Below are 47,405 nucleotides of genomic sequence, written 5' to 3' on the forward strand. Positions count from 1 at the left end.
CACGTTCTTCAACAACTAAATAGTCTTTAAAAATTTCAATATCTTCTAACAAAACGTCTTCACGATGCGCAATTACTTCTGTCCAATTTTCTTTTGATGTTGCCGTTTCTAAAGTTTTCATCAATTTAAAATTCTCAGCTTCATCCTTATTGGTCATAATATAAAAACTATCGCCGTAATGACTAATGCTATATTCTAAACCACGAACACGTTTTTGGAACATTCTAAATTTTCCGTCAGGATTATCGGCTTCAAGAATTTGATACTCGGTTGTAAGCGTACTTCCTGACTCGATTGCTAAATATTTTTTAGATTTCGATTTGGTAATATCTACATTGTAGGTTTCGTCTTTTTCAAAATAAACCAAAACATCTTCTTGCGATTTTGAGCCTAATTTATGTTTAAAAATTTTGTCTGAACGCAAAGTAACCTCATCTTGTGTCGAATAAAACATGGTAAAATTATCATTTGCCCAAACGGCCGAACCTGATGTATTTTCTATTTTATCTGATAAAATTTCGTTTGTTTCTAGGTTTTTTATTTGAATAGTATAAATTCTTCTTCCTACAACATCTGAACTAAAAATAGCTAATTTATTATCCGGACTAACACTTAATCCTCCCAATTGAAAATAAGAATGTCCTTTTGCCATTTCGTTGCAATCGAACAAAATCTCTTCTTTTGCTTCTAAATTTTCTTTTTTACGAGAATATATAGGATAATCTTGTCCTTTTTCGAAACGAGTAATATAATAATAACCATTATACAAATAAGGAACTGATTGATCATTTTCCTTAATTCTAGACTTCATTTCTTCGAATAATTCCTTCTGAAAATCTTTTGTATCAGAGGTCATTTCGTTATAATATGCGTTCTCTTTATTAAGATAATCTATAACTTCTGGATTTTCACGTTTATTTAGCCAATAATAATTATCAGTTCTTATATCGTTGTGTTTTTCTATAGTATGAGGTTTTATGAGAGCTTGAGGTGGATTTACTTTTTTATGCATTTTTTTGAGCGTAAATTTTATTATTTGAAAGTACAAAAATAAGACAAAGAACGCTTAAAATATGTATCTTTTTCATAATAAATAAAATTGAATTTATATATTTCGATTTAGTAAATTTGCAACAAATAATTTTAAAATTACAATAATGGATTTAATGGGAATGATGGGAAAACTAAAAGAAACCCAACAAAAAATAGAAGATACAAAAAAACGTTTAGACACTGTTCTTATAGACGAGCAAAGTACTGATGGTTTACTAAAAATAACCCTAACAGCTAATAGTACTATAAAAAATATTTCTATTGCAGATTCTTTATTAGAGGACAAAGAACAATTAGAAGATTATCTAATTTTAGTGCTAAATAAATCTATTGAAAAAGCAGCAAAAGTAAATCAAGCAGAATTAGACGCTGTTGCAAAAGTAGATATGCCTATGATTCCTGGTATGGAAGATATGTTTAAATAGAAAACTAAATTCACAAAAAAAAATCGAGCCATTTCTGAGCTCGATTTTTTTTGTGAATTTAGTCTAGAATTTATCCCAAAACTTCTTTTACTTTTTTTCCGATTTCTGCTGGAGAATCTACTACGTGAATTCCGTTTTCACGTAAAATACGTTTTTTTGCTTCTGCAGTGTCGTCTTCTCCACCTACAATTGCACCTGCGTGACCCATTGTTCTTCCTGCTGGAGCAGTAACTCCTGCGATAAAACCAACTACTGGCTTACGGTTTCCATCTGCACGAACCCATTTAGCAGCGTCTGCTTCAAGTTGCCCGCCAATTTCACCAATCATTACGATACAATGAGTTTCTGGATCGTTCATTAATAATTCAACAGCTTCTTTAGTTGTCGTTCCAATAATTGGATCTCCACCAATACCGATTGCTGTTGTTATTCCTAAACCTTGTTTTACTACTTGGTCAGCGGCTTCGTAAGTTAATGTTCCTGATTTAGAAACAATTCCTACATTTCCTTTTTTGAAAACAAAACCTGGCATGATACCAACTTTAGCTTCACCTGGCGTAATGATTCCTGGACAGTTTGGACCTATTAAACGACAGTTTTTATCTTTAATATAATCATTTGCTTTAATCATATCTGCTACTGGAATACCTTCGGTAATTGCAATAATCACTTTGATTCCTGCATCAGCAGCTTCCATAATAGCATCGGCAGCAAAAGCTGGTGGTACAAAAATAATGGTTGTGTCTGCTCCTGCTTTTTCTACAGCGTCTTTTACAGTATTAAAAACTGGACGATCTAAATGCATAGTTCCACCTTTTCCTGGAGTTACACCACCTACAACGTTTGTTCCGTATTCAATCATTTGAGAAGCGTGGAAAGTTCCTTCACTTCCTGTGAATCCTTGAACAATTATTTTTGAATCTTTATTAACTAAAACACTCATGATATATTTTTTATGTTATTTTTTATTGTGTTGCAAAAGTAGTAAAAAGAGTTCAGATTTTAGATTTTAGATTTCAGATTTTTAATCTAAAACATAATCTTTTTTTATGACAACTGACTCATTTGAAATCCACGATATAATTTATCCTCTTTTAGTTCCCATATAACCATAAAATGTGCTAAAATCATTTCTTCTCTTGGGTTCTCGATTGTCTTAATATAATGACTATATCTTACCGTAACTTTGTTATTATCTTCTAATAAATGAGTAATATATACTCTAGAAGAATGATATGCTTTGCCCATCTGATTGACTATATTGACCATTTCTTCTTTATTCATTTGAAGAAAACCTTTGCTACTATTCCAATCTAAAGAAACATCAGGATGCATATAAGTATCTATCAATTTGCTGTCTAAGAAAGCATTCGATTTATAAAAATCTTTGACTAATTCTTTTGCGGTCATTTTTATTTGATTTTATTTATGATTTCTGGAATTCGTTTTATATTGGCTAATTGTTTTAGTTTTTCACGAGATTCTTCAACTGGAGTACCAAAATAAGATTTCCCGCCTTCAATAGATTTAGTAACGCCAGTTTGTCCCATCACTACTGCTTTTTTACCAATCGTAATTCCGCTAGTTGTTCCTACTTGTCCCCAAAGTGTAACCTCATCTTCAATAATTACGCAACCGGCAATTCCTGTTTGTGAAGCGATTAAACATTTTTTTCCGATAATTGTATCGTGTCCTACATGAACTTGATTATCTATTTTTGTTCCCTCACCAATAGTTGTATCGCCAGTAACTCCTTTATCGATAGTACAAAGTGCTCCAATACCAACATTATCTTGAATAACCACACGGCCACCAGAAATTAATTGATCGAAACCATCTGGACGTTTTTTGTAATAAAAAGCATCGGCACCTAATATTGTTCCTGCGTGAATTATAACATTGCTACCAATGATTGTATTGTCATAAATAGAAACATTAGAATGAATAAGACAATTTTCGCCAATTGTTACATTGTTTCCAATGAAAGAATTGGGTTGAATAATTGTTCCTTTTCCTATTTTGGCGGAAGCCGAAACCGAAACATTAGATGCTTGAAATGGTCTGAAATGATTGGTTAATTTGTTGAAATCTCTAAAAGGATCATCAGATATCAATAAAGCTTTTCCTTCAGGACAATCTACATTTTTGTTTATTAAAATGATAGTTGCTGCCGATTGTAATGCTTTATCGTAATATTTTGGATGATCTACAAATACTATATCTCCCGATTGAACAACATGAATTTCGTTCATACCCAAAACTGCAAAATTGTCATCACCTACATATTCGCAGCTAATGATATTTGCAATTTCTTTAAGGGTTTGTGTTTGGGGGAATTTCATCAAAAATTATTTTACACGTTCCATATAAGAACCTGAAGCAGTATCTATTTTTATTTTATCTCCTTCATTGATAAACAAAGGAACATTTATAGACGCACCTGTTTCTACCGTTGCAGATTTTGTTGCATTTGTAGCCGTATTTCCTTTAACACCTGGTTCAGCATAAGTAACTTCTAATACTATTGATGCTGGCATATCTACAGAAAGAGGTAAATCGGTTTCGGTATTTACTTGTACCATTACGTTTGTTCCTTCTTTAAGTAATCCTGGATTATCAAGAATTTTTTTATCTAAAGTAATTTGTTCAAAAGATTCAACATTCATAAAATGAAATTGATCTCCTTCGGCATATAAATACTGATAAGTATGTGTTTCTACACGAACCTCATCTATTTTGTGTCCAGCAGAAAAGGTATTGTCTAATACTTTTCCGTTAGATAAGCTTCGTAATTTTGTACGAACAAAAGCTGGTCCTTTACCTGGTTTTACGTGAAGAAATTCGATAATTTTATAAATATCATGATTAAATTTAATACACAATCCGTTTCTTATATCTGATGTAGATGCCATTTTTTTGTTTATTTGTTAATCGGTTATTCTTAATTGTTTATTTTTTGCTAATCTGAAATCTAAATTATACCCCTGTATATCCTTTCATAATACCTCTAGAAGAATTTCTAATAAAATCTAAGATTTCATCTCTTTCTGGAGTTGCTTCCATTTCTGCTTCAATTATTGCTAAAGCTTGAGAAGTATTATAATTTTTTTGGTACAAGGTTCTGTATATACTTTGAATTTCGCTAATTTTTTCGGTAGTAAATCCTCTTCTTCTTAATCCTACAGAGTTTATTCCTACATAAGACAAAGGTTCTTTTGCTGCTTTTGTATAAGGCGGAACATCTTTTCTTAATAATGAACCCCCTGATATCATGGCATGATCACCTACACTTATAAATTGGTGTACTGCAGATAGACCTCCAATTATTGCATATTTACCAATAGTTACGTGTCCTCCTAGTAAAACACCATTTACAATAATTGCATTATCACCAATATGACAATCATGAGCTACGTGTGCTGTTGCCATAATTAAACAATTATTACCAATCACGGTTTGTCCAGAAGCTATTGTTCCTCTATTTATAGTAACGCATTCTCTAATGGTAACGTTATCTCCAATTATCACTAAAGAATCTTCTCCACCAAATTTTAAATCTTGTGGCACTGCTGAAATTACTGCACCAGGAAAAATATTACAGTTTTTACCTATTCGTGCCCCTTCCATAATAGTTACGTTAGACCCTATCCAAGTTCCGTCTCCAATAACTACATTATTATGAATGGTTGTAAATGGCTCTATAACAACATTTTTGGCGATTTTTGCGCCTGGATGTACATATGCTAATGGTTGATTCATATTTTTATTGTTTTTTAGCAATTTGCGCCATTAGCTCTGCTTCGGCAACTAGTTTTCCGTTTGCATAAGCATGGGCTTGCATGTGACAAATCCCTCTTCTTATAGGAGTTATTAATTCACATTTGAATATTAATGTATCTCCTGGTAATACTTTTTGTTTGAATTTTACATTGTCAATTTTCATAAAAAATGTCAAGTAATTTTCTGGATCCGGTACCGAACTTAAAATTAGAATCCCTCCTGTTTGTGCCATTGCTTCTACAATTATAACTCCTGGCATAACTGGTGCTCCCGGAAAATGCCCAACAAAAAACGTTTCGTTCATTGTTACATTTTTTAATCCAACTACAGAACTGTCAGTCATTTCGATGATTCTGTCTACAAATAAAAATGGTGGACGGTGTGGCAAAATACTCATAATCTTATGAATATCCATCAACGGTTCTTTATTTAAATCATAAATAGGAACATAATTACGTTGTTCTGCTTTTATAAGTTTAGACATTTTTTTTGCAAATTGAGTATTTACAAAATGACCTGGTTTATTTGCTATTACTTTTCCTTTTATTCTTGTTCCGATTAATGATAAATCGCCAATTACATCAAGTAATTTATGTCGTGCGGCTTCGTTAGGATAGTGTAAAGTAAGATTATCTAAAACACCATTTGGAGTAACTGAAATTTTATCTTTTCCAAATGCAATTTTTAACCTATCCATCGTTTCGGTAGAGATTTCTTTATCTACATAAACAATAGCATTGTTTAAATCTCCACCTTTTATAAGTCCATTTTCTAACAAGGTTTCTAATTCATGTAGGAAACTAAAAGTACGACAGTTTGCAATTTCGCTTTTAAATTGGCTAATATTTTTCATACTCGCATTTTGAGTACCTAATACTTTAGTACCAAAATCGACCATGGCGGTTACTTGATAATCATCACTTGGCATAACAATTATTTCGCTTCCAGTAGCTTCATCTATATAAGAAATAACTTCTTTTACAACATAAATATTCCTTTCGGCATTTTGTTCTGCAATTCCTGCATTTTCTATAGCTTCTACAAAATATTTTGATGAACCGTCCATGATAGGAAGTTCTGAAGCATTTAGTTCGATAACAACATTATCTAAATCGCAACCTACTAATGCAGCTAGGACGTGTTCTGGTGTTTGAATTTTAACACCTAATTTTTCTAAATTAGTACCACGTTGCGTATTTACAACATAATTTGCATCAGCTTCAATTATGGGTGACCCCTCTAAATCTACTCTAACAAAAGTAAATCCACTATTTATTGGTGCTGGTTTGAATGTTATTGTTACTTCATTTCCTGTATGAAGTCCAACTCCTGTAAGAGAAATTTCGTTATTGATGGTTTTTTGTTTGACCATAATTATTTTATTATTTTTTTTAATTCTTCTATTTCGGTAACAATTTTTGGAAGATTTTTAAAATGTACGTAGGATTTACTGTAGTCTGAATATCCAAATGAAGGACTTCCTTGCAAGGTTTCCTTGTCTTTTATATTTCTTCCCACTCCTGATTGTGCTTGAATTCTTACATTATTACCAATGATTAGATGTCCTGCAATTCCTACTTGTCCACCAATCATGCAGTTTTTGCCAATTTTTGTAGAACCCGCAATACCTGTTTGCGCTGCAATTACAGTATTTTCGCCAATTTCTACATTATGAGCAATTTGAATTTGATTGTCTAACTTTACTCCTTTTCTAATAATTGTAGATCCTAAAGTTGCTCTATCTATTGTGGTGCAAGCTCCAATATCTACATTATCTTCTATAATTACATTTCCTATTTGAGGAACTTTGCTATAAACTCCTTCATCGTTTGGTACAAAACCAAAACCATCAGCCCCTATTGTTGTCCCAGAATGAATGGTACAATTATTACCTATTTCGGTTTCTGAATATATTTTAGCTCCTGCAAAAATAATTGTATTGTTTCCAATTTTTACATTATCACCTATAAAACTATTAGGATAAATTTTCACGTTATCACCAATAATTACATTTTCGCCAATATAACTAAAACTTCCTAAATAAAATTCTTTCCCATATTTTGCCGATTCGGGTAATACACAAGGAATTTCTATACCTACTTTATTGTTTTTTACTTGGTTGTAAAACTCTAATAATTTTGCAAAAGATTTATAAGCATCTTCTACTTTTATTAATGTAGTTGATATTGGACTTTCAGGAACAAACGTATTGTTTACAATAGTTATTGTTGCTTTTGTTTCGTATATAAAATTTGCATATTTAGGATTTGCCAAAAAAGTTAAAGAACCTTCTGTACCTTCTTCTATCTTAGATAATTTAGAAACTTCGGCTGCTGGATTCCCAACAACTTCTCCTTCTAATATTCCTGCTATTTGTTCGGCCGTAAATTTCATTTGCACAAAAATATAAAAATTTAAAAAGAAACTTTAGTTTTTATTGAGTTGTTTTGGAAAACAAAGAAAATATTTTGTGACTTGTTTAGACAATGCTTTCAATGATAATTGATCTGACAACAAAGCAACATCTTCTATCGAACCGTCTTTTTTGAGTATTCGTATAGGCTCAGCCAATTTGCTGTAAGCTTGATTTCTTATTTTTCCTTTGAAAACAAAATATTTTGCTTCTTGCAATCCTATATTATTTGTTTTAGAAAATTGTTCCGTTAATCCCTGAACTTCTTCTTTAGAAAATTTATCTTCATTCATTTTGATTTTCAGCAAATCTCTATTTATTATCATTTTACTTAACGAACTTAATGTAAAATCTGGATGGTTCTGCCAATGTTTTATAGCTCCAACAATATCAGTATCATCTAATTGAGCGAATTTATTAAGAATCTCATCATTAAAATTGGTTAAACTTATTTTATTTTCAATAAAGAAAAGTAAATTGTCGCTGCATGTAATCGCAATTTCTTTATGGTATAACTCTTTTGCTCTTTTTAGTATGTTTGTTAAAGTCAATTCAGCAACTAAACTGGTTTTGTGTAAATATACTTGCCAATACATTAGTCTTCTTGCCATTAAAAATTTTTCGACTGAATAAATTCCTTTTTCTTCAATTACCAATACGTCATCAACAACATTCATCATCTGAATTAATCGATCAGAATTAATTTTCCCTTCTTCTACTCCTGAATAAAAACTATCACGTTTCAGATAATCCATCCTATCCATATCTAATTGACTAGAAATGAGTTGCAACATAAATTTACGATGGTATTCTCCTTTAAAAATTTGAATTGCCAAGCTTAATTGTCCGTCGAATTCAATATTTAATTTATTCATAAACAACAAAGAAATTTCTTCGTGATGAACGTCTTCTACAATACTGCGTTCCATTGTGTGGGAAAAAGGACCATGACCTATGTCGTGTAATAAAATTGCTATATACAAAGCGTTTTCCTCTTCAGGAGAAATGATTGTATTTTTGAATCGAAGTACTTGAATAGCTTTTTGCATAATATGCAAGCAACCTAAAGCATGATGAAACCTTGTATGATTTGCGCCTGGATAAACTAGAGAGGATAATCCCATTTGAGAAATTCTTCGCAATCTCTGAAAATATGGATGCTGAATTAAATCATAAATTAGCGGATTCGGAATGGTAATGAAACCATATATAGGGTCGTTGAATATTTTTAGCTTATTTGTGTTGTTCACTTTTTTCTATTTATACAAATATAGATAAGATAAAATACGTTTTAATAATTTATAGAAATTAAAAATCCCTTTTTGGAAATATTCAAAAAGGGATTTTTAATTTCTATAAATATTATTTTCTTTTCTTTTTTGTTGGTTTAGTTGCTACTGGAATATTTGGTTTTGCAACTTCATATCTCATCGAGGTTGTATTATAAGTATATTTTGTATCCGAAGATTTATCTTTTAATGAAAAATCTTCTCCTAAAAACACAAACTCGTATCCAGATTTTCTTGTTCGTTCTTGTGTTTCTGATGCCGTTTTAAGTTTGTCTAAAAAAACAATTTCTTTAATTTTTGTTGTAGAATATGTATTAGCAATTTGCAGAATTTTAGTTCCTGGATTCCATATTTGAGATTCTACAACCGTAGTTTCTTCTTTTTTAAGTTTGGTTTCTACAATATTATTTTCTGTCCAAGTTACATAATACATAGGTGTTCCTTTTGTTGTATAGTTTTTAATGCTACACAAAGTCGGCGTTCCTTTTACATCATATTTTTTTAGTAATAAGGTATCTTTTTTAACTCCATTTGTGACAAAAAGATAAAAATTATTTTTACTTATTTCTGCAGAAGCATTTCCGCTTTTTGTGATTACAATATTAGGAATTACTGCTTCAGTCTTCTTTTTCTTTTGACTGTATATACTTCCGAAACAAAGAAGTAAAGCAAATAAGGCTATTTTTTTCATAATTTGGGTGCGTTTTGGTGAAGCAATATACAAATTTATTTGAACCTTCAAAATTAAAAAAACATTATAAACCGTTTGTTATTTAGAAATGGCATTCAATAACAATTGTGCGGTGGCTTCGTTTGTAGCTAAAGGAACATTATGAACATCGCAAACGCGAATAAGCATATTTATATCTACTTCGTGCGGGTGACTTGAGTTTGGATCTTTAAAAAACAAAACCATTTGTGTTTTTCCTTCGGCAACACGGGCTGCAATTTGAGCATCGCCTCCCATAGGACCAGAAAGCATTTTTGTAACTTGAAAACCAGCATTTTCTGCTTTAGTTCCTGTTGTTCCTGTAGCAATTAAGGAAATATTTTTTGCATGAAGAATTGATGCGTTTTTATTTAGAAACTGAACTAAATCAGCTTTCATGCGGTCGTGAGCAATTATAGCAATTTCCATTTATTATTTGTTTAAAACATGGTATTCGATTAAACCATCTATTGGTCGGCGTAATACATTTCCTAACTTTATTTCGTGTTTATTTAAAATTTTCTCTAACTCATCTTTTAAATAAAAAGCAATCGAACCTATAAAATGTACTGGAACTTCTTTGTAATTATCAAACTGTTTGATGTAATTTTCTACAAAAGATTCCATTTCTTCATTGATGAAATTTTGACAAAACTGGGTGTCTTTATGCTTTATTAAAAACTTAGCAAATGTTGCTAAATATGCGTTTGGATTGGGTTCTTTGTATAAATTATTTTTTACTGGATCTGGTTTTACATTGTAAGTAGTCTCAAACTCTTCTGCTAAATCAGCTGGCATTTTATTAAAATAATAGCCTCTAAGTAAATGTCTTCCGAAGCGATTTCCTGAACAATCATCCATAGCAATATAGCCTAATGATTGTACTTTTTGATGCAGCACATTTCCGTCAAAATAGCTACAATTTGAACCTGTGCCTAGTATACAAACAATAGCTTTTTCGTTTTTGGGTGTTGTGGCATAAACTGCTGCATAGGTATCTTCGTGAACCGTTACTTTTGCATTTGGAAAATAATTTTGAAACACTTCTGTTAAAAAAAATTTCATCCTATCGGTTCCGCAACCTGCTCCATAAAAAAATAAGTTAGATACTTGGTTTTTATTATGTGCAATATCAAATCTATCTTCAAGACGGTTTATTATTTCTTCTTTTGTTAAAACTTCTGGGTTTAATCCTAATGATTGCGTGGTAAAAAGTACTTTTCCTGCTTCATCTATGGCAATCCAATCGGCTTTTGTAGAGCCACTATCTACGAGTAGTTTCATTTAATTTTTTAGATTTTAGATTTAGATTTTAGATTTACTAAAATGCAAAATAGTTTCGATTAGTTTATTTCTAGCCCCGATAGAAGCGGTTATCCTTTTTGTTTTTTCTTTAAAAACAAAAAGATAAAAGCGGATAGCGGGAAATAGCTTCAAAAAAAAATCCCATTAATATTGGTATTAATGGGAATTAAATATATGATTTTTTATTTTAAACTAGCAATATGTACTGATAAATCTATTAATTTACTTGAATATCCGTACTCATTATCATACCAAGAGACAATTTTGAAAAAAGTAGAATTTAATCCAATTCCTGCTTTTGCATCTACAATTGATGTGCGTGAATCAGACACAAAGTCTTGAGAAACAACATCATCTTCGGTGTAACCGAGTATTCCTTTCATAGAAGTTTCTGAAGCATTTTTTAATACTTTCATAATTTCTTCGTAAGTAGTTTCTTTAGCTAATTTTACGGTTAAATCTACCACAGAAACATCGGCAGTGGGTACACGCATTGACATTCCTGTTAGTTTTCCGTCAAGTTCTGGGATTACTTTTCCTACTGCTTTTGCAGCTCCTGTTGAAGATGGGATTACGTTTAATAGTGCTGATCTTCCGCCACGGAAATCTTTACGTGATGGCCCGTCGACAGTGAGTTGCGTTGCTGTTGTTGCGTGTATTGTGGTCATTAAGCCTTCTACAATTCCGAAATTATCATTGATAACTTTTGCTAATGGCGCTAAGCAATTTGTTGTACATGACGCATTTGACACAATGGTGTTCGCTGCTGTTGCTTTATCATGATTTACTCCCATTACAAACATGGGCGCATTTGCTGATGGTGAAGAAATAACTACTTTTTTTGCGCCTCCATCGATATGAGCTTGGGCAGTTTCTAAAGTAGTGAAAATCCCTGTACATTCTGCAACTACCTCTGCTCCAACTTCGTCCCATTTTAATGTTTTTGGATCTTTTTCGGCAGTTACTCTTATGTGTTTATCGTTTACAAAAAGTTTTCCTTCTTTTACTTCTACTTTTCCTGCAAAACGACCATGAACTGAATCGTATTTTAATAAATATGCTAAATGATCTACATCTAATAAATCGTTTATAGCTACTACTTCTACATTATCTCTATTATAGGTTTCTCTAAAAACTATTCTTCCTATTCTTCCAAAACCGTTTATTCCTAATTTTACTTTTGACATTTTTATTTTTTATTGATATTTTAATTAGCTTTTTAAATATTATAATTTTAATTAAGTCGACATGATGTCTGAAACTCTTAATAATTCTTTATCTATTTCCGATTTTCCTTTTATTGCTTTCTCTAATGGAGTTAATGATACTTTATCCATTAGCATTCCTACCATAAAATTTGATTTGCCTTCAAGTAATGATTCTACTGCTTTTACGCCTAATCTTGAAGCAAGAACCCTATCAAAACAAGATGGCGCGCCTCCTCTTTGCATGTGACCTAGAACCGAAACACGAACATCATATTCTGGCATATGTTCTTCAACATAATCTTTAAGTTCAAATACATTTTTTCCCATTTTATCACCTTCAGCAACGACAACAATACTTGATGATTTACCTGATGCTTTACTTTTTTGAAGTGATTCTAATAATCTATCCAACCCTAAATCTTCTTCTGGAATAAGGATTTCCTCTGCTCCTGCTCCTATACCAGCATTTAGTGCTATATGTCCTGCATCACGTCCCATAACTTCGACAAAAAATAATCGGTTATGAGAACTTGCGGTATCTCTAATTTTATCTATAACTTCTACAACTGTATTTAATGCTGTATCGTAACCTAGTGTATGACTAGTACCAAAAATATCATTATCTATAGTTCCTGGAATCCCCATTACTGGAAAATTGAATTCATTATTAAAGATTTCGGCACCAGTAAAAGTTCCGTCTCCACCAATAACGACAAGTGCATCTACTTCAGAATTTAGTAAATGTTGGTATGCTTTTTTACGTCCTTCAATAGTCATAAATTCTTTTGATCTTGCAGACTTTAGAATTGTCCCACCTTTATTAACAATATTATTTACTGAACGTGGTCCTAATTCTTTAAAATCTCCTTCTATCATTCCTTGATAACCACGATATATTCCTATACATTCTATGTTATGGTATGCACAGGTACGAACTACCGAACGTATAGCCGCATTCATACCAGGAGCATCTCCACCAGAAGTTAGAACTCCTATTTTTTTTATTTTTTTTGACATTAATGCAATAATTGAATTGTAAAATTAATAAAGTAATAATTAGAGCCGTTGAGATTTTAATAAAATTTATTAATTTATTAAAATCTCAAACGTTTTCGTTAATAAGTTTTTTAGAATTGAGTATTTTTAGTTTAAATCTGGAACTCTTTCTGGAGCAGCTTTGGATTTTTCAACTGCATTTTTTTGACGTTGTTCAGTAAATTGAATAAACTCAGGTGTTAAATCGGAATCTGGAACATCTTCTTTTTTAGATTCTTTTTCTTCCTTATCCTTTTTAGACAAAATTTTTGCAATAAGCTCTTTGAAGGTATTAAAATCGACATCGTAAGTAACTCCAATACCTTGTGTATAACCTATTCCTTCACCTACATATTTAGTATCATTTTCACGATTAAAAACTCTTGCTTTTAGAGAACCATCCTCATTGAGACGTAACTCAATTTCTACATCTCCTACAATTGCCGATTCTGAAACACCACCTACAGGAACACCTAATTTCCCGTTTATAGTAATTTTATTACTTATCTGTGTAGAAAGAGTTATTCCTAGTCGTCCATCCGTTTGGGAATCTAGATTTCGTTTGTCTCCTTGCACATAATTTAGTCCTACTTTTAATTTGTCATCTTCATTAGAAAATATATCCTGAAATAGACTACCTGCTTTTTCTAAAAGATTACCTGTTATTATATTTTCTCCAACACCTTTATCACTTAAGAAACTACCCGATGATAATAATGCCATTGCTTGCGTTTGTCTCTTGTCGCTGTCACTTAATTTGTACTCTAACTCCGATGATAGGACTGAACTAAGTGTTGGGAAATTGATCGATATATCCGGAACTGGACTCGTTAACTTATCTGTTAATTTTATAACCACTTCTGTAGGTATCTTTTTAGTAAATGATGAATTTTCTAATAATATTCCTGGATTTGCTTCTGTTTTATAAACAGCCTCCATATCTAATGTAGCATTTAGAGGATCTCCATCCCATGATATAGAACCTCCCTTTTTGATATCAAATTTTTTATCTATAATTCCACCATATTTAAAATTATAAGTTCCTGAATATACCTGAAAATCACCCCACATATTAAATTTTCCTAATGTATTAATTTCCATTAGCAAACTTCCTGCTCCTCTTCCTTTAAGTGAATGTCCTGAATTTTTATCTATAATAACTTCTATTTCAGCATCCTTTGTGATATCAAGTTCAAAATTAAGTTCGACTCCGTTATAGGTTTTTCGTTTTCTTTTTTTTGTTTTATCGGCGATATCATCTTTTGCCGATTTAAATTTTATATAGTCATTTTCCGAAGAAGCTTCAGAATCTGTAATCGGAATTTTTATAGAAGTCCCCTTCTCAGATTTTGCATTCACATTAATTACCAATCCGTTTGTGGGGCCTTTTATGGTTGCCTCTCCATCTATAAAAGCGGTTCCGTAATATAGAGCATCATCGGAATCCTTAGTGTCTAAAGCCACAATCCTGTTGGACGAAAGATTTAAATCTAAAAACCAATCGCCAAAATTATGATGGCGAATTCCTCCACTTAAAATTCCTTTTGTACCATATTTAGAATCATTAATTTTTATATTTCTAAAAGAAAACTGGTTTTCTGTTACATCTACAATTGAATTGTTTTCAAAATTATAATCTATATTTAGGTAAGGCACTTTTAATCCTGCTTTATTGAGGTATAATCTACCTGTAATATCCGGATTTTCTAATTCCCCTTTAAAACTAGCTGTTCCCGAGGCTAATCCACGAATATTTGTAATCACACTACCCCCTAAGGCACTAAATACTCCCATATTAAAATTATTGAGTCGAAGAGCCAAATCGAGTAATGTATTTTTATTCTCAATAAACACATTTCCGTCGGCAGAAAAAGATTCTAATCCTTCATTTTTTAAAACAGAATTAATATTAAAATTTTTGAAAGTGTCATCACCTTTTACATCGACAACTAACTTTCCTAATTCTAAATTATTTATACTTAAACTATCTACAGTTATTGATGCCGTTGGCTCATAAACTGATTTATTTTGTTTAAAGTTAACCAGACCATTTACTTTTCCTTTCAATTTTAAACTATCTATGGATGGTGTTATTTTGTCGAGTTCTATATCTTTTAAAGAGAGTTTTATATCTTTATAGGTAGAATCTCGTAAAACACCCATCAATTCCATTACTTGATTTTTGTGCGACATTGATATTTTTTCGATAGAAAAATCAGTTAACTTTTTGTTGAAAATAATTTTGTTATCTTTAGATTCATCTTCATTTATAAACCATAAATAATCTTTGAAGTTTACTTCAGATTTTTTAATTCCAACCACACTATTATTGTCTTTATTAATCGTGTGGTATAAGTTTAAATTATAAAAATCTTCTGCTTTTTTTCCTCCCTTGAACTCTGTTCTAAAAAATAATGTATCATTTGCTGTTACATTTATCAGACTAAAATCAGACACTTTATAACGTTTCGTCTTAATGCTATCCATTTGGATATAAGCGTTATATAATGGATTTTTGTTGTCAATATCTATATTTATATTATCAAAATTATTATTATATGCTGTAATGCTTGGTGATTTAAAATTAAATTTAAATTCATCATTATCAGAATTTATCATTCCTTTCATAAATGTGTTTTCACCTAAAGAAACTTCTGGAAGAAAAATTTCAATTAATTTACTATACACATTAAAATCAAATTTCAAGAATTGTCCTTTGTTTACTTTATTTGGCGAATAATTAGCATATAAACTTCCTAAGGAATTTTCTACCAGTTTTTCAAGCTGGTTAAACTGAAACTTTCCAACGACTTTCCCTTCAATAATATCTGGAGAATTTATAGTAATTGTTCTTACTCTATTTTCGTCAAAATAAGATTTTATCACAAAATCATCAAAAAAGTAAGTGTCTTTGTTATTTTCGTATGATGTTTGATTTATAAAAACTTCTCCATATAAATTATCTATCGAATTCCCTTGCAGTTGCATCGTAACATCACCACGAAAAACTGAAATAGAATCGACAGTATATAATTTTAATTTTTGAAGATTGGCATATTCTACATTGGCATGAAAATCATATTTATTTACTTTATTGTTCAAATTAAGAATTCCGTCAAAATCCATTTGTAAGTTTGGATCGTTTACATTTATACTTCCTTTGAATATCGATTTTATCATGGTTCCATCAACCACCATATTCTTATAATTGTATTTATTGTAATAAACACTTTGTACTGTTCCTTCTAGTTTTGTATTTAAATATTTTTGTGTAAACCCTTTTCCATCAACATCTAAATCAAGATTTACAACGCCAACATCGGTTCTGTTTAACAGTTTCCCTAAATTAAAATTATCTAATTTTATATTTCCAATATAGGTTGCATTGTCTATATTGTCTATGCTTGTCATACTCAAATTGGACTTTGCATTTCCTAAAGCTGTTCTTAATAAAATATCTGCTTTTATAGTTTTTAAAGTAACTTCAGTAGTTCCCGAAAGAGTAAATACGCCAAATTTCTTGAAAGTTGTCGGGAGATTTTCACCCAAAACTCTAGGCAAAATAGCATTAAGATTATTATACGTTGATGATATTTTAGAAAAATCTCCTTTCATATAAAAATCTCCTTTGTTTTTAGAAAAAAGATTTTTAAAAGTAAAATTTCCTACTATTTCGGATTTGTTATTGTCTATTAATTTTAACTTTTTTGTAGAAAAATTATTTAGAGTACCTAAAAGTTTCCCACTTAAATTGAATCGCTGATTTTTACCAAATTCTCCATAATAATGATTTAAATCATTAGAAGAAACAGATGCTTTATTAATCTTAACATCAAAAATCACTTTGTTGTTAAAGTCTGAAAAATCCTTTCTGTCATATCTTAAAGCTACGTTTCCTTTCAGGTCAGATTCTGGCGTTTTTACAGTTAGCTTTTCTAACAGAATATTTTTTTTAGTATAAGTAAACTCAGATATAAGATTATCAACCACAAGACCACGATTGTCTACAAACGACATTTCTTTTATCGAAGTAGTAACGTCTGGTCCTAGAATTTTAAAATTTGTGGTAACCGCATTTAACTTTTTTGCACTAAAAAGCAAAGGTTTCTCTAGATTATAGTCGTTAAAAGCAAAAGTACTGTTGGTTAAATCAAATTTATTAGCGGTTAATAAAAACTTTTTCTTCGATTTTGTGGGTGTTTCTTCATCAAAAAGAGCAATAAACTTATCTAAATTATTTTCTTTTTCTCCTTTATAATTTTTTAAATTAAAAAACAATCCGTCTAAAGCAACATCACCAAAACGTAGATCTCCATTTACTAATTTTTTTAAATCAAGAATATTCGTTTTTAACCTATTGATATAAAATAACGTATCTTTTTTGTGATCTCTAATGAGCACTTGCTTTAGCTTAACACCACCAAATACTGTAAAATTAGCTTCCTGAACAGTAATATCAGTACCAAATTCTTTATTTAATTGTTCCGTAGCATATTGCCCTAACATCGTTTGAACTGATGGTAAAGAAAGCGCAATACCAAGTCCCAACAATAACAATACCAATCCTAAAAGGAATAGTAATATGTATTTTCTAACTTTTTTGAGACCCGTATTTTTTTTCTTTTCTTCCAACAATAGTTTTTTGCAAAGGTAAACAGCCCAGAACCTTTAGATTTAATAAAAAATCTTTATTTTTGGGCTTCGATGTAAAATTAAATATTTTATATCGGTTTTTCAAATATAACGCAAAATCTATGCCTTTTATGCATCAAAAACCAATTTTTATTCTTGCTATCGAAAGTTCTTGCGATGATACTGCGGCAGCCGTGATGCAAAATGACAAAGTATTGTCTAATATTGTCGCGCAACAAGCTATACATGAGCAATATGGCGGTGTCGTTCCTGAACTAGCTTCGAGAGCTCACCAACAAAATATTGTTCCAGTAATTGATGTCGCTCTAAAAAAAGCTAATGTTAGTAAAGACCAATTATCTGCCATTGCATTTACACAAGGTCCAGGACTCATGGGTTCGTTATTAGTAGGCAGTTCGTTTGCAAAAAGTATGGCAATGTCATTAAATATTCCAATAATTGCAGTAAACCACATGCATGCGCATATTTTAGCTCATTTTATTGATGAAGAAGGTTTCGATAAACCTGAATTTCCATTTCTAGCATTAACCATTTCTGGCGGACACACTCAAATTGTAAAAGTAAATGGCTTTTTTGATATGGAAATCATAGGAGAAACTACCGATGATGCTGTAGGAGAAGCATTCGACAAAAGTGCAAAAATACTAGGTCTTCCCTATCCTGGCGGACCATTAGTAGATAAATATGCGCAATTAGGAAATCCGAAAGCTTATAAATTTACCAAACCCAAAATGCCTAATTTAGATTTTAGTTTTTCAGGTCTAAAAACTCAGATTTTATACTTTATCCAAAATAATGTAAAAGAGAATCCAAATTTTATAGATGAAAATAGGAACGATATTTGTGCTTCTATACAAAATATAATTATCGAAATTTTGATGGAAAAACTAAAAATCGCCGTACAACAAACAGGAATAAAACAAATTGCTATTGGTGGTGGTGTTTCAGCAAATTCCGGAATTAGAAATACATTGAAAGAAGCTGAAAAAAAATATGGTTGGAAGACTTTTATTCCAAAATTTGAATATACAACAGACAACGCAGCCATGATTGGTATTGTAGGGTACCAACGTTTTTTAGAAAATAAATTTAATGATGCTTCTGTAGTGAGCAAAGCACGAATCGATTTTTAATATGCAATTATTTTACAATCCGGACATAAATTCCGACTTAAAAGAGTTTTCTTTTAATAAAGAAGAAAGCAAACATATTGTTAAAGTATTAAGAAAAACTGAAGGTGATATTTTACATGTAACCAATGGTTTAGGGAGTTTATTTTCGACCGAAATTATTTTAGCTTCAGAAAAAAAATGTACTGTAAAAATCATTTCAACCGAAACATCTCAACCAACTGATTTTTATGTTCATTTGGCTGTGGCGCCAACAAAAATGAATGATCGTTTCGAATGGTTTCTCGAAAAAGCTACCGAAATGGGAATTCACGAAATTACACCTATTATATGTGATCGTTCCGAAAGAAAAATCGTTAAAAACGAACGTTTCGATAAGATTATATTGTCGGCAATGAAACAATCTTTGCAGTTTTTTCTACCAAAATTAAATGAACCTATTTCGTTCAAAGATTTCATTAATCAACAACATGACGGAAACTTATGTATTGCACATTGCGAAGAAACTGACAAAAAACTATTGAAAAATACCATCAAACCAAAAGAGAAATATACAATTCTAATAGGTCCTGAAGGCGATTTTTCTGAAAAAGAAATTCAATTAGCTTTAACTAACAATTATATTCCTGTATCTTTGGGAAACACACGGTTGCGAACAGAAACTGCTGCGGTGGTTGCTTGTCATAGTGTGGTTTTTGTGAATGAGTGAATTTAGTAATAAGCCAGAAGGCAAATGGCATTAGTCAAAAATATATATGAAAACTAAAATAAACATATTATTCCTTTTCTTTCTAGCAATATTAAATGTAAGTTGTGATCCAATTCATAAGATTGATTTTGTAAATAATGCAGATTCCAATGTTAAAATAAAAATTACGCTAAATCCTAAAAATAAAAATTATGATTTAGATAGAATTGCAAATGGTGATACTATAATTTTTAACTTAAAACAAAAAGATACAGCTAATTTATTTTTCGGAATAGGAACTTGGTCTGATGAAGAAATAAATGAATTAATAAATTCTATAAAAAATTTAGAAATTGATACTAAAGAAATAAAGACTTTATATAAAACCAAAAAATCAATAACAAATATTTTAAGTGAAAATAGAGAAGGATTTTGGTGGAAAACACATATAAAAATTGAAATAAAATGAAAAAAATAATTTTATTTTTAATTCTAGTTTCAACTCCAGTATTTTCACAAGAAATTGCTTTACTAAAATATAGTGGTGGTGGCGATTGGTATGCAAATCCTACCTCTTTACCTAATTTGATTAAATTTTGCAATCAGAATATAAACACCACTATAAAAACGAAACCAGTTACTGTTACACCTTCAAGTGCTGATATTTTTTCGTATCCATTTATACACATGACAGGACATGGAAATGTCGTTTTTAACGAAGCAGATGTTCAGAATTTGCAAAATTACTTGCGTTCTGGTGGTTTCCTTCATATTGATGATAATTACGGAATGGATCAGTACATACGAAAAGAAATTACAAAACTTTTCCCTAATGAAACTTTAATAGAAATTCCTGCTAATCATGCCATTTTCCAAAAACCGTTTCCTTTCCCTGAAGGATTACCTAAAATACACGAGCATGACGGCAAAAGACCTCAGGCTTTTGGCATTTTTATAGACACTAAATTAGTGTTACTTTACACTTACGAATGCGATTTAGGTGATGGTTGGGAAGATCCAGAAGTTCACAATGATCCTCCTGCAATTAGAGAAAAAGCATTAAAAATGGGTGCCAATATTATGAACTATATTTTTAATAATTAGCAAAATAGTATCAAAAAAGGTCTTTTACAACACTTTATCGACTATATAAGTGCTTTATCGATTATATTTACATATTCGCATATTTTAGATATTTATTTTATAGTATTGCTACATTATTAAACTAAATTTTAACAAATTACCAACCAAACCAAAAAATTATGAAAAAATTGTTATTAACTGCTTCGGTAGTATTCTTTATGTTTTCTTGTCAAAAAGATGACAATGCATCTGGTGTTCAACAAGAGGCTTCAATAAACACATCTGCCCACAGAGGTTGTGCTTCTCAAGAAGTACTAGAACGTCAATTAAAAGAGAATCCTGCTTTAGCATCTAGAATGGCAGAAATCGAAAGATTTACAGAAAATGCAATGACTACAGGAAAAATTGTAAATGGAAAAATTCAAATTCCAGTAGTATTTAATGTATTATACAGAACAACTGCCGAAAACACTTCTTTAGCTCAACTTCAATCTCAAATTGATGTTTTAAACAAAGATTTTAATGCTTTAAATTCTGATTTTGGAACATCAAATCCGTTTAATGCTGTAAAAGCAAATGTTGGAGTTTCGTTTGTATTAGATCAAGTTATCAGAAAATCTACTACAAAAACTTCATGGGGAACTAATGACGCTATGAAAAAAACTGCTTCTGGTGGTTTAGCACCTACATCTCCAACTACAAAACTAAACCTTTGGGTTTGTACAATTGGCGGTGGAATTTTAGGATATGCTCAATTTCCTGGAGGTTCATCTACAACAGATGGTGTTGCAATCGATTCAAAATATATTGGAGTTACGAGCTCTAGTTCATCTTCTTATCCTTATAACTTAGGAAGAACTGCAACTCACGAAGTAGGTCACTGGATGAACTTACGTCACATTTGGGGAGATGCAACATGTGGATCTGATTTAGTTTCTGATACACCTACTCATGATTCAGCTAACTTTGGTGTTCCTGCTGCAGGTCATAGAAGTACTTGTTCTGGTGCTCCATTAGAAATGTATATGAACTATATGGATTATACAGATGACAGAGGAATGTATATGTTCTCTAACGGACAAAAAGCAAGAGTTAGTGCAATTTTTGTTTCTGGAGGTTCTAGAGCTTCATTCAGATTGTAATATCTTTCTAAACATAAACTTAAAACTCGCTCTTGTAGCGAGTTTTTTTTATTATATTCGTTTCTAAATTAGGAAAAAATGACATCAAAAATTATAGCAAAAGGGATTATAAAAGCATTGGGAATTATTGTTGGTATTACAATGATATTGTATTTTTTATATGAAATTCAATCTGTAATCATCTATTTGATAGTTTCTCTAATACTAACCTTAATTACAAGTCCATTTGTAAATTTTCTAAAAAGAAGATTAAAATTTTCTAACACAATGGCAGTTGTATTTACTATATTTTTTTTGGTAATAACATTTTTGGGATTAATTATGATGTTTGTACCGCTTATCTTATCTCAAAGTGAAAATTTGTCTTTATTAGATACTAAATCAATTGAAAACAGTGCAACAGAATTAACTAATCAATTTAAAATTTATTTAACAAGTCACCATATTAATACAGGAAATTTACTAAATGTTTCGAATTTGACATCGAAAATAAATTTCACTTTTATACCTACAATTCTAAATTCTATTTTAGGGACAATAAGTAGTTTTGGTATGGGATTAGCTTCCGTTTTATTTATTACTTTTTTCTTTTTGAAAGACAAAATAATGTTTACAAATGGTATGAAAATAATTTTGCCAGATAATCACGAAGAAAAAATTCTAAATTCATTGACTAAAACAAACGAAATGTTAAGTCGCTATTTTATAGGATTATTAATTCAATTATCTATCGTTTTTATTTTATATTTAATTGTCTTACTCATTTTTAGTGTAGAAAACGCTTTTGTTATTGCATTTTTATGTGCTTTATTAAATATAGTTCCTTATGTTGGACCATTAATAGGTTCAGTTTTAGCAGCAATATTAACTATGATTAGTAATTTAGGAGGTGATTTTCAAAATGATATTTTACCTACAACTTTATATGTTTTAATTGGTTTTTGGATAGTCCAATTAATTGATAATAACATTGCTCAACCAATCATTTTTTCAAAAAGTGTCAACTCTCATCCACTCGAAATATTTTTAGTCACCCTAATTAGTGGATTTCTTTTTGGAATAACAGGAATGATTATTGCTATTCCTTTTTATACTATATTAAAAGTAATTGCTAAAGAATTTTTTCCTGAGAACAAAATTGTAGAACTTATCACAAAAAACATCTAATGCATTCGCCATTATTATCTTTTGATATACAAGAGTTTATCTCTCAAAATATACATACTAACATTTCTAGATTAGCTTTGCAAAAAAATCCTTTTCCAGAAGTTCAGTGGGTTGAAATACTAACTCAAATTTCGGCAAAAAGTAAAGCAAAAGAAAAGTTACCTACTTGGTATGCGCATCAAAACATTATTTATCCAAGTAAAATATCAGTAGAGCAAACTTCATCAGAAAAAACAGCTTTATATAAATCTAATCTTGTTTTAGGCGAAAGTTTAATAGATTTAACTGGTGGTTTTGGTGTAGATGATTACTATTTCTCAAAAAAAATAAATCAAGTTTTTCACTGTGAATTAAATACAGAATTATCTGAAATTGTAAAACATAATTTTGAGATTTTAAATATAAAAAACATTAACTGTTTACAAGGCGATAGTTTTGAAACATTAAAAAAATTAGACCAACATTTTGATTGGATTTACATAGATCCGTCTCGAAGAAGTGATAGAAAAGGTAAAGTTTTTATGCTAAAAGATTGCTCGCCTAATGTTCCTAATTTTTTAGACGATTATTTTCAGTTTTCCGATAAAATACTTATAAAAACTGCACCAATACTAGATATTACTTCAGGTTTGAATGAATTACAGAATGTAAAAACCATTCATGTTATTGCTATAAATAATGAAGTAAAAGAATTATTATGGGAAATTGAAAAAAATTATGATGATGCAATTACTATAAAAACCATTAATTTTAACAAAGAAAAAGAAGAGATATTTGAATTTATTTTGGGTGAAGAAATAAAAAACAAAAGTTACAACTTACCTAAAAAATATATTTACGAACCCAATTCTGCTATTCTAAAATCGGGCGCTTTCGAATTGGTTGCTAATCATTTTAAACTCGAAAAACTACACCAACATTCTCATTTATATACATCGGACGAGATAATAGATTTCCCTGGGCGAATATTCAAAATTGAAAGGAAATTTGAATATAATAAAAATGAAATGAAAGAATTTCTTCAAAACACAAAAGCGAATATTACCATCAGAAACTTCCCAGAAACTGTCGAAAAAATAAGAGCAAAATGGAAAATTAGTGATGGTGGAAATATCTACGTATTTTTTACAACCAATGCAAATAATCATAAAATTGTTTTAATTTGCACCAAAATTTAAACCTGATGAGAATTCCTACAATTGTTTTATTCTACTTATTTCAATCTTTATTATTTGCACAAAAACCTTGTGAATACAGCGTAAATGTAACCGACTCGATTGGAACACTAAAAGAAACCAAAAGTTGTTTGGTTTATGAAAGAGTCTTTGGGAATTCAGCACAATTCGTTTTCTTATCGTTAATTTCTGATAACGGAACACCTGTTTTAAGTCTTCAGATTATTCAGAAAAGCACCGATTTTATTACTCCAAAATGTTTAGATAAAAACTCTAAAGTTTATTTTCAGTTATCTAATGGAAAAATTTACACCTTATTAAATGCTGGCGAAAACGAATGCGATAATTTAATTTACAATGCGCAAGAAAAATTAAACAATCGATTATTAAATGCTCGCTTTCTATTTATGAAAGATAATTTTGAAGATTTAAAAAAATATCCAATTACTATGATGAGGATAAAATTGGCTTCGGAAACTAAAGATTATATCCTACAAAAAGAGCTTCGTGGAGAAAAAGTGACTGGTGTTTTTGAGCCCGAGAATTTCTTTATAGATAATTTTTCTTGTATTGAGTAATATTTCCTAGTAATAAACTAATTATAATTAAAAAAATAAAATATGTTTGGATTTAAACACATAAAATTTGATGCAATGACTTATGTTTTGCATTTCAAAAACGGAAATATTTCAAAAGAAGGTCGTGGGCTTTCATTTTTCTATTTTTCTCCGAATAGTTCAATTGTTGCAATTCCAATGGGAAGTAATGATTTGCCATTTATATTCAGTGAATCTACTAATGATTATCAAACTGTTACAATTCAAGGACAAATAAGCTATAAAATTACAAACCCAAAAACATTATCCGATGTATTAGATTTTACAGTTCAAGATAATGGACAATACAAAAAAAACGATATTGAAAAGCTTAATCAAAGATTAATAAATGAAGCTCAAACTGCAACTTCATCATTTATTCACGGAATAAAACTAAAAGATGCAATTCGTTCTGCAAAGACAATCGAAGAAAGTATTATTGAAGGATTAAAAAATTCTACAGCAATAAATATGCTCGGAATAGAAATATTGGGAGCAAGTATTTTGGCAATTTCTGCAACACCCGAAATGTCTAGAGCATTAGAAACTGAAACTAGAGAAAAATTGCAACAAGAAGCAGACCAAGCAATTTATGAAAGACGAAATTTTGCAGTAGAGCAAGAAAGAATAATTAAAGAAACCGAACTTAATACTGAAATTGCAATTGAAGAAAAGCAAAAGCAAATCACAGAAAAAATAATGGAATCTGAAATTATAAAAGCCGAAAATGAAAGAAAATTAAGAGAAATGAAATTGGAAGCTGATATTTCTGTAGAAAATCAACGAAAACTTTTAATTGAACAAAAAACAGAAAATGATAAAATAGAAGCTGAGACACAAGGATATGTGATTGAAGCAACATTAAAACCCTATAAAGATATTGATTGGAAAATCTTGACTGCTTTAAACAATAACCCTGATCCAAAATTTAATATTTCACTTGCTTTTAGACAGTTAGCGGAAAATGCCGATAAAATTGGCAATTTAAATATCAGCCCCAATTTACTAGATTCTTTGATAAATGAGAAATAAAATAAAATGGCAATTGAGTATGCAATAATTGTAAAAAACAAAACTCGCCTCGAATTACTAATCGAAAGATTTAATACCAAAGCGCAAGCAAAATTTTACATAGAAAGACTTGGAGGGAATTTTAATGATTACGAAATTGAAAATGAAATTTTTCAAAGTTCGTTACAATCGTTGCAACTGCAACTTTCAAAAGTTATTAAAAATAAAATAGTAGAAAGAAATTTTGTTTCCTCTTTTATTTTTTCAGAAAATCAACTAATTATTGTTATTGGTCAAGATGGACTTGTAGCAAATACAGCGAAATATTCAAAAAACATCCCTATTATAGCTGTAAATCCTGATAAAGAAAGATATGATGGTATCTTATTACCATTTGACACCAATAATTTTATTAGAGGAGTTGAAAATGTAATTACAAAACAATATAATTCAAAAACTATGCGTTTTGCAGAAGCAAAACTTAATGATGGACAAAGACTTTTAGCATTTAATGATTTATTTATTGGAGCATCAACACATATTTCAGCAAAATATAAAATATCATTCAATAATAATATAGAAGAACATTCTTCAAGTGGTTTAATTGTATCAACTCCAGCAGGTTCAACAGGTTGGTTAAGTTCAATTTTTAATATGTCGTATGGGATTACAAATATTTTTGAAAAAAACTTAAAACCTAAAAGACCAAAACTAAATGAAAATGAATTGCTTTTTGCAGTTAGGGAACCTTTTCAAAGTATAAGAACGCAAATTGGGATTACGGCAGGTATAATAAAATCAGAAAATAAGTTGACAATTGAATCTTTAATGCCGACCAGTGGCGTAATTTTTAGTGATGGAATTGAAACGGATTTTTTAAGATTTAATAGTGGTTCAATTGCAACTATTGGAATTGCAAAAGAAACGGCAAAATTAGTCATATAAAATATTTTCGAACAGATTTTGAAATTGAAAAAACATCAACATGAGAAAAATATTTTTCACCATAATATTTATAGGAATATCATTTGCAAGCTTTAAGTTTATTAGCCATCCTAAAATTAGTACAACAACCAATCCTGAATTAACTTATTCACCAAAAGAAAAACTAGATTCTCAAATACTTGAAGTAAAAAAACTAATAAGTATCAATTCCAAATACAATAAAGAAATTGCTTTTTTTATAGATATGAGAATTCCTTCTGGAAAAAATCGTTTTTTTATTTATGATTTAAAAAACAATAAAACTATCGACAAAGGTTTGGTTGCACACGGTTCTGGTTCTGAAACTGGGATTCAAGGAAAACTAAAATTTAGCAATATAAACAATTCCCTTTCTACATCATTAGGAAAATATTCGATAGGAGATTCTTATGTCGGAAAATTTGGTAAAGCTTATAAATTATATGGTCTGGACAAAACAAATAGCAATGCTTACGACAGAAATATAGTTTTGCACAAGTATTTTGATGTGCCTTACAACGAACAACAACATTACATTTGTAATAGTTATGGTTGTCCTATGGTAAATGAAAAATTTTACAGCCGTATTGAAAAGATAATTGACAATTCACAGACAAAAATTATCTTAAACATATATTACTAAAAAGTATAATTTATAATTCAACTTTTACTCACACGGCCAAGTAAAATTAGACAAATTATCTTTTCTAGAACCTATTAGATTGTAATGCCACCATTCAGAATCGAAGGATTCAAAATTATTACGTGTCATGATTTTTTTCAAAAACCTTCTATTTTTAAGTATTTTTCGAGGGAAATCGCTGTAATCATGACTAGATTCTATACCAAAAAAATCGAAAGTAGTTCCCATGTCAAGCTCGATACCATTTTCGTCGACTAAAGTAATATCTACTGCTCCTCCACGATTGTGTATAGAACCTTTTGCGGGATTTGCTACATAATTTGCATCGGGAACAATTGCCCACATTTTTTTCTGAACATCAAGCGGTCTATAACAATCAAACAACTTAATTTTGTAGCCTTTTTTCATAAATTCTCTATTGGCTTCCATAAGAAAATTTATAGTTTTTAATCTCAAAAAACAGGATTCACAATCATATACTTTTGTTTTTAAGAAATTATCTTCGGTAGCATACTTCATATCCAAAATAAAATCGGAACTATAATCTTTTAGATTTACAAAAGTTGTGTCGCTAATAATAGCTTCATTTTGTGCATTACAAGTAACTGCGATAATCATAAAATGAACTAATACGATGATCAATCTTAATCTCATTTTAGATATTTTTTTAGAAGAAATCAAATTAAAAATCATTACTCAACAAACATTTTCTTATCAATAACTCTTTCCATATAATCTTGAATAAAAGCCTTTGCAGAAATTTCGAGTTTTGTTATTTCTTGATTTTTTACTTTTCCCATCAAGTTATTTTCTAAACCCAAATCTTTTTTATCATATATTCCTACAATATCTTTCCCATCGAAAGTACAAATATAATTTCCTTGCATAAACTGATATTGTCCACCATTAAAATTACAAACAAATGGCGGTATCTTTTTCTCTCCAACCAAGCTTCTACCCCAACTTCTAAAAGGTTTCTGATAGCCAATCATATCTAATATTGTGGGATAAATATCTATTTGTTGTGCATAATCGGTATTAACACCTTTAAGATTACTATTAGGCTTGTAAATTAATATTGGAACTGCAGAACGGTTAACTATTTGATTATAAAACGGATAATAGGTTTGATTGCAATGATCTGCTGTGATTATAAAAATTGTATTATTAAACCAAAGTTGCTTTCTAGCAGATTCAAAGAATTTCTTGAAAGCAAAATCAGTATAACCCACCACTTGATGCATAGGAATTGTTCCTTTTGGAAAAGTATCTTTATATTTTGCTGGCGGAATAAATGGCTCGTGAGAAGAAACTGTAAATATAGTACTAAAAAAAGGTATTTTCTTTTTGTCTAATTCTTGTTTCATAAATTGCATAAATGGTTCGTCCCAAATTCCCCAAGAACCATCAAATTCGTTGTCGTTATTAAACTCTGTCCGTCCGTAATAATGATCGTAACCTAAAATATTTCCGAAACCTAAAAATCCCATAGAACCATTGGCTGCACCATGAAAAAAAGAAGTGTCATAACCTAATTCTTTAAGCGTTGAAACCAACGATTGTATTTTTTGTTTAGGATATGGCGATGATGTAAATGCATCTCTAAAAGACGGGATTCCAGCAACAACTGACGACATTCCGTGTATCGATTTGCTTCCGTTTGCAAAAGCATTGGTAAAAATTAAACTATGTTGGGCTAACGAATCTAAAAATGGGGTATAACTTTTATAATCTGGAATCGCATAATTTTTATTAAATGCACCCAAATATTCTCTTCCCATACTTTCGGTAATTATAACAACTATATTGGGTTTCGTGAGTGGATTATTTTTGTATTGTTTTATAGGTTGAATTGTATTGTTTATTTGCTCCTCAGATACTAAATTAATCTTCTTAAAAGTATTTGTATTCATCGTTCTGATTAACGCAAAAGGCGTATTTAAAACAATATCTGCATGTTGTGGTTTTGTAACATATCTATTGGCATCAATTAGATTAATAGGTCTGGTACTTTTCTTAAAATCGCCACGAATTCCGCCAATAGCAATAGTTGCAATAACCAATAAACCTATTATCGAATAGGAAAAGTATTTAATTTTACTAATAATAATTTGTGTTTGAGTAATTTTCACTCTTTTATACAAATAAATCCAAACGAATAATAGAAGAAAAAACAAAGCATAAACATGCCAATAATCTACAATAAAACGAGAAAACAAACTTCCCTTATTAGTTTCGTTTTTTGCAATATCTAAAATAGCAATGGTTGTTCTAGTGTATGTGAATCTGTAATAAATAAAGTCTACAAAATTAGTAGCATACGCGATACCATTAAATATAAAATAGACCCAGAAAAGAAAAATTTGATATTTTTTTGAAGTATTTATCCAAAATGGTACTATTGAAAGTAAGATAAATAATCCGTTTACATACAAAATTGCCGTCGTATCAAATACCAAACCATGAAAGGCTAATGCCATATATTCCGATAACGAATCTACTTTTAGTAATTTATAATTGTATAAAAAGAAGCCCAATCTTGCAATAGAATAAAACAAAAAAGCCAATAATATTCTATAAAACAATGTTTTATACTCTTGAAATCTGAAAAATTTAGACATGAAAAATTGGATTAAAAAGTATTTGTAAAAATAGAAAAATATAATAGCATTGGAAGAATTTTAATACATAATTATTATTCTAACTTTATTAAACAAAACATATATTTGTAATACTAAAGAATCAGTTTTATGGAAGAGTGTATTTCAGTATTTGATATGTTAAAAATTGGTGTTGGTCCATCTAGCTCACACACACTTGGGCCTTGGCGTGCTGCCGAAAGATTTTTAGCCGAACTCACTGAAAGAAATATTTTAGAAAAAACAATTCGAGTTAAAGTAGATTTATATGGTTCTCTTTCATTAACAGGAACCGGTCACGCAACCGATTTAGCGATAATGTTAGGCCTAAGTGGGCAAGATCCTGAATATATTCCTGTGCAGAATATTGCTGGAATTATAAAAAATATTGAAGATAAGAAAGAAATAAATTTGGGTAGCAAACAACACATTCCATTTTATTTTTTACAAGACATTGTTTTTAATAAAAACTTCCTTCCCTTTCATGCCAATGGATTAACATTTACCGCATTTACTTCCGATGAAAAAGAATACCAATCGACCTTCTACTCTATTGGTGGTGGCTTTGTGGTTAAAGAAGAACGAATAAATGCAAAGAAAAAAACTGAAATAAAATGTGCTTTTCCTTATCCAATCAATTTAGCAGAAGAATTATTGCAATATTGTATTTCGGAAAATAAAAAAATATCTGAAATCGTCTACGAAAACGAAAAATCGATGCGTTCTGAAGAAATAATTCATCATGAGTTAATGAGAATTTGGATCACCATGTTAGAATGTATGCACATTGGTTGTCATAGCGAAGGGATTTTGCCAGGCGGATTAAATGTTCGTCGTAGGGCTTTTGATATGCACCAAAACCTAATAGGATTAGCCAATTATTCGAACCCACAAGAATGGTTAGAATGTATCAGAAAAACCGAAGTTAAATTTCGTCAAATCCTAAAATGGGTTTCTTGCTTTGCCCTTGCGGTAAATGAAGTAAATGCTTCATTAGGACGAGTGGTAACAGCACCAACCAACGGAAGTGCAGGTGTAATTCCTGCTGTTTTAATGTATTATCTATGCATCGAAAATCATAATGCAGGCGAAAAAGAAATTAAACAATTCCTAATGGTTGCTGGCGAAATAGGAAGTATATTCAAAAAAGGAGCAACAATATCCGCTGCAATGGGTGGTTGTCAAGCAGAAATTGGCGTATCATCAGCAATGGCTGCAGCTGCACTATGTGAACTCATGGGAGGAACTCCTGAACAAGTCCTTATGGCTGCCGAAATCGCTATGGAACATCATTTAGGATTAACTTGTGATCCTATTGGTGGTTTGGTACAAATTCCTTGTATTGAAAGAAATACTATGGGAGCCATCAAAGCCATCAATGCTGCCGAATTAGCGCTAGAAACCGATCCTAAAAATGCTAAAGTTCCTTTAGATAAAGTGGTAAATACCATGTGGCAAACCGCAAAAGACATGAATAATAAATACAAAGAAACATCTGAAGGTGGATTGGCTATTGCGGTAAATTTGGCAGATTGTTAAAATTATTATGTTAAAAAACAATCGACTTTTTTATTTTGTATTAATTATACTCACCATCATTTTGGGAATTATATCCCGAAAAATTGAAGGAATTCCAACTTTTTTTGGAGATATTTTATATGCTGTAATGGTCTATTTTGGAATGTGTTTTCTTTTTCCTAATTACAATCAAAAGCAAACCATAATTCTAGCTTTATTATTCTGCTATTGTATCGAATTTCTTCAACTTTATAAAGCAGAATGGATTGTTGCTATCAGAAAAACTTCATTGGGACATTATGCACTTGGTCAAGGTTTTCTTTGGAGTGATTTAGCTTACTATACAATTGGTGTATTATTAGCAAGCATATCAACGTTACTTACTTTAAAAAAAATCAATAAATTCTCAATATAATTTTCTCAGTATTTACAACTAAACTGAACGATTTTACTACTTTTACATTCTAAAAATCTAAGAAGTCTAAATATCTAATAATCTAAAATATGTCCGTAGCTAAAAAAGATTACAAACGAATTACCACCAAATCATTAATAGAAATGAAAGCCAATGGTGAGAAAATTTCTATGCTTACAGCCTACGATTATACGATGGCAAAAATTGTAGATACCGCTGGAGTTGATGTCATTTTAGTTGGCGATTCTGCCAGTAATGTTATGGCTGGACACGAAACGACTTTACCTATTACTTTAGATCAAATGATTTATCACGCATCTGGCGTCGTTCGTGCTATTGAAAGAGCTTTGGTTGTTGTCGATTTGCCTTTTGGGAGTTACCAATCGGATTCAAAAGAAGCTTTGCGTTCGTCTATTAGAATCATGAAAGAAAGTGGCGGACATGCTGTGAAATTAGAAGGCGGAAGAGAAATAAAAGATTCCATCAAGAAAATCCTAAATGCTGGAATTCCAGTGATGGGTCATTTGGGTCTTACACCACAATCTATCTATAAATTTGGAACTTATACTGTTCGTGCCAAAGAAGAAGAAGAAGCCGAAAAACTACTTGAAGATGCTAAATTATTAGAAAAATTAGGTTGTTTTGCTTTGGTTTTAGAAAAAATTCCAGCACATTTAGCGACTAAAGTAGCTGAAAGTATTTCTATTCCTGTAATAGGAATTGGAGCTGGTGGCGGAGTCGACGGACAAGTTTTAGTTATTCATGATATGTTAGGTATGAATAACGAGTTTAGTCCAAGATTCTTAAGAAGATATCTAGATTTATATGACCAAATGACAAAAGCCATAGGCAATTATGTTGCTGATGTGAAGAGTAAAGATTTCCCCAATGCTGGCGAACAATATTAATTTCGATTATTAGATTAATGGATTGTTAGATTATTAGAAGTATGCACCGATTTAAAGATTTAGAAATTTGGAAATTAAGTAGAGTATTTTGTTCTGAAATTTACATTGTAACTGCTAATTTTCCAGATAGTGAAAAATTTGGATTAACCAATCAACTTCGCAGAGCATCAGTATCTGTTCCTTCAAATATTGCAGAAGGATGCTCTAGAAGCAGTAACAAAGATTTTTTAAGATTTCTTGAAATTGCGATTGGCTCAATTTATGAAATTGAAACTCAATTATTAATAGCATTTGATTTAGGTTACATCAATCAATCTAAATTAGACGAATTTTCATTTAGTATTGATAGAATAGTCAAAATGACTTCTAAATTTCGTTCAACATTAAAAATCTAATAATCTAATAATCTAAAAGTCTAACAATCTAACTAATCGATTTTGAAAATTCTCTCTACTAAAAATAACCTCCAAATCCTTCACGAAGACAATCACATTATTGTGGTAAATAAACGTGTAGGCGATATTGTGCAGGGTGACAAAACAGGTGACAAACCGTTATCGGAAGTGGTCAAAGAATATATAAAAGATAAATATAATAAACCTGGCGAAGTTTTTCTGGGCGTTGTGCACAGATTAGACAGACCAACAACCGGAATTGTAGTTTTCGCAAGAACCAGTAAGGCATTAACGCGACTTAACGAAATGTTTAGTAATCGAGAAACTCAAAAAACATATTGGGCTGTTGTAAAAAAGAAACCCGAAAAAAGTGAAGATAAATTAGTTCATTATCTAAAAAGAAACGAGAAAAATAATACTTCAAAAGCACATCTCAAAGAAGTTCCTGAAAGTAAATTAGCATCCCTAGATTATAAAATAATCAAAGAATTAAACAACTATTTTGCTTTAGAAATTAATCTTCACACAGGTCGCCATCACCAAATTAGGGCACAACTTTCGGCTATTGGTTCACCCATAAAAGGAGATTTAAAATATGGTTTCGATCGAAGTAATCCCGACGGAGGAATACATCTGCATGCCAGAAAATTAGTATTCATACATCCTGTTACGAAAGAAAATATACAAATTATTGCACCAATTCCTGAAGATGTTATTTGGCGTGCCGTTTAATTTATTAAATTAGCATGCCCGTTGGGTAAAATTAATATAAAAAAACACAAACTAAACCACACAGAAACATAGAAAAAAGATTGGTTTAATTCAATTCTTGAATTTACATAGTTATGTTTTACTTAAAAAAAGTAAAATGCCTTAACCGTTTTATCTAATCTATGTCTCTATGTGGTAGAAAAATAAAAAAACAATTACCCCAAAAAAGGTATTAACAAAAATATTTTCGATGAATAATTTGCCAACTGTTTTACAAAAAAAAGAAGCATTAAAAAAGCTCTTAAAAAATATTATCATTCACGAAGAAGAAATTTTGGATGCCTTATATAAAGATTTTAAAAAACCAAGATTTGAAGGTATTGTTACTGAAACATCTTATATCATTTCGGAATTAAGAAATACGATCAATAAAATAGATTCTTGGAGCAAACCAAAATGGGTTTTTCCATCACTTCTCAATTTTCCTTCTTCAGATTATATTTACAGTGATCCTTACGGAAAAGTACTTATAATTTCCCCATGGAATTATCCTTTTCAATTGGCCATTAGCCCACTTATTGCAGCCGTTGCAGCGGGAAATAAAGTCACGTTAAAACCATCGGAACTTACGCCTTATACTTCAGCAATAATATCAAAAATCATTAGAGAATCATTTGAAGTAAAACACGTAGTAGCTGTAACTGGCGATTATACGATTGCTCAAGACTTACTAAAAAAACGTTGGGATTATATTTTCTTTACAGGAAGTGTGGCTGTTGGAAAGATTGTTGCAAAAGCTGCAGCCGAAAACCTAACACCCGTAACGCTAGAATTAGGCGGGAAAAACCCTTGTATTGTAGATGAAACTGCGAATCTTCCACTAGCTGCAAAACGCATTATTTGGGGTAAAATTTTAAATGCGGGACAAACTTGCATTGCACCAGATTATATTTTGGTTCATCATAAAATGAAATCCAAATTAGTAAATTATCTTATCGAAGAAATAAAAAATGCGTTAGGAGAAAACCCTCAAGAATCTGAAGATTTTGCTAGGATAATTAATCTAAAAAACTGGGAAAGACAGTTAAGCTTAATCGAAAATCAAACTGTTCTTTCTGGTGGCGAATCTAACAGAAGTGATTTTTACCTTGCTCCTACACTACTCGACGAGCCTAATTTAGATAGTCCAGTGATGCAAGATGAAATTTTTGGCCCTATTTTACCAATTCTTTCTTACGAATCAAAAGCAGATATTGAAAGAATTATTTCAAAATACGAAAAATCATTATCCTTATTTATTTTTTCAGAAAACAATTCATTTATCAAGGAAGTTCTTAATAAATATTCTTTTGGTGGAGGTTGTGTAAATGATACTATCATTCATTTTTCAAACAGTCGTTTGCCTTTTGGTGGTGTTGGTCATAGCGGTATTGGCGCTTACCACGGAAAACTAAGTTTTGATACTTTTTCGCATAAAAAAGCCATTGTCAGAAAAGGAAATTGGTTAGACTTACCACTAAGATATGCACCATACAAAAACAAAGTAAATCTTATAAAAAGAATTTTAGGATGGTTATAAAGGAAGAAAAAACGGCACGAGAAGCTATAGAATACAGAAGATCTGTTCGAGTTTTCAAAAAAGAGGCAATTGACGAACAAAAAGTCAAAGATTGTATAAAACTTGCATCATTAGCGGCAACTAGTAGCAATATGCAACTTTGGGAATTTTACCATATTACTTCTCCCGAAATATTACAAAAACTTACCGTTGCTTGTTTAGATCAAAATGCGGCAAAAACAGCACAACAGATTGTTGTAATTGTGGCTAGAAAAGATTTGTGGAAAAAGAGAGTTCAGTCCAATATTGAATTTCTAAAATCGCAGTATGGCAATAAACCAGAATCTGAATATTCAAAAAGAGAAAAGTTTGCACTTAATTATTATAAAAAAATTGTTCCCACAATATATCTTGATTTCTTGGGAATTTTAGGTGTAATAAAATTTATAATATTCCAAATTATTGGGATATTTAAACCCATTTATAGACAAACAAGGCAAAGTGACATGAGAATTGTTGCTCATAAAAGTGCTGGATTAGCAGCCCAAAACTTTATGATTAGTATGGCTTCTATAAATTATGACACTTGTCCTATGGAAGGTTTTGATTCTTTACGAGTGAAAAAAATATTGCAATTACCTTCATCATCAGAAATAAATATGATTATTGGTTGCGGTATTCGAGATGAAAACGGAGTATATGGCGAACGCTTCAGAATTCCATTTAACGAAATCTATTATAAAATATAAATTAAAAATATGACAAACGAGAATTCACAAAACGAAGAAATGAATAATATCAAAAAATCTTTAGATCTAGGAGAAGTAATTAACGAGGCTTTTGAAATCTGGAAAAAAACGGCGCTTATAGGCGGATTGGCTTTTATGTTTCTAATGCTTATACTAACAATGCTCGCATTAGTGGGAATTGGTTACTTTTTTGAGGCTGATAAACTTCCTGAACTGATGAAAAATTTTAATCCAGAAACGTTATCAATAAATGGAATGTTAATTTATTTTGCTGTCGTTATAGGCTTTACGGTACTTATAAGTCCGTTTGTAGCTGGAATGCTAAAAATGGCACATGATGCAGATAATGAACAAGAAGTTACTTTTTCTTCAATATATTATTATGTAAACAGTCCTCAATTTTTAGATATTATATTAGCAACAGCTGCAATTTCGTTATTTTCGGTAGGACTAAATATTTTGATAAAAAATGTTATGCCAAATACTTCGGGAGAAATACTAGGATTTATAATTTCTTACACCGTATCGATACTTACATTTATAACAATACCATTAGTTATTTTTAAGAGTTTAAATTTTATTGATGCTGTAAAGTTAAGTTGCACCAGAATTTCCAATAACTTTTTTATTGTTTTATTATTAATGATTGTGGCTGGAATATTCTCTGCAATTGGAATCATTGCCTTATGCATTGGTTTATTTTTCACAATACCATTTGCTTATTCAATACAATATAGCATTTACAAAAGATTATCCTAAAAATGAAACAGTTATTATTTTTTGCTTTTATACTATTTTCTATAAAGAGTTTTGCTCAAAAAATAGAATTTAGGGACACTATTTCATTGACTATTAACGAGCATAATACAATTTTTATAAAAGCTGTTTTCAATGAAAAAGACACTTTAAACTTAAATTTTGATACAGGAACAACCGAATTGATTTTAACAAATGATGTTTTAAAGAATAAACTTAAATTTACTCCAAAACTTTATAACACATTTTATAATTTAAAAATTGGAAAAACAAATTACAAAACTAAAGTTTATGACGCTGAATTAGCAGGACACGGAACAGATGGAAGATTTGGCTGGGACTTTTTCAAAGGAAAAGTTGTTGAACTCAATTATGACAATCACGCTATGATTATTCATTCTGAATTGCCCAAACATGTAATATTAGACAGCAAATTTAGTGCCTTAAAAATGGAATTTTTTAAAGACTTGTTTTTAGTTTTAAGTGAAATTAAGGAAAATGGAATTACAAACAATGATCTTTTCCTCTTTGATACTGGCTTTGAAAGAACTGTAATGTTAGATAATGATTTATTAAAAAAAGGTGCCTTTCCGACTAGTAAAATGAAGATTATCAAAAAAGTAATAATGAAAGGTGCACAAGGAAACGAAATTCCTGTTATTACTTCTATTTTGCAAACATTAAAAATCGGAGGATATAAACTTAAAAATATTCCAGTCCAAATAACAACTTCACAAAAGCCATTGAAGGATAAAAATGTTCATGTTTTAGGGAACGAAATTTTAAGAAAATTTAATATATTCCTCGATTTTAAAAATAATGTCGTGTACATTAAACCTAATAAATATTTTAATAACCAATATATTGACCAAAAGAAAAATAGTATATAAAAAATTTATAAAAGACGATTTTACCCAATTTTCATTTATATACTTTAATTTTAAAACTAAAAAAAACTAGAAATCAACTTTAATCTTGAGTTCTAGTTTTTTTTAATTATAGAATTTAAAAAAAATTATCTTCTAAATCTATTTCTGGTAATTACATCTTTCAATTTAGATTTTAAATCCTCCCCCGAATCATAAACCATTTGATCATTACTAGGAAACGGAACAGCACGTTTGTTAAAATATTGCATATAACTTTCGTCACAAGCATTTTTATCTCCATTGTATGTTGAATAAATATTTTCGAATACAAACTCACTTGCCACAGGAAAAGCTTCTATTAGTTGATTAGTTCTGAAATCGATATAATCTACTTTGGCCGTAACTTGACATGATTTAAACTGCTTAAATTCATAAATATCTACTCGGATATTCTTAAAATTATCAACTTTTATAGGATGTCCTAAACTATCTTTCACAACATTTCCGTGGGAATCTAAAAGTGTTTTTACCCCATCTTTAATCTGTTTTTCTTTAATAAATTCTTTCTCCTTAATTTGTTCTGGAGAAATATTTATCTGACGAAAATTTACAATCAATCCATAATCGTAGTTAATGTTTTTTTGTTTATTACTATGATAAACTGTCCATTTATCATTTAGTCCATATGTACTAAAATCTAATAAATCATCTTGCAATCGAGTTGGAATAATCATATTAGTTTCATTCTTTGTATAAACACTTACAAAATCAGTTCCTTTTAGCTTGGCTTCATTCATGAGTTTATTCACATCTTTATATCCTGGATTCAAACTCTCTAGGTAAGCTAAATCATCGTATGATTTCCTAAAATCCATTTTATTATTAGATTTCAAAAGTTTAGTAGCATTATCATATAAATATTTAGATAATGAATTTTTACTGTTTACAATTTGGTCTGAATAATTATCTAAAGGGAAATAAGCATTTCGTCCGTCTTTAAGTAATTGTAATGGCAGCAAAGGACGAATACGTTCTTGACGACTATTTAATTGCAAATAAGTATTATATATTCTCTCCAAATTTGCAGGATTAGCATCTTTAGCTAGCATATCTATATTACGTAAATCACGATCTTTGGCTTTAGCAAAAGCTTCTTCAAGCAAATAAACATAATCCTGTTTTCCTTTTGAATCTTTTTTTGTACGTAATGATTCGACAGCTCGATTTATGGCACTATCATAATCACCATCACTTAATAACGATTGTGTTTTTTTTACGCCACAAGAAAAAATGAAACAAGAAACAAGAAATAATAATGTATTTTTTTTCATAAACTTAGGTTTTAGATTAGACAAATATAATTTTTTTGAAGCTATTTCCAGCTATTCACTATATCTTTTACTTTCTAAAGAAAAAAGTAAAAGGATATCGTTTCTATCTGGGCTAAATAAGGCAAACATCGAGCCAAAAAAACTCCAAAATTAAATTTTGGAGTTTTTTTATTTTCTAAAAGTGATAAGAATTATTTCATTTTATTGGCAGGCAATAATTTACTAGAAACTTCTCCAAAACCAATTCTAACTTTGTCATTTTTGCAGAAACCTTTCATAATTACAGTATCGCCATCATTTATAAATTTTCTTTCGGAACCATCATTCATTTTTATAGGATTTTTTCCACCCCAAGTAAGTTCTAGCATAGACCCAAAACTATCTTCGGTAGGTCCAGAAATTGTGCCAGAACCCATCATGTCACCAGAATTTACTCGACAACCATTACTCGTATGGTGTGCTAATTGCTGGCTCATTGTCCAGTACATATGTTTATAATTGGATCTAGAAATCACAGTTGCTTCAGCATTTTCAGGAGCAATAGATACTTCTAGATTAATATCGAAGGAATGTTTTCCTTTTTGTTGTAAATACGGTAGTGTCGTTGGTTCTTGTTTTGGACTTTGCACTCTAAAAGGTTCAAGGGCATCCATAGTTACAATCCAAGGAGAAATAGAAGAAGCAAAGTTTTTTGCTAAAAATGGGCCTAGTGGCACATATTCCCATTTCTGAATATCACGAGCACTCCAATCGTTTAGTAAAACCATTCCGAAAATATATTCTTCAGCTTCATTTACAGGAATATTATCTCCCATAATATTTGCATCGGTTGTAATAAAAGCAGTTTCTAATTCAAAATCCACTAATTTAGAAGGACCAAAAACAGGTTGTGTTTCTCCATTTGGCAAAGTTTGTCCGTTTGGTCTATGTACCGGAATCCCAGAAGGAACAATCGTAGAACTTCTTCCGTGATACCCCACAGGAATATGTAACCAGTTAGGTAACAAAGCATTTTCTGGATCACGAAACATTTTCCCTACGTTTGTAGCATGCTCCTTGCTCGAATAAAAATCAGTATAATCACCAATAAAGACAGGAAGTTGCATTTCTACATCATCAATATTAAAGATAACTATGTCTCGATGTTTTTTACTTTCTTTTAGTTTCGGATTGTTAATATCAAAAATATCTGCAATACGATTTCTAACCAATCTCCATGTTTTTTTTCCATCAGAAATAAAATCATTTAAAGTGTCTTGCATGAAAACATCATCGGTTAATTCTATTCCTTCAAAATAATTTAATTGTTGTAAAGCACCTAAATCTATTGCATAATCTCCAATTCGAGTTCCTACTGTTACTATATTTTCTTTGGTTAAAAAAACACCGAAAGGAATATTTTGTATAGGAAAGTCGCTGTCATCAGCTATGTTTAACCATGATTTTCTAGTTGCATCGTTTGCTGTAATGGGCATATAATTATATTATTTATTTGTTGATAATTCTTATACCAAATATATCATAAACTATTATTTTACCAAACGTTTTTTTGTATTTTTGTACTGAATTTAACTAAATAAAAAATATGTTACGCGACCAACAAATATTTGACCTAATTATTGAAGAACAAGACAGACAAATTCACGGTTTAGAGCTAATTGCTTCCGAAAATTTTGTAAGCGACCAAGTAATGGAAGCCGCAGGATCAGTACTAACAAATAAATATGCTGAAGGGTATCCTGGAAAAAGATATTACGGAGGTTGTGAGGTAGTTGATGTTATAGAACAAATTGCTATAGATAGAGCTAAAGATTTGTTTGGTGCAGAATATGCAAACGTACAACCACACTCAGGTTCACAAGCAAATACAGCAGTTTTTGCCGCTTGTTTAAAACCAGGAGATAAAATTTTAGGTTTCGATTTATCTCATGGGGGTCACTTAACGCATGGTTCGCCAGTAAATTTTTCAGGGAAATTATACAGTCCAACTTTTTATGGTGTTGAACCAGAAACAGGAATTCTGAATTATGATAAAATACAAGAAATTGCAACAAAAGAACAACCAAAACTAATTATTGCGGGAGCATCTGCTTATTCTCGTGATATGGATTTTGAACGTTTTCGTAAAATTGCAGATTCAGTTGGTGCACTTTTGATGGCTGATATTTCGCATCCAGCTGGATTAATAGCTAAAGGATTAATGAACGATCCAATTCCTCATTGTCATATTGTAACCACAACAACACACAAAACACTTCGTGGACCACGTGGTGGATTAATTATGATGGGGAAAGATTTCGAAAACCCTTGGGGACTAACAACGCCTAAAGGAGAGATTAGAATGATGTCGCATGTTTTAGATATGTCAGTTTTTCCTGGAAATCAAGGTGGTCCTTTAGAGCATATTATTGCTGCAAAAGCAGTTGCATTTGGAGAAGCACTAACAGATGAGTTTTTTAGATATGCAATGCAAGTACAAAAAAATGCTAAAGCTATGGCAGCAGCGTTTGTAAAAAGAGGTTATAACATTATTTCTGGCGGAACGGATAATCATATGATGCTAATCGATTTAAGAAATAAAAATATTTCTGGAAAAGAAGCTGAAAATGCATTGGTTAAAGCAGAAATTACAGTAAACAAAAATATGGTTCCTTTTGATGATAAATCACCATTTGTAACTTCAGGAATTCGTGTTGGAACACCAGCTATTACCACTCGTGGTTTATTAGAAGATGACATGGAAACGATTGTTGCTTTTATCGATAAAGTAATTATGAATCATACAAACGAAAAAATCCTAGAAGAAGTTGCTGACCAAGTAAACGAAATGATGGGAGAAAGAGCAATTTTCGTTTTCTAAATAATATATGTGTCTTTATAGAAAACCACGTTTTTGACGTGGTTTTTTTTATACATTTAAATCAATTAATTATTTGCCCCCTACTAATTTTTTTTGCTCATTTATTAGTTATCTTTTTAAATTAATATTTTGTTTATTAATTTTTCCAGCAGATACATTAATTATAAATATTCTGAGATTTTGAGCTAATTAAGCTCTTATTACTGGGAGTAAAAAACACTATGCTTTCTAAATATCATTTTTTATATTCAAAATTGATGTTTATTTTAATTTACATTTAATAGTTATTAGCATTTTCTCAGGAATCAAATGTGCTAAAAAAATAGAAATTAACATTTTTTTTATTAATATTGCATCAAAATACAAATTAAAATAAATAATGAAAAAAAATTATATCTTGTCATTATTCTTAATGATATTATTTACATCAGGTATTTTGGCTCAAAATGCTAAAACATACAATCCTGATAATGCTTATCAAAAAACGATTAAACTTGAAAATACGACTTCAAAAGAAGTTGCTATTTCTGAATTTGGTAAAAATTACAATTTAGATGAAAATAATACTTTTGTGGAGAAAAAAGAAACTTCTGATTTTTCTGGATTTACACACCAACGTTATCAACAATATTATAAAGGTATAAAAGTTGAGTTTGGAACTGCAATCACACACGCACGTAACGGACAAGTTGAAAGTGTTAATGGAGAATTATATGATGCTAAAAACTTAGACATAAAACCAACATTATCTCAACAAGATTGTTTTAATCGTGCATTAAATTTTATTGGTGCTCAAAAATATTTATGGGAAGATGATAATAGCGCTAGAGCAATGGATTATGTTAAGCCCGTAGGTGAACTTGTAATTTTTCCAAAAATAAATGTTGCAGAAATCAGATTAGCATATAAATATGATATTTATGCAATGACTCCGCTATCTAGAAATGAAATATTTGTTGATGCTCACACTGGAGAAATTCTATACAAAAATCCTATTATTAAGCATTTGACAAAATTAACTTCTAATAAAGAAATCGACGCAAATGCTAAAAAAGGAGAAGCTATTATTCTTGAAAATAATACAAATACTTACTTTCTTACAGGAACAGCTGCAACACGTTATAGTGGAACAAAATCTATAGAAACTAAATTAGTGGGTGCTAATTATATTTTGCAGGAAGATACAAGAGGAACAGGAAATGGTACAGCGACTTATAATTCTGGAAAGGCACCATCTTATGCTTTAGTAGATTTCGTGAATTCTACAAATACATGGACTACTGGAAATTATGCGGCAGCTTCGGCAACAAAAGATAATGCAGCGCTTGATGCACATTGGGGTGCGGAAATGACTCATGATTTTTGGAAGAATATTTTTGGAAGAAACAGTTATGATGATGCAGGTGCTAAAATAAAAAGTTATGTACATTATGATGATGTTGCAGGTGGAGCAGGATACAGTAATGCTTTTTGGAATGGAAATGTAATGACTTATGGTGATGGAAGTACTAGACCTTTTACAGCTTTAGATGTTTGTGGACATGAAATTGGTCATGCAATTTGTACTTATACTTGTGATTTAGCTTATCAGAATCAATCTGGAGGGATGAATGAAGGACTTTCTGATATTTGGGGTGCTTGTATTGAGCAATATGGTAGAAATGGGAATCTGAATGCTACTGCTGATACTGCATCTCCAGGAACTTTGGGACTTTGGAAGGTAGGAGAAGATCTTTCGTCAACGGCTAGTGCATTACGTTCTATGAGTTATCCTACAACTAAAGGTGATCCTGATACTTATCTTGGAACAAATTGGTCAGCTACAGCAGATGACGGTTCATGTGCACCTACAAGCGGAAATGATCATTGTGGAGTTCATACTAACAGTGGTGTATTAAACCATTGGTTTTATTTGCTTACAATTGGAAAAACAAATTGGACAAACAATGCTACTCCTACAAGAACAACTACAACTACAGGTATTGGAATGGCTAAGTCTTCTCAAATTACCTATTTTGCAGAAAGAGATTATTTGACATCAAATGCTACATATTCAGATATGCGAAATGCGACTATTGAAGTTGCAAAAAATGTTTATGGTTGTGGCTCAACAGAATATATTGCTGTTATGGATGCTTGGTATGCTGTAAATGTAGGGGCTAAATATTCTGGTTTAGATTTAGTTGTTAGTTCAGTTACAGGTGATAGTAATGTTGCTTGTGGCGCGTCTCATTCTGTGTCATTTATACTTAAAAATCAAGGATCGCAAGATATAATTTCATCATCGACAACAATTTCATATTCTATTGATGGAGGGACTTCTACCAATGTAAATTGGTTAGGAAATTCTTTATCGGCATGTACTAACCCAAGTCAAAATTATTCTATTACTATTGGTGCTTTATCAAGAGGGACTCATAGTATAACTGTGTTAACAACAGTAACGGGAGATACTGATACTACAAATAATACAAAAACTACACTAATAACTGTGAATGATAATGGTACTGTAGGAACAATAAATCCGTTTACTACTGCTGCAAATACTCTAGTTTCTATTGATGGTAATGGGGATACAAATTCAATTTGGGAAAGAGGAGCAGTTAATAAATCACCTTTAACTACTACTGCTACAGGTAGTTCTTCGGGTTATGCGACAAAACTAGTAGGCAATTACCCCGATAATTCTGAATCTTATTTAGTGTCACAGTGTTATGATTTGTCAACTTATAATAATGCAACCGTAAGTTTTGATATGGCATTTGATTTAGAAGAAAATTATGATTTCATTAACCTTGAATTTTCTACAGATTCTGGTACGACATGGAAAATATTAGGTAGTGCTGCTGATTCTAATTGGTATAATAGTTCAAGAACAAATACTAGTTCTGGCACAACAAATGACTGTCAATTGTGTCCAGGTAAACAATGGACTGGTGCTTATGCTACTGGACCAACTGTTGCGCTTGGAGGAACTGGTATAAATGGTAATAAACGTAATTATACACATACACTTACAGCCTCAGATTTAGCAAGAGGAATTACATCTGGACCATCAAACATCATTTTTAGATTTAAATTTGTTTCTGATGGAGGAGCTAATCAAACAGGAGTATTTATTGATAATTTTGTAGTTCAAGGTACACTCTCTACTCAAGAAAATCAATTTGAAAATTTTGGAGTTTATCCAAACCCATCAAACGGATTGTTTAATGTAGTTTTATCAACTTCCGATAAAGTTAATATTACTTTACATGATCTGAGAGGACGTTCTATATATAATGAAACATTCTTAAGTAATGGTTCAGTATTTAGCAAAGAACTTAATTTTAGTTCATTATCTTCAGGTATTTATATGCTAAATGTAGAAAGTGAAGGTAAAAAAGCATCTAAAAAAATTATAATCAATTAATAAAAAATATTATTTTTCGTAATGAGCTCGATATTGTATCGAGCTCATTATTTTTATAATCATAAGTTTCTAAAGATTTTTTATATTGTTAATTTAATAAATTTTAAAAGTTTTAACTTTCCTATCTACAAAAAAGATCATAAATTTTTTATAAGAATTTCATACTGTTATTAAATTTTTATTCTTTTTAAAGTGATTCTTATTTGAGAAATTTGTAATCATTTAGATTAAAAAAATCTTTAAGATAATTTTAATGTAAATAATTAATTTTCCTCTGGAATTTACTTTGCTAAAATAACCTCGAATGCTAAAATAATAACAGGGAAATTAGTAATAGAATAATAATAACATTTCTATCTTTTAAAAACATTAAAAAATAATCATTGATAGAATTCGCTTTGTTTATTATATTTGCTAAATAACTCTTATAAAAAATGAAAAACAGTTTATATAATAATAAAAAAATCAAATATTTATTTTTCGTTTTTTTATTTATAGGAATTTATCAATCAGCCAATGCTCATGTTGCGGTTGTAGAATTAGAAAATATGTCTGGCAAAGACACTATTTTTTTGTATATAAAATTAGGCTTTCAACATATTATTCCGCTAGGAATTGATCACATTTTGTTTGTATTGAGTTTGTTTTTATTGAATCCAAAACTCAAACCAGTTTTACTCCAAGCCACAGCATTTACGGTTGCTCATACTGTAACTTTAGGTTTGTCGATGTATCAGATTATTAATCCTCCAAGTTCTATTGTTGAACCAATTATTGCAATATCGATTATGTATGTTGCGATGGAAAATATTATTTCACCAAATTTGAAACCATCACGAATTGGAATTGTTTTTCTTTTTGGATTAATACACGGTATGGGCTTTGCAAGTGTCTTGAGTAACTTAGGATTGCCAGAAAAATCATTTTTAACTTCATTGTTAATGTTTAACGTAGGTGTAGAATTAGGACAAATTACAATAATTGTATCAGCTTACTTTTTATTAGCAAAGTTTTTTGGAGACAAACCTTATTACCGAAAATATATCGTTATTCCCTTGTCAGCCATTATATTTGCTATTGCAACCTATTGGACAATTGAACGAATATTTTTCACATAACTATTATTCTTTTAATTTAGAATCTAAATCGCGAGCTATACTTGGACTTAAATCATAATAATTTTCATTAGCAGCTTTATAAAATTGACTAGCATTATATCCTTTTTTATTAGCTTCCATAAGTTTCCCCATATAATATAATTCTAGCGCCTCAAGTGGTTTTCCTGAAACATATTTTTTATAAATAACATTTGCCTCATTAATTTTATTATTAGCTAATAAAGAATATACATACCAAGAATAGGTTTGCGGTGTTGCTCTGTTTTCAAGTTCAGCTTTAGCTAACATTTCAGCTTTAGCAGGATTATTAAGAATTTGAGTATAAAGTTGGACTAAATATTTTGTATACATTGAACCATAAATACTATCGGTAACAATGCTTTCATATTGTTCTGCATACTTTTTTTCAGCAACAGCATCTTTTTTGTGCTGAGCTACTAAAATTAATTTATAAAGTGGTTCCGGAGATTTAGTTTTTGTTTGAACAAATTTAAATATTTTCTCGGCTAAAGCATCATTATTATCATGCTGTAAAGCAATCCAACCTATTCCCATAATACTATGTAAGTCTGCACTATTTAATTTAATACTTTCTTTATAATCAGAATAAGCATTATCTAATTTTCCTGAATGTGTATATGAATCGCCGGCATTTGACAAAGCAATATTTTTTGAAGCAACATCGTTGGCTGCCATTT

The 47,405-nt window shown here is 30.5% G+C and carries 43 protein-coding genes and 1 pseudogene; 24 read left to right on the forward strand and 20 right to left on the reverse strand.

Annotation, left to right across the window (positions count from 1 at the left end; genetic code table 11):
• Positions 1-1,012: pseudogene (locus ABI549_RS04335) on the reverse strand (oligopeptidase B); the annotation flags it as partial.
• A 145-nt stretch (positions 1,013-1,157) separates the two neighbouring features.
• Between ABI549_RS04335 and ABI549_RS04340 the strand changes: the two are divergent.
• The gene (locus tag ABI549_RS04340) at positions 1,158-1,478 is read left to right on the forward strand and encodes a YbaB/EbfC family nucleoid-associated protein (RefSeq protein ID WP_348075227.1); all 321 of its coding nucleotides are present in this window, start codon (positions 1,158-1,160) and stop codon (positions 1,476-1,478) included.
• A 70-nt stretch (positions 1,479-1,548) separates the two neighbouring features.
• Here ABI549_RS04340 and sucD read toward each other — a convergent pair whose 3' ends face one another.
• From sucD to ABI549_RS04410, 14 genes are all read right to left on the reverse strand, one after another.
• Positions 1,549-2,421, reverse strand: a complete 873-nt coding sequence (gene sucD / locus ABI549_RS04345) for a succinate--CoA ligase subunit alpha (protein WP_348075228.1) — start codon at positions 2,419-2,421, stop codon at positions 1,549-1,551.
• A 104-nt stretch (positions 2,422-2,525) separates the two neighbouring features.
• Positions 2,526-2,888, reverse strand: coding sequence for a nuclear transport factor 2 family protein (locus ABI549_RS04350; protein ID WP_348075229.1), 363 nt, complete (start codon positions 2,886-2,888; stop codon positions 2,526-2,528).
• A 2-nt stretch (positions 2,889-2,890) separates the two neighbouring features.
• On the reverse strand, positions 2,891-3,820 hold the full coding sequence (locus ABI549_RS04355) for a UDP-3-O-(3-hydroxymyristoyl)glucosamine N-acyltransferase (protein WP_348075230.1): 930 nt from the start codon (positions 3,818-3,820) through the stop codon (positions 2,891-2,893).
• Between the two features lie 6 nt (positions 3,821-3,826).
• Positions 3,827-4,390, reverse strand: coding sequence for an elongation factor P (gene efp, locus ABI549_RS04360; RefSeq protein WP_348075231.1), 564 nt, complete (start codon positions 4,388-4,390; stop codon positions 3,827-3,829).
• A 64-nt stretch (positions 4,391-4,454) separates the two neighbouring features.
• Positions 4,455-5,237, reverse strand: a complete 783-nt coding sequence (lpxA, locus tag ABI549_RS04365) for an acyl-ACP--UDP-N-acetylglucosamine O-acyltransferase (RefSeq protein WP_348075232.1) — start codon at positions 5,235-5,237, stop codon at positions 4,455-4,457.
• Between the two features lie 4 nt (positions 5,238-5,241).
• Positions 5,242-6,630, reverse strand: a complete 1,389-nt coding sequence (locus tag ABI549_RS04370; RefSeq protein WP_348075233.1) for a bifunctional UDP-3-O-[3-hydroxymyristoyl] N-acetylglucosamine deacetylase/3-hydroxyacyl-ACP dehydratase — start codon at positions 6,628-6,630, stop codon at positions 5,242-5,244.
• Between the two features lie 2 nt (positions 6,631-6,632).
• Positions 6,633-7,652: a UDP-3-O-(3-hydroxymyristoyl)glucosamine N-acyltransferase gene (gene lpxD / locus ABI549_RS04375; protein WP_348075234.1), complete on the reverse strand. Its 1,020-nt coding sequence runs from the start codon at positions 7,650-7,652 to the stop codon at positions 6,633-6,635.
• A gap of 33 nt (positions 7,653-7,685) precedes the next feature.
• The gene (locus ABI549_RS04380; protein ID WP_348075235.1) at positions 7,686-8,921 is read right to left on the reverse strand and encodes an HD domain-containing protein; all 1,236 of its coding nucleotides are present in this window, start codon (positions 8,919-8,921) and stop codon (positions 7,686-7,688) included.
• Between the two features lie 112 nt (positions 8,922-9,033).
• Positions 9,034-9,651, reverse strand: a complete 618-nt coding sequence (locus ABI549_RS04385) for a hypothetical protein (protein WP_348075236.1) — start codon at positions 9,649-9,651, stop codon at positions 9,034-9,036.
• A gap of 78 nt (positions 9,652-9,729) precedes the next feature.
• Entirely contained in the window at positions 9,730-10,098 is a 369-nt protein-coding gene (locus tag ABI549_RS04390) for a methylglyoxal synthase (RefSeq protein WP_348075237.1), read from the reverse strand.
• Positions 10,099-10,101: 3 nt separating this feature from the next.
• A complete protein-coding gene (locus tag ABI549_RS04395) occupies positions 10,102-10,953 on the reverse strand; it encodes a BadF/BadG/BcrA/BcrD ATPase family protein (protein ID WP_348075238.1) in 852 nt (283 codons plus the stop codon).
• A 203-nt stretch (positions 10,954-11,156) separates the two neighbouring features.
• Positions 11,157-12,161 carry a type I glyceraldehyde-3-phosphate dehydrogenase gene (gene gap / locus ABI549_RS04400; RefSeq protein ID WP_348075239.1) on the reverse strand — a complete coding sequence of 335 codons (1,005 nt, stop codon included), beginning with the start codon at positions 12,159-12,161 and terminating at the stop codon, positions 11,157-11,159.
• A gap of 51 nt (positions 12,162-12,212) precedes the next feature.
• Positions 12,213-13,199, reverse strand: a complete 987-nt coding sequence (gene pfkA, locus ABI549_RS04405) for a 6-phosphofructokinase (RefSeq protein WP_348075240.1) — start codon at positions 13,197-13,199, stop codon at positions 12,213-12,215.
• A 126-nt stretch (positions 13,200-13,325) separates the two neighbouring features.
• Complete coding sequence (locus ABI549_RS04410; RefSeq protein WP_348075241.1) at positions 13,326-17,849, reverse strand: translocation/assembly module TamB domain-containing protein; 4,524 nt, start codon at positions 17,847-17,849, stop codon at positions 13,326-13,328.
• 131 nt (positions 17,850-17,980) lie between these two features.
• On the opposite strand from ABI549_RS04410, the gene tsaD reads away from it, so the two are divergent.
• The 11 genes from tsaD to ABI549_RS04465 all read left to right on the forward strand — a co-directional run bounded on the left by tsaD (position 17,981) and on the right by ABI549_RS04465 (position 27,468).
• Entirely contained in the window at positions 17,981-19,003 is a 1,023-nt protein-coding gene (gene tsaD / locus ABI549_RS04415) for a tRNA (adenosine(37)-N6)-threonylcarbamoyltransferase complex transferase subunit TsaD (protein WP_348075242.1), read from the forward strand.
• 1 nt (position 19,004) lies between these two features.
• Positions 19,005-19,709: a 16S rRNA (uracil(1498)-N(3))-methyltransferase gene (locus ABI549_RS04420; RefSeq protein ID WP_348075243.1), complete on the forward strand. Its 705-nt coding sequence runs from the start codon at positions 19,005-19,007 to the stop codon at positions 19,707-19,709.
• 46 nt (positions 19,710-19,755) lie between these two features.
• The gene (locus tag ABI549_RS04425; protein WP_348075244.1) at positions 19,756-20,157 is read left to right on the forward strand and encodes a hypothetical protein; all 402 of its coding nucleotides are present in this window, start codon (positions 19,756-19,758) and stop codon (positions 20,155-20,157) included.
• A complete protein-coding gene (locus tag ABI549_RS04430; protein WP_348075245.1) occupies positions 20,154-20,792 on the forward strand; it encodes a DUF4159 domain-containing protein in 639 nt (212 codons plus the stop codon). The genes ABI549_RS04425 and ABI549_RS04430 overlap by 4 nt, the downstream gene beginning before the upstream one ends.
• Before the next feature lie 158 nt (positions 20,793-20,950).
• A complete protein-coding gene (locus tag ABI549_RS04435) occupies positions 20,951-21,913 on the forward strand; it encodes a zinc metalloprotease (RefSeq protein ID WP_348075246.1) in 963 nt (320 codons plus the stop codon).
• 78 nt (positions 21,914-21,991) lie between these two features.
• The gene (locus ABI549_RS04440) at positions 21,992-23,080 is read left to right on the forward strand and encodes an AI-2E family transporter (protein ID WP_348075247.1); all 1,089 of its coding nucleotides are present in this window, start codon (positions 21,992-21,994) and stop codon (positions 23,078-23,080) included.
• A complete protein-coding gene (locus tag ABI549_RS04445) occupies positions 23,080-24,258 on the forward strand; it encodes a class I SAM-dependent methyltransferase (protein ID WP_348075248.1) in 1,179 nt (392 codons plus the stop codon). The genes ABI549_RS04440 and ABI549_RS04445 overlap by 1 nt, the downstream gene beginning before the upstream one ends.
• 5 nt (positions 24,259-24,263) lie before the next feature.
• Positions 24,264-24,833 carry a hypothetical protein gene (locus ABI549_RS04450; protein ID WP_348075249.1) on the forward strand — a complete coding sequence of 190 codons (570 nt, stop codon included), beginning with the start codon at positions 24,264-24,266 and terminating at the stop codon, positions 24,831-24,833.
• A gap of 42 nt (positions 24,834-24,875) precedes the next feature.
• A complete protein-coding gene (locus ABI549_RS04455) occupies positions 24,876-25,883 on the forward strand; it encodes an SPFH domain-containing protein (protein ID WP_348075250.1) in 1,008 nt (335 codons plus the stop codon).
• A gap of 6 nt (positions 25,884-25,889) precedes the next feature.
• Positions 25,890-26,807, forward strand: coding sequence for a sugar kinase (locus ABI549_RS04460; RefSeq protein WP_348075251.1), 918 nt, complete (start codon positions 25,890-25,892; stop codon positions 26,805-26,807).
• Positions 26,808-26,847: 40 nt separating this feature from the next.
• Positions 26,848-27,468: a murein L,D-transpeptidase catalytic domain-containing protein gene (locus ABI549_RS04465; RefSeq protein ID WP_348075252.1), complete on the forward strand. Its 621-nt coding sequence runs from the start codon at positions 26,848-26,850 to the stop codon at positions 27,466-27,468.
• Between the two features lie 24 nt (positions 27,469-27,492).
• Here the strand turns inward: ABI549_RS04465 and ABI549_RS04470 are convergent, their stop codons facing one another.
• Together ABI549_RS04470 and ABI549_RS04475 are read right to left on the reverse strand one after the other, a co-directional pair.
• Positions 27,493-28,122, reverse strand: coding sequence for a M15 family metallopeptidase (locus tag ABI549_RS04470; RefSeq protein WP_348075253.1), 630 nt, complete (start codon positions 28,120-28,122; stop codon positions 27,493-27,495).
• A 38-nt stretch (positions 28,123-28,160) separates the two neighbouring features.
• Positions 28,161-30,089: a sulfatase-like hydrolase/transferase gene (locus ABI549_RS04475; protein ID WP_348075254.1), complete on the reverse strand. Its 1,929-nt coding sequence runs from the start codon at positions 30,087-30,089 to the stop codon at positions 28,161-28,163.
• 129 nt (positions 30,090-30,218) lie between these two features.
• On the opposite strand from ABI549_RS04475, the gene ABI549_RS04480 reads away from it, so the two are divergent.
• From ABI549_RS04480 to ABI549_RS04520, 9 genes are all read left to right on the forward strand, one after another.
• Positions 30,219-31,646 carry an L-serine ammonia-lyase gene (locus ABI549_RS04480; RefSeq protein ID WP_348075255.1) on the forward strand — a complete coding sequence of 476 codons (1,428 nt, stop codon included), beginning with the start codon at positions 30,219-30,221 and terminating at the stop codon, positions 31,644-31,646.
• A 7-nt stretch (positions 31,647-31,653) separates the two neighbouring features.
• A complete protein-coding gene (locus tag ABI549_RS04485) occupies positions 31,654-32,040 on the forward strand; it encodes a DUF2809 domain-containing protein (protein WP_348075256.1) in 387 nt (128 codons plus the stop codon).
• A gap of 89 nt (positions 32,041-32,129) precedes the next feature.
• Positions 32,130-32,948 (forward strand): 3-methyl-2-oxobutanoate hydroxymethyltransferase, encoded by an 819-nt coding sequence (gene panB, locus ABI549_RS04490; protein WP_348075257.1) that lies wholly within the window; start codon positions 32,130-32,132, stop codon positions 32,946-32,948.
• 41 nt (positions 32,949-32,989) lie between these two features.
• Positions 32,990-33,343, forward strand: a complete 354-nt coding sequence (locus tag ABI549_RS04495; protein WP_348075258.1) for a four helix bundle protein — start codon at positions 32,990-32,992, stop codon at positions 33,341-33,343.
• Positions 33,344-33,385: 42 nt separating this feature from the next.
• A complete protein-coding gene (locus ABI549_RS04500) occupies positions 33,386-34,075 on the forward strand; it encodes an RluA family pseudouridine synthase (RefSeq protein WP_348075259.1) in 690 nt (229 codons plus the stop codon).
• A gap of 229 nt (positions 34,076-34,304) precedes the next feature.
• Entirely contained in the window at positions 34,305-35,633 is a 1,329-nt protein-coding gene (locus ABI549_RS04505; RefSeq protein ID WP_348075260.1) for an aldehyde dehydrogenase, read from the forward strand.
• Entirely contained in the window at positions 35,624-36,361 is a 738-nt protein-coding gene (locus ABI549_RS04510) for a nitroreductase family protein (protein WP_348075261.1), read from the forward strand. The genes ABI549_RS04505 and ABI549_RS04510 overlap by 10 nt, the downstream gene beginning before the upstream one ends.
• 9 nt (positions 36,362-36,370) lie before the next feature.
• Positions 36,371-37,120 (forward strand): hypothetical protein, encoded by a 750-nt coding sequence (locus ABI549_RS04515; RefSeq protein WP_348075262.1) that lies wholly within the window; start codon positions 36,371-36,373, stop codon positions 37,118-37,120.
• A 2-nt stretch (positions 37,121-37,122) separates the two neighbouring features.
• Positions 37,123-38,007, forward strand: a complete 885-nt coding sequence (locus tag ABI549_RS04520) for a clan AA aspartic protease (RefSeq protein WP_348075263.1) — start codon at positions 37,123-37,125, stop codon at positions 38,005-38,007.
• A 125-nt stretch (positions 38,008-38,132) separates the two neighbouring features.
• Here ABI549_RS04520 and ABI549_RS04525 read toward each other — a convergent pair whose 3' ends face one another.
• Both ABI549_RS04525 and fahA read right to left on the reverse strand, forming a co-directional pair.
• Positions 38,133-39,317 (reverse strand): hypothetical protein, encoded by a 1,185-nt coding sequence (locus ABI549_RS04525; protein ID WP_348075264.1) that lies wholly within the window; start codon positions 39,315-39,317, stop codon positions 38,133-38,135.
• Between the two features lie 191 nt (positions 39,318-39,508).
• Entirely contained in the window at positions 39,509-40,792 is a 1,284-nt protein-coding gene (gene fahA, locus ABI549_RS04530; RefSeq protein WP_348075265.1) for a fumarylacetoacetase, read from the reverse strand.
• A 110-nt stretch (positions 40,793-40,902) separates the two neighbouring features.
• Between fahA and glyA the strand changes: the two genes are divergently transcribed.
• The 3 genes from glyA to ABI549_RS04545 all read left to right on the forward strand — a co-directional run bounded on the left by glyA (position 40,903) and on the right by ABI549_RS04545 (position 46,707).
• Complete coding sequence (gene glyA, locus ABI549_RS04535) at positions 40,903-42,177, forward strand: serine hydroxymethyltransferase (RefSeq protein ID WP_348075266.1); 1,275 nt, start codon at positions 40,903-40,905, stop codon at positions 42,175-42,177.
• 379 nt (positions 42,178-42,556) lie between these two features.
• Positions 42,557-45,589, forward strand: coding sequence for a M4 family metallopeptidase (locus ABI549_RS04540; protein WP_348075267.1), 3,033 nt, complete (start codon positions 42,557-42,559; stop codon positions 45,587-45,589).
• 434 nt (positions 45,590-46,023) lie between these two features.
• A complete protein-coding gene (locus ABI549_RS04545) occupies positions 46,024-46,707 on the forward strand; it encodes a HupE/UreJ family protein (RefSeq protein ID WP_348075268.1) in 684 nt (227 codons plus the stop codon).
• A 3-nt stretch (positions 46,708-46,710) separates the two neighbouring features.
• Here ABI549_RS04545 and ABI549_RS04550 read toward each other — a convergent pair.
• A partial coding sequence (locus tag ABI549_RS04550; protein WP_348075269.1) for a hypothetical protein occupies positions 46,711-47,405 on the reverse strand: 695 nt, incomplete at its 5' end.

This window comes from Flavobacterium sp. (assembly GCF_039932285.1).
Classification (GTDB): Bacteria; Bacteroidota; Bacteroidia; order Flavobacteriales; family Flavobacteriaceae; genus Flavobacterium.

Bases quoted from the DNA above. Each gene is read 5' to 3' on its own strand.
- ABI549_RS04340 (WP_348075227.1), top strand. From the start codon at position 1,158: ATGGATTTAATGGGAATGATGGGAAAACTAAAAGAAACCCAACAAAAA.
- sucD (WP_348075228.1), bottom strand. From the start codon at position 2,421: ATGAGTGTTTTAGTTAATAAAGATTCAAAAATAATTGTTCAAGGATTC.
- ABI549_RS04350 (WP_348075229.1), bottom strand. From the start codon at position 2,888: ATGACCGCAAAAGAATTAGTCAAAGATTTTTATAAATCGAATGCTTTC.
- ABI549_RS04355 (WP_348075230.1), bottom strand. From the start codon at position 3,820: ATGAAATTCCCCCAAACACAAACCCTTAAAGAAATTGCAAATATCATT.
- efp (WP_348075231.1), bottom strand. From the start codon at position 4,390: ATGGCATCTACATCAGATATAAGAAACGGATTGTGTATTAAATTTAAT.
- lpxA (WP_348075232.1), bottom strand. From the start codon at position 5,237: ATGAATCAACCATTAGCATATGTACATCCAGGCGCAAAAATCGCCAAA.
- ABI549_RS04370 (WP_348075233.1), bottom strand. From the start codon at position 6,630: ATGGTCAAACAAAAAACCATCAATAACGAAATTTCTCTTACAGGAGTT.
- lpxD (WP_348075234.1), bottom strand. From the start codon at position 7,652: ATGAAATTTACGGCCGAACAAATAGCAGGAATATTAGAAGGAGAAGTT.
- ABI549_RS04385 (WP_348075236.1), bottom strand. From the start codon at position 9,651: ATGAAAAAAATAGCCTTATTTGCTTTACTTCTTTGTTTCGGAAGTATA.
- ABI549_RS04390 (WP_348075237.1), bottom strand. From the start codon at position 10,098: ATGGAAATTGCTATAATTGCTCACGACCGCATGAAAGCTGATTTAGTT.
- ABI549_RS04395 (WP_348075238.1), bottom strand. From the start codon at position 10,953: ATGAAACTACTCGTAGATAGTGGCTCTACAAAAGCCGATTGGATTGCC.
- gap (WP_348075239.1), bottom strand. From the start codon at position 12,161: ATGTCAAAAGTAAAATTAGGAATAAACGGTTTTGGAAGAATAGGAAGA.
- pfkA (WP_348075240.1), bottom strand. From the start codon at position 13,199: ATGTCAAAAAAAATAAAAAAAATAGGAGTTCTAACTTCTGGTGGAGAT.
- tsaD (WP_348075242.1), top strand. From the start codon at position 17,981: ATGCATCAAAAACCAATTTTTATTCTTGCTATCGAAAGTTCTTGCGAT.
- ABI549_RS04420 (WP_348075243.1), top strand. From the start codon at position 19,005: ATGCAATTATTTTACAATCCGGACATAAATTCCGACTTAAAAGAGTTT.
- ABI549_RS04425 (WP_348075244.1), top strand. From the start codon at position 19,756: ATGAAAACTAAAATAAACATATTATTCCTTTTCTTTCTAGCAATATTA.
- ABI549_RS04430 (WP_348075245.1), top strand. From the start codon at position 20,154: ATGAAAAAAATAATTTTATTTTTAATTCTAGTTTCAACTCCAGTATTT.
- ABI549_RS04435 (WP_348075246.1), top strand. From the start codon at position 20,951: ATGAAAAAATTGTTATTAACTGCTTCGGTAGTATTCTTTATGTTTTCT.
- ABI549_RS04440 (WP_348075247.1), top strand. From the start codon at position 21,992: ATGACATCAAAAATTATAGCAAAAGGGATTATAAAAGCATTGGGAATT.
- ABI549_RS04445 (WP_348075248.1), top strand. From the start codon at position 23,080: ATGCATTCGCCATTATTATCTTTTGATATACAAGAGTTTATCTCTCAA.
- ABI549_RS04450 (WP_348075249.1), top strand. From the start codon at position 24,264: ATGAGAATTCCTACAATTGTTTTATTCTACTTATTTCAATCTTTATTA.
- ABI549_RS04455 (WP_348075250.1), top strand. From the start codon at position 24,876: ATGTTTGGATTTAAACACATAAAATTTGATGCAATGACTTATGTTTTG.
- ABI549_RS04460 (WP_348075251.1), top strand. From the start codon at position 25,890: ATGGCAATTGAGTATGCAATAATTGTAAAAAACAAAACTCGCCTCGAA.
- ABI549_RS04465 (WP_348075252.1), top strand. From the start codon at position 26,848: ATGAGAAAAATATTTTTCACCATAATATTTATAGGAATATCATTTGCA.
- ABI549_RS04470 (WP_348075253.1), bottom strand. From the start codon at position 28,122: ATGAGATTAAGATTGATCATCGTATTAGTTCATTTTATGATTATCGCA.
- ABI549_RS04475 (WP_348075254.1), bottom strand. From the start codon at position 30,089: ATGTCTAAATTTTTCAGATTTCAAGAGTATAAAACATTGTTTTATAGA.
- ABI549_RS04480 (WP_348075255.1), top strand. From the start codon at position 30,219: ATGGAAGAGTGTATTTCAGTATTTGATATGTTAAAAATTGGTGTTGGT.
- ABI549_RS04485 (WP_348075256.1), top strand. From the start codon at position 31,654: ATGTTAAAAAACAATCGACTTTTTTATTTTGTATTAATTATACTCACC.
- panB (WP_348075257.1), top strand. From the start codon at position 32,130: ATGTCCGTAGCTAAAAAAGATTACAAACGAATTACCACCAAATCATTA.
- ABI549_RS04495 (WP_348075258.1), top strand. From the start codon at position 32,990: ATGCACCGATTTAAAGATTTAGAAATTTGGAAATTAAGTAGAGTATTT.
- ABI549_RS04505 (WP_348075260.1), top strand. From the start codon at position 34,305: ATGAATAATTTGCCAACTGTTTTACAAAAAAAAGAAGCATTAAAAAAG.
- ABI549_RS04510 (WP_348075261.1), top strand. From the start codon at position 35,624: ATGGTTATAAAGGAAGAAAAAACGGCACGAGAAGCTATAGAATACAGA.
- ABI549_RS04515 (WP_348075262.1), top strand. From the start codon at position 36,371: ATGACAAACGAGAATTCACAAAACGAAGAAATGAATAATATCAAAAAA.
- ABI549_RS04520 (WP_348075263.1), top strand. From the start codon at position 37,123: ATGAAACAGTTATTATTTTTTGCTTTTATACTATTTTCTATAAAGAGT.
- ABI549_RS04525 (WP_348075264.1), bottom strand. From the start codon at position 39,317: ATGAAAAAAAATACATTATTATTTCTTGTTTCTTGTTTCATTTTTTCT.
- fahA (WP_348075265.1), bottom strand. From the start codon at position 40,792: ATGCCCATTACAGCAAACGATGCAACTAGAAAATCATGGTTAAACATA.
- glyA (WP_348075266.1), top strand. From the start codon at position 40,903: ATGTTACGCGACCAACAAATATTTGACCTAATTATTGAAGAACAAGAC.
- ABI549_RS04540 (WP_348075267.1), top strand. From the start codon at position 42,557: ATGAAAAAAAATTATATCTTGTCATTATTCTTAATGATATTATTTACA.
- ABI549_RS04545 (WP_348075268.1), top strand. From the start codon at position 46,024: ATGAAAAACAGTTTATATAATAATAAAAAAATCAAATATTTATTTTTC.